The organism is Lacrimispora sp. (assembly GCF_032078915.1).
In the GTDB taxonomy this organism is placed as follows: domain Bacteria; phylum Bacillota; class Clostridia; order Lachnospirales; family Lachnospiraceae; genus Lacrimispora.
Genome location: NZ_DAMAUN010000003.1, coordinates 65828 through 123498, shown reverse-complemented (window position 1 = coordinate 123498; position 57671 = coordinate 65828). Strand labels below are relative to the sequence as shown.

51 protein-coding genes, 1 pseudogene and 1 other annotated feature (2 of these 53 running past the window's edge) are annotated in these 57671 nt (G+C 46.0%); of the genes and pseudogenes, 13 read left to right on the top strand and 39 right to left on the bottom strand.

Annotated elements, in window-relative coordinates:
- From RT269_RS02560 to RT269_RS02535, 6 genes are all read right to left on the bottom strand, one after another.
- Window positions 1–1016: the beginning of a glycoside hydrolase family 2 protein gene (locus RT269_RS02560; protein WP_313180429.1), read on the bottom strand. Its footprint begins 1492 nt before the window's first position; only the first 1016 of its 2508 coding nucleotides appear in the window; the start codon lies at window positions 1014–1016; the stop codon falls past the left edge of the window.
- Window positions 1017–1133: 117 nt separating this feature from the next.
- Complete coding sequence (locus RT269_RS02555) at window positions 1134–1805, bottom strand: response regulator transcription factor (RefSeq protein WP_313180428.1); 672 nt, start codon at window positions 1803–1805, stop codon at window positions 1134–1136.
- Between the two features lie 17 nt (window positions 1806–1822).
- Window positions 1823–3373: an ATP-binding protein gene (locus tag RT269_RS02550; protein ID WP_313180427.1), complete on the bottom strand. Its 1551-nt coding sequence runs from the start codon at window positions 3371–3373 to the stop codon at window positions 1823–1825.
- A 13-nt stretch (window positions 3374–3386) separates the two neighbouring features.
- Entirely contained in the window at window positions 3387–4235 is an 849-nt protein-coding gene (locus tag RT269_RS02545) for a carbohydrate ABC transporter permease (RefSeq protein ID WP_313180426.1), read from the bottom strand.
- A 14-nt stretch (window positions 4236–4249) separates the two neighbouring features.
- Window positions 4250–5182 (bottom strand): carbohydrate ABC transporter permease, encoded by a 933-nt coding sequence (locus tag RT269_RS02540; RefSeq protein ID WP_313180425.1) that lies wholly within the window; start codon window positions 5180–5182, stop codon window positions 4250–4252.
- A 64-nt stretch (window positions 5183–5246) separates the two neighbouring features.
- Window positions 5247–6713 carry an ABC transporter substrate-binding protein gene (locus RT269_RS02535; protein ID WP_313180424.1) on the bottom strand — a complete coding sequence of 489 codons (1467 nt, stop codon included), beginning with the start codon at window positions 6711–6713 and terminating at the stop codon, window positions 5247–5249.
- 253 nt (window positions 6714–6966) lie between these two features.
- Between RT269_RS02535 and RT269_RS02530 the strand changes: the two genes are divergently transcribed.
- Window positions 6967–8436 (top strand): glycoside hydrolase family 5 protein, encoded by a 1470-nt coding sequence (locus RT269_RS02530; RefSeq protein WP_313180423.1) that lies wholly within the window; start codon window positions 6967–6969, stop codon window positions 8434–8436.
- A 134-nt stretch (window positions 8437–8570) separates the two neighbouring features.
- On the opposite strand, the gene RT269_RS02525 is transcribed toward RT269_RS02530, so the two are convergent.
- The 8 genes and pseudogenes from RT269_RS02525 to coaBC all read right to left on the bottom strand — a co-directional run bounded on the left by RT269_RS02525 (window position 8571) and on the right by coaBC (window position 17343).
- Window positions 8571–9464, bottom strand: a complete 894-nt coding sequence (locus tag RT269_RS02525; protein WP_313180422.1) for a MetQ/NlpA family ABC transporter substrate-binding protein — start codon at window positions 9462–9464, stop codon at window positions 8571–8573.
- A 46-nt stretch (window positions 9465–9510) separates the two neighbouring features.
- Complete coding sequence (locus tag RT269_RS02520) at window positions 9511–10176, bottom strand: methionine ABC transporter permease (protein ID WP_313180421.1); 666 nt, start codon at window positions 10174–10176, stop codon at window positions 9511–9513.
- On the bottom strand, window positions 10166–11188 hold the full coding sequence (locus RT269_RS02515) for a methionine ABC transporter ATP-binding protein (protein ID WP_313180420.1): 1023 nt from the start codon (window positions 11186–11188) through the stop codon (window positions 10166–10168). The genes RT269_RS02520 and RT269_RS02515 overlap by 11 nt, the downstream gene beginning before the upstream one ends.
- A gap of 444 nt (window positions 11189–11632) precedes the next feature.
- Window positions 11633–13036: a dipeptidase PepV gene (gene pepV / locus RT269_RS02510; protein WP_313180419.1), complete on the bottom strand. Its 1404-nt coding sequence runs from the start codon at window positions 13034–13036 to the stop codon at window positions 11633–11635.
- 19 nt (window positions 13037–13055) lie between these two features.
- Window positions 13056–13508 carry a GatB/YqeY domain-containing protein gene (locus tag RT269_RS02505; protein ID WP_313180418.1) on the bottom strand — a complete coding sequence of 151 codons (453 nt, stop codon included), beginning with the start codon at window positions 13506–13508 and terminating at the stop codon, window positions 13056–13058.
- A 90-nt stretch (window positions 13509–13598) separates the two neighbouring features.
- Window positions 13599–15188 (bottom strand): annotated as a pseudogene (locus RT269_RS02500) (peptide chain release factor 3).
- 125 nt (window positions 15189–15313) lie between these two features.
- The gene (locus RT269_RS02495; protein ID WP_313180417.1) at window positions 15314–16129 is read right to left on the bottom strand and encodes an alpha/beta hydrolase; all 816 of its coding nucleotides are present in this window, start codon (window positions 16127–16129) and stop codon (window positions 15314–15316) included.
- Entirely contained in the window at window positions 16126–17343 is a 1218-nt protein-coding gene (coaBC, locus tag RT269_RS02490; RefSeq protein ID WP_313180416.1) for a bifunctional phosphopantothenoylcysteine decarboxylase/phosphopantothenate--cysteine ligase CoaBC, read from the bottom strand. The genes RT269_RS02495 and coaBC overlap by 4 nt, the downstream gene beginning before the upstream one ends.
- A gap of 84 nt (window positions 17344–17427) precedes the next feature.
- Between coaBC and RT269_RS02485 the strand changes: the two genes are divergently transcribed.
- Both RT269_RS02485 and sigG read left to right on the top strand, forming a co-directional pair.
- Window positions 17428–18198, top strand: coding sequence for a type III pantothenate kinase (locus tag RT269_RS02485; RefSeq protein ID WP_313180415.1), 771 nt, complete (start codon window positions 17428–17430; stop codon window positions 18196–18198).
- A 108-nt stretch (window positions 18199–18306) separates the two neighbouring features.
- On the top strand, window positions 18307–19083 hold the full coding sequence (sigG, locus tag RT269_RS02480) for an RNA polymerase sporulation sigma factor SigG (RefSeq protein WP_025233499.1): 777 nt from the start codon (window positions 18307–18309) through the stop codon (window positions 19081–19083).
- Window positions 19084–19227: 144 nt separating this feature from the next.
- Here the strand turns inward: sigG and RT269_RS02475 are convergent, their stop codons facing one another.
- The 8 genes from RT269_RS02475 to ulaG form a co-directional block, all read right to left on the bottom strand.
- A complete protein-coding gene (locus RT269_RS02475) occupies window positions 19228–19935 on the bottom strand; it encodes an L-ribulose-5-phosphate 4-epimerase (protein ID WP_313180414.1) in 708 nt (235 codons plus the stop codon).
- Window positions 19936–19945: 10 nt separating this feature from the next.
- Window positions 19946–20995, bottom strand: a complete 1050-nt coding sequence (locus RT269_RS02470; RefSeq protein ID WP_313180413.1) for a hypothetical protein — start codon at window positions 20993–20995, stop codon at window positions 19946–19948.
- A 14-nt stretch (window positions 20996–21009) separates the two neighbouring features.
- On the bottom strand, window positions 21010–21852 hold the full coding sequence (locus RT269_RS02465; protein WP_313180412.1) for an L-ribulose-5-phosphate 3-epimerase: 843 nt from the start codon (window positions 21850–21852) through the stop codon (window positions 21010–21012).
- On the bottom strand, window positions 21852–22622 hold the full coding sequence (locus RT269_RS02460; RefSeq protein WP_313180411.1) for a DeoR/GlpR family DNA-binding transcription regulator: 771 nt from the start codon (window positions 22620–22622) through the stop codon (window positions 21852–21854). Before RT269_RS02460 ends, RT269_RS02465 begins: the two co-directional genes overlap by 1 nt.
- Window positions 22623–22725: 103 nt before the next feature.
- Window positions 22726–23037: a PTS sugar transporter subunit IIB gene (locus RT269_RS02455; protein ID WP_100304261.1), complete on the bottom strand. Its 312-nt coding sequence runs from the start codon at window positions 23035–23037 to the stop codon at window positions 22726–22728.
- 23 nt (window positions 23038–23060) lie between these two features.
- The gene (locus tag RT269_RS02450; RefSeq protein ID WP_313180410.1) at window positions 23061–24551 is read right to left on the bottom strand and encodes a PTS ascorbate transporter subunit IIC; all 1491 of its coding nucleotides are present in this window, start codon (window positions 24549–24551) and stop codon (window positions 23061–23063) included.
- 18 nt (window positions 24552–24569) lie between these two features.
- The gene (locus RT269_RS02445; RefSeq protein ID WP_313180409.1) at window positions 24570–25025 is read right to left on the bottom strand and encodes a PTS sugar transporter subunit IIA; all 456 of its coding nucleotides are present in this window, start codon (window positions 25023–25025) and stop codon (window positions 24570–24572) included.
- An 18-nt stretch (window positions 25026–25043) separates the two neighbouring features.
- Window positions 25044–26147, bottom strand: coding sequence for an L-ascorbate 6-phosphate lactonase (gene ulaG / locus RT269_RS02440; RefSeq protein WP_313180408.1), 1104 nt, complete (start codon window positions 26145–26147; stop codon window positions 25044–25046).
- Between the two features lie 513 nt (window positions 26148–26660).
- On the opposite strand from ulaG, the gene RT269_RS02435 reads away from it, so the two are divergent.
- From RT269_RS02435 to sufU, 6 genes are read left to right on the top strand one after another with little or no spacing between them, the layout of a single operon-like run.
- A complete protein-coding gene (locus tag RT269_RS02435; RefSeq protein WP_313180407.1) occupies window positions 26661–27155 on the top strand; it encodes a MarR family winged helix-turn-helix transcriptional regulator in 495 nt (164 codons plus the stop codon).
- A 3-nt stretch (window positions 27156–27158) separates the two neighbouring features.
- Window positions 27159–27911, top strand: a complete 753-nt coding sequence (gene sufC, locus RT269_RS02430; RefSeq protein WP_313180406.1) for a Fe-S cluster assembly ATPase SufC — start codon at window positions 27159–27161, stop codon at window positions 27909–27911.
- Window positions 27911–29317 (top strand): Fe-S cluster assembly protein SufB, encoded by a 1407-nt coding sequence (sufB, locus tag RT269_RS02425; protein ID WP_334308536.1) that lies wholly within the window; start codon window positions 27911–27913, stop codon window positions 29315–29317. Before sufC ends, sufB begins: the two co-directional genes overlap by 1 nt.
- Window positions 29318–29329: 12 nt before the next feature.
- On the top strand, window positions 29330–30415 hold the full coding sequence (gene sufD, locus RT269_RS02420) for a Fe-S cluster assembly protein SufD (RefSeq protein WP_313180404.1): 1086 nt from the start codon (window positions 29330–29332) through the stop codon (window positions 30413–30415).
- Entirely contained in the window at window positions 30405–31637 is a 1233-nt protein-coding gene (locus RT269_RS02415) for a cysteine desulfurase (RefSeq protein ID WP_313180403.1), read from the top strand. Before sufD ends, RT269_RS02415 begins: the two co-directional genes overlap by 11 nt.
- Entirely contained in the window at window positions 31624–32061 is a 438-nt protein-coding gene (gene sufU, locus RT269_RS02410) for a Fe-S cluster assembly sulfur transfer protein SufU (RefSeq protein WP_313180402.1), read from the top strand. Before RT269_RS02415 ends, sufU begins: the two co-directional genes overlap by 14 nt.
- A gap of 197 nt (window positions 32062–32258) precedes the next feature.
- Here sufU and RT269_RS02405 read toward each other — a convergent pair whose 3' ends face one another.
- From RT269_RS02405 to RT269_RS02370, 8 genes are all read right to left on the bottom strand, one after another.
- Window positions 32259–33128, bottom strand: a complete 870-nt coding sequence (locus tag RT269_RS02405; protein WP_313180401.1) for a DUF3298 and DUF4163 domain-containing protein — start codon at window positions 33126–33128, stop codon at window positions 32259–32261.
- A gap of 20 nt (window positions 33129–33148) precedes the next feature.
- Window positions 33149–33628: an RNA polymerase sigma factor gene (locus tag RT269_RS02400; RefSeq protein WP_313180400.1), complete on the bottom strand. Its 480-nt coding sequence runs from the start codon at window positions 33626–33628 to the stop codon at window positions 33149–33151.
- Window positions 33629–33743: 115 nt separating this feature from the next.
- Window positions 33744–34484: an RNA polymerase sporulation sigma factor SigE gene (sigE, locus tag RT269_RS02395; RefSeq protein ID WP_025233516.1), complete on the bottom strand. Its 741-nt coding sequence runs from the start codon at window positions 34482–34484 to the stop codon at window positions 33744–33746.
- A gap of 27 nt (window positions 34485–34511) precedes the next feature.
- Complete coding sequence (locus RT269_RS02390; protein WP_313180399.1) at window positions 34512–35405, bottom strand: sigma-E processing peptidase SpoIIGA; 894 nt, start codon at window positions 35403–35405, stop codon at window positions 34512–34514.
- A 243-nt stretch (window positions 35406–35648) separates the two neighbouring features.
- A complete protein-coding gene (locus RT269_RS02385; RefSeq protein ID WP_313180459.1) occupies window positions 35649–38288 on the bottom strand; it encodes a valine--tRNA ligase in 2640 nt (879 codons plus the stop codon).
- A gap of 159 nt (window positions 38289–38447) precedes the next feature.
- Window positions 38448–38671: a binding site (T-box leader), on the bottom strand.
- Window positions 38672–38761: 90 nt separating this feature from the next.
- Complete coding sequence (locus tag RT269_RS02380; protein ID WP_313180398.1) at window positions 38762–39577, bottom strand: hypothetical protein; 816 nt, start codon at window positions 39575–39577, stop codon at window positions 38762–38764.
- Window positions 39574–40797, bottom strand: a complete 1224-nt coding sequence (locus RT269_RS02375) for a DUF5716 family protein (RefSeq protein ID WP_313180397.1) — start codon at window positions 40795–40797, stop codon at window positions 39574–39576. Before RT269_RS02375 ends, RT269_RS02380 begins: the two co-directional genes overlap by 4 nt.
- A gap of 16 nt (window positions 40798–40813) precedes the next feature.
- A complete protein-coding gene (locus RT269_RS02370) occupies window positions 40814–44386 on the bottom strand; it encodes a DUF5717 family protein (RefSeq protein WP_313180396.1) in 3573 nt (1190 codons plus the stop codon).
- A gap of 143 nt (window positions 44387–44529) precedes the next feature.
- Here RT269_RS02370 and RT269_RS02365 point away from each other — a divergent pair, with 143 nt between their 5' ends.
- The 4 genes from RT269_RS02365 (at window position 44530) to RT269_RS02350 (ending at window position 47644) form a co-directional block, all read left to right on the top strand.
- Entirely contained in the window at window positions 44530–45684 is a 1155-nt protein-coding gene (locus RT269_RS02365; protein ID WP_313180395.1) for an NAD(P)-dependent malic enzyme, read from the top strand.
- Window positions 45685–45764: 80 nt separating this feature from the next.
- Window positions 45765–46289: a DUF4364 family protein gene (locus RT269_RS02360; RefSeq protein ID WP_013273016.1), complete on the top strand. Its 525-nt coding sequence runs from the start codon at window positions 45765–45767 to the stop codon at window positions 46287–46289.
- Between the two features lie 35 nt (window positions 46290–46324).
- Entirely contained in the window at window positions 46325–46639 is a 315-nt protein-coding gene (locus RT269_RS02355; RefSeq protein ID WP_313180394.1) for a glycoside hydrolase family 23, read from the top strand.
- Between the two features lie 42 nt (window positions 46640–46681).
- Window positions 46682–47644, top strand: a complete 963-nt coding sequence (locus RT269_RS02350; protein WP_313180393.1) for a GNAT family N-acetyltransferase — start codon at window positions 46682–46684, stop codon at window positions 47642–47644.
- 43 nt (window positions 47645–47687) lie between these two features.
- On the opposite strand, the gene RT269_RS02345 is transcribed toward RT269_RS02350, so the two are convergent.
- From RT269_RS02345 to RT269_RS02305, 9 genes are all read right to left on the bottom strand, one after another.
- The gene (locus RT269_RS02345; RefSeq protein WP_313180392.1) at window positions 47688–48431 is read right to left on the bottom strand and encodes an amino acid ABC transporter ATP-binding protein; all 744 of its coding nucleotides are present in this window, start codon (window positions 48429–48431) and stop codon (window positions 47688–47690) included.
- Window positions 48432–49226 carry an amino acid ABC transporter permease gene (locus RT269_RS02340; protein ID WP_313180458.1) on the bottom strand — a complete coding sequence of 265 codons (795 nt, stop codon included), beginning with the start codon at window positions 49224–49226 and terminating at the stop codon, window positions 48432–48434.
- Window positions 49227–49409: 183 nt separating this feature from the next.
- Window positions 49410–50291, bottom strand: coding sequence for a transporter substrate-binding domain-containing protein (locus RT269_RS02335; protein ID WP_313180391.1), 882 nt, complete (start codon window positions 50289–50291; stop codon window positions 49410–49412).
- 67 nt (window positions 50292–50358) lie between these two features.
- On the bottom strand, window positions 50359–50958 hold the full coding sequence (gene yihA, locus RT269_RS02330; RefSeq protein WP_313180390.1) for a ribosome biogenesis GTP-binding protein YihA/YsxC: 600 nt from the start codon (window positions 50956–50958) through the stop codon (window positions 50359–50361).
- Between the two features lie 46 nt (window positions 50959–51004).
- On the bottom strand, window positions 51005–53323 hold the full coding sequence (gene lon, locus RT269_RS02325) for an endopeptidase La (protein ID WP_313180389.1): 2319 nt from the start codon (window positions 53321–53323) through the stop codon (window positions 51005–51007).
- A 78-nt stretch (window positions 53324–53401) separates the two neighbouring features.
- Entirely contained in the window at window positions 53402–54703 is a 1302-nt protein-coding gene (gene clpX, locus RT269_RS02320) for an ATP-dependent Clp protease ATP-binding subunit ClpX (RefSeq protein WP_313180388.1), read from the bottom strand.
- Between the two features lie 203 nt (window positions 54704–54906).
- Complete coding sequence (gene clpP / locus RT269_RS02315; RefSeq protein WP_313180387.1) at window positions 54907–55494, bottom strand: ATP-dependent Clp endopeptidase proteolytic subunit ClpP; 588 nt, start codon at window positions 55492–55494, stop codon at window positions 54907–54909.
- A 187-nt stretch (window positions 55495–55681) separates the two neighbouring features.
- Entirely contained in the window at window positions 55682–56968 is a 1287-nt protein-coding gene (gene tig / locus RT269_RS02310; RefSeq protein ID WP_313180386.1) for a trigger factor, read from the bottom strand.
- Between the two features lie 113 nt (window positions 56969–57081).
- Window positions 57082–57671, bottom strand: the end of a protein-coding gene (locus RT269_RS02305; RefSeq protein WP_313180385.1) for a bifunctional diguanylate cyclase/phosphodiesterase. The gene runs 2389 nt beyond the window's last position; only the last 590 of its 2979 coding nucleotides appear in the window; the start codon falls outside the window, past its right edge; its stop codon occupies window positions 57082–57084.

The following is a 57671-nucleotide window of genomic DNA, read 5'->3' as shown; positions in this document are numbered from 1 at the left end:
GGACGGTAGCAGTTGCTCATGGTATCCGGATGAACCAGGTTTGCTCCCCATAATTTCACAGGCCGGCCATTCACAGTAAAATTCATCTCCGCTCCGCCGGATATCCGGCGAAAACCGATCCATCTGGTCAGACTTTCCTCCAGGTTCCCGCCGCAGCGCAGCTTCACCTGGTATAAGTAAGGCTTCCCGTGGGTCCGCGGCCACCAAAGCTGCGGGCGATCAACACACAGCTTGGCCATGGCCCTGTTATGTTCAACCGGTATTTCCAGACCGGCCGCCAGCCGGCCCTCCTCATCCAAAACCTCTGCAAAAAGCAGCCCCTGCTTTCCATCGCCCAGAAACGTCACATCGATCAACACTCTCCCGCTGCCATCTTCCTCCAGGATACTTTCAATTAAAACCTCACCGAAAGAAAGGGAAGGAACCTGCTTTAATGCCACAGTTCCATAGATTCCGCAGCGGATCAAAGACGGCGAAGGGCCACAATACTCGTGAAATCCGCAGCGGAACACCCGAAACGCCGAGATCGCCGCAACCCGGCCCTGATACTTCGAGGGCAGTACCGCTTCATCGATCAGACGCTTTGCCGAATGAAAATAAATCAACAGCGTATTTCGTTCAAGAAGCACCTCCGAAACCGGAATCTGATACTCCAAAAAAACATCTTCACATCGCCTTACCAATACTCCATTTACATAAATATCAGCAAAGGTATCGATTCCTTCCAGCATGAGCCAGGACGCTGCCCCCGCCTTGGCCGGAAACTCACACCGGTAAACCCAGTCATAGTCATCAATCCACAAATCCTCGTTTATTCCGGTAAGATTGGGATTCTTTATTTCCCCATATGCCAGCAGCACATCATGAACCTGAGCCGGAAAGGCGGAAATCTCATAGATCCGGTCTCTTCCAGTTCCCGGAGTCTGAAACCGCTGCTCAAGTTCCTCATAGCTGCACGCTTCTCCCGCCGGGAACCGTTTCATCTGCCATCCGGCGCGAATGATCTGTAAGCTCATATCAGTCCCCCTGTTCCGACCTTAAAACACGAATCCTCTGGCTAAAGGCTGGCTGGTCAACACCGCAATTCCGGTATTGCCAAACTCCCTTGATTTCATCATGCTTTCCTCTTTCCATTAATCATCGAATATTTTCAGTTCCCGCAGCTGCCGGACGACATCTTTCATCCGTTTTTTACCAAATTTTTTTAAGATATGATTGACCTGTGAGCGAATTGTGGTTTCCTGCACAAAACGCAGCTCTGCGATATTCCTGTAGGTAAGCCCACCGTATATCATTTTCAAAATCTCATATTCCGTTGTATTAATCAAAAGCATTACCTGGAAGGTTTCCTTTAAGCGGATCTGGTTTTCCTGCACCTGCTGGTATCCGTCTATCAGCTTCCTGGCAACCTCCGGCCTGACCAACAGCTTATTGTCAATCACATCATGAATGGATTTGACAATCTTCTCAACCGGATTCATCTTAATGATATAGTCTGCCGCACCGGCTAAATAAGCCCGGAAAATAAACTCCTCATCCTCATGAACGGTGAGGGCAATACATTTTACACCTGGAAACAGCTCCTGAATCTTTGCAATTGCAGATATTCCGGCAGTCCTGGTTTCCATCTGTATATCCATCAGCACTACATCCGGCAAAAGCTCCTCCGTCAGCATGGCGGCCTCCCTCCCGGTCCCCACAACACCGACAATCTCTATGTCACCGGACAAAGTGGCGATTTCTTCTGCCAGGTGGTTTCGGATTTCCTCCATATCATCGGCAATGATAATTCTGATCTTCTCCATGTCTTTCCCTCCCCTGTTCACGGCTGTTTTGCCGGGTCGTTTTTGCTGACTGGCAGCATCACCAGCACTGATGTATAAATACCTTCCCTGCTGTCAAGCTTCACCTGCCCCAGATGAGCTTTCACCACTTTATATACATAGGGAAGCCCCAGACCCCAGTTCATCTTCCCCTGTTTGCCGGAATAGTGGGGAGTAAATATCCGCTTACGGTTTCTGGGTTTGATACCGGTTCCGTTATCTGTAATGGCAATTACAAGCCAGCGGAATAAGAAAAAGATCTGCACGGTAATCGTTCCTTCTTCCTTCCCTGACTGCTCGATTGCTTCTACCGCATTGTAAAAAACATTCACCAGAGCCTTACATAGGTGATATCGGTCATACATTCCGTTTATTCCCTCAAAACGCGTCTTATCCCACACCACCCGGATATGCTCCGGGATCGTCACCTCTGCCAGCGCTTCATCAATAATACTGACAATACTGTTATGAAGGTAATGGTACTTGACCTCCTTTAACTTATCAAGCATCTCCGTGGTCCGGGCCAGCGACTCATCAATCAGCTGTTTCATTCTCCCGACCTCCGGTATCTCCTCTTTCTGCGGCAGCCTGGTTTCGATCTTACCGGTCAGAATCTGTAAGGAAAACAGTAAGTTTTTTTGGGAGTGAAGGGTTTCACCTAACATCTCGTTCATAACGATCAGATTCTTTTGGATCTTTCGTTCCACAAACAGGGTGGCGGATATATCCATACGAAAACTGAGCAGGATAAACATGCAGACCGATAAGACAATCAGCACCACCGACGGAGACGTCAGATACACCTTTGAAATCCTGGCCTGGACATTTTCAAAAATCCAAAAGCCGCTGCGGATGACCTTGCCTACGGAAACACTGAATGGTCCTACGTAAAAAAAGCAGTAAAACAGGGTGGCAACCAAAAGCAGACCCATAGACAGCAAAAAAATACGCTTCCTCAAAAACAGCACGGTGGTCTCCGCCACATACCGGAGGAGCAGAAAAACCGGCCGCAGCAGCAGATACAGAACACTCAGCTTTACGACCAGATTCATCCCCTCAAAGAGGCAGTACACCAGCCAAGGCCTGTCCGAAGTGTGATAATAGATGTACATGTTTGTAGAGGTTATGGGATCATACATCAGCAGAGACAGAAACGGAATCAGAAACAGCAGAACATGACCCCGTATCTTCACCCGGCTTTTTTTCTTCTCTCTGTAACCTCTAAGCCCCCGGTAAAATTCATAGTTAAAAATTGTCTCCGCCAGTAAAAACAAGGCGATCCCCAGATTCATCAGCCGGATATTCCAGACAATCGGCAGAGCCATGCGGTCTGTGATCGTTCGGTAGATATAGTAATCCAGACGGTAATAAATACTGCTGTCATAATAACAGGCATAACTAGCAAACATATTGATATGTAGTATGATGGAAAAAAAAGCAATGATCACCCCTGCCGCCATCAGCACAAACAGATAGGAATATCTGCTTTTCCGGTCAAACACTAGTAAAATAATCGAAAAGATCAACAGCAAGCCAATGGTATAGAACATAAATTACCCCCACTTATCCTTTGACAGAACCTTCCGTCAGTCCTGAAATAAAATATTTGTTCAAGAATAAGTATATAATAAACATGGGCAGAATTGAAATACTAATTCCCGCAAGCATCAGATTCCAGGATGAAACAGCTTCTCCGCTGGATTTTAAGCTTACTACACCGACTACCAGAGGCCATTTTTCCTTGGCTGAAATGGTAAACACATAGGGAAGCAGATAATCGCTCCAGGCCGTCCGAAATGCTATCAGCCCGGCGGTCGCCACCAGCGGCTTGCACAGCGGGAAAATAATCCGGCAGAAAATCCCGAAGAAGCTGCAGCCATCAATCTGCGCGGCTTCGTCTATCTCCTTTGAAATCTGGCGGACAAATCCCGTAGCGACAAATACCTGGGTCGCATTCATTCCGAAAACCCTGATAATAATCGGCCCCCAAAGGGTTCCGTTTAATCCAAACAATTTGGCAAGGCTCAACTGGGGATACAAAGATAAGGTCCCGATAGAAACAAACATGGAACACAGCAGCATGACATTAACCACCCGGGAGAACCTTGTCGTCCCCCTGGCAAACACATAACCGGCCAAAATGGAGGTAAGGACACAGCCGGCTACCACTACCACTGTATAGAAAATACTGTTAAAGGTCAGTTTACCAAAATTAGCCAGATTCCATGCCTGGACATAATTTTCCAGATGCCATTCCAGAGGAATGATCCGAACACCGCCAACCAGTATCTCCTGGTTGGATTTAAAAGACGATAGCAAAATATAGACGACCGGGAAGACGGCAAACAGCGTAACCGCCGTCAGAAAGCCGTACAGAACAAACCGCAGTATAAGTTTCGATACCTTTTTCATCGCTTTCCTCCTCCCTATTCATCAATGGACTGCATTTTCTTTGATACCTTCAAATAGATTAGCGTTACAATCCCCAAAATAATGGCCGTGATAACCGCCATTGCAGAAGCATAGCCAAATTGCACCTCTTTTGAAGAGCTTTCGCCGTAAGAGAAAAAGCATTTGAAAATATACGTCATTACCACCTCCGTGGAACCGCCGGGGGCGCCGTTGGTCAGAACCAGAATTAAGTCCGTCATCTTCATGGTTCCCAAAACGCTCATCATCAGCACCAGCTGGAGAATGGGAGCTACCATCGGTACGGTAATGTGAAAAAACTGCTGAACCTCGTTCGCCCCGTCAATAGACGAACATTCGTATAAGGATTTGGGAATATTCTGCAGGCCCATGAGAAAGTAAATCATATTTAATCCGAAGGTTGTCCACAGAGACACCAGAATGATCACAAACATGGCATGGTTCTTATCACTGAACCAGCTGATATTCCGGGATATAAAGCCCAATTCCCGGAGGGCGGCATTGATGATCCCATTATACGCACTGAAAAGGATGGAGAAAATCAATCCCACCACTGCGATACTGAACACCGACGGCAGAAAGAACACCACCCGGAAAAAGGAACTGCCTTTTATCCTGTTATTCAACAAAACTGCAAGCAGCAAAGAAAGCGGGATCTCGATCAGCATCTTAAGACCGGCAATCAGAAAGGTGTTTTTTAAAGAACCCCAGTAGGCCGGATCCCTGGCAAATGCCCGGACAAAGTTATCCAGGCCGATAAAGACCGGCTCGCTGTAGCCATTGTATTTAAAAAATGACCAGCGCAGCACCCAGACAATGGGATATACGGAAAACATCAAGAACCCGATTGTCATCGGTGTGATCATGAGTATCTCCTGGATTTTGTTCCCTGTGTGAAGTTTATTACTCTTTTTTAATATTCTGCTCATAAGCACCTCTTTAAAAAAAGCACTTCCAAATAGATATGCATATCCGGAAGTGCTGACTTAAGTTCTACTTCACCCACTTCATCTTTACAGTAATATCGGGATCAATGTAATCCTTAATATCTACTTTGCCTGATGAAATTGCCTGATCCAAAGCCTCATTATAGCGGACTGTCAAATCCTCCAGAGCGGCATCCACATCTACTACGCCTGTAAGTATCTTACTATATGCATCATGGAAACCGTCTCCCTCGATGGATAAATCACCGTCAGGATTGGGATACTTGATGCAGTAGATATCCATATCCGAGAACCGCAGCCAGTTTGGATCCATATCCGCAGCCGTTGACTGACTGGTGATCTCATCACCCAGGATGCTGATATCCACCTGAGCTTCGTTGGTTGCCACAAACAATTCATCAGAATACAGGAACTTCATAAATTCCCCAACCTTATCCTCATATCCCTTCTCCTTAACATCGGAATTGATCACGTAGGATAAGGACACGCCGACAGGCTCTTTGTAGCGGTTCCCCGCATCCTTTACAGGATAAGGGATGACCTCCCACTCAAAGTCACAGGGGAACTGTTTTTTAAAGGTCATGACATCAGAGGATAAAACTCCTACCATACCGATATTTCCGGCGGAAAACTGGGCTCTTGCCGTATCTCCATCCATGGTTTCAAAGCCCGGAAACATGCTGCCGTCATCAATGATTTCCTGCAAATGTCCAAAGAACCCCCGAAGGCTGGAATAATCATATCTTCCGGTTGTATGATTAAAATATTCATCCCCAACACTGGCAGCATTGGCAAGATTTACATAAAAGTAATCGTAGGAAGAATAGCCCATAGCCAGGGCATAACCGTAGGTAGAACCGCCGCTGTTTTCCGTAATCACCCGTGCAGCTTCCCGCATCTCGTCCCATGTTTCGGGTACGGTCAGCCCATTTTCCTTAAAAATATCCATGTTGCATGCAATTCCGTAGTTTGTTACCCGGAACGGAATGGCATAGGTTTGATCCCCGAATATTCCATATCCCGGCGCATTATACGGCCGGAACCGCTCAACCAGTCCCTTTAAGCTTTCCACATCATCCCAGGGCATGATGTAACCGGCCTTGGAATAATTTCCTATCTTGTTGCTCTTAAAAATATCCGGGCCTTCACCTGCTGTTACAGCCACGTCCAGAGTTGTGTAATAATCACTGCCGTAAACCGTATATTCAACCGCAATCCCTTTTTCTTTGCCGATGGTCTCATTAAATTCCTTTATCTTTTCATCATATACTGCCTGATCATGCTGGTCATTGGACCACATCCGAATGGTTGTAACCTCCCCCGGAGCCGCAGGCGCCCCAGTCTCTCCTGCCGTTTGGGCACTATTGCCGGCAGCTGTCTCTCCCAACTTTTGGGCGCTGTTGCCGTCAGCCGCAGACCCCGGTGCGCTCCCGGATGTACTTTTGCAGGCTGTCAATGATGCGGCCATAGAAATCCCAAGCAGCAACATACCAATACTCTTTGTTAGCCTCATAGTTCCTCCTCCAATATAAATATTTTCATATTACTGAAAAACTTTTTAAATCCCGAAATTCATGAACTTCATAGCTGAATTTTAACACAGAGATTTAAGAATGATAAGTATGAAAATTCGTCAACATTTACATTTAACCTCCTTTTTGTATTCTACTTTTTATAAAATGTTGATAATTCATCATATTGAGCACCCCACATTCCAATGGTAAAATATACAATATAGTGAATTACATACCGAAAGGAGATATTTTATGGAGTTTCTTAAAACCAGGGGGAAAGCAATTGTAACAGAATCGGGCCGTCAGGTCTATCTGCGCGGCACCTGCATCGGCGGATGGATGAATATGGAGAACTTTATCAACGGCTATCCGGGAACGGAAATTTCCTTAAGAGAGCACATGGCTGCCAGACTGGGGAAAGAGGACGGAGAATTTTTCTTCTTAGAAATGATGAAGGAATTTTTGTCGGAAAAGGATTTAAGTTTTATCGCTTCCACCGGAGCGAACTGCGTGCGCCTGGCGCTCAACTACCGGCATTTTGAAGATGATTCCGAGCCATTTGTATACAAGGAAAAGGGATTCGAAATTCTGGAGGCCGCCGTCTCCTTATGCGAGCGCCACCACTTATACGTAATTTTAGACATGCACGCCATACAGGGCTGGCAGAACACTCACTGGCACAGCGATAATGACGGGGGCATCTCCCTGTTCTGGTCCGATGCCTGCTACCAGAAGCGCTACATCAGCTTTATGCAGGAACTGGCCCGGCGTTTTTGCGGCCGCTCTGCAGTAGCCGGCTATGAATTGTTCAACGAGCCAAGTTCCAGCTGCCGCAGCGGGGATTATCCCTTTAACATGTACGAAAATTTCTCCTCAGATTACGAAACCTTTAACCGGGTCGTAAAGAAGACCGTACATGCCATCCGGGAAGTTGACCCGGACCACATCATCTTTATCGAAGGCGACTGCTACGGACATAATTTTTCCGGCTTAGAGGCCCCTTTTGCCGAAAACCTTGTTTATTCCTCCCACGATTACATCATTTCCAGCTTCGGACCCGGCAAATATCCGGGACACTATGAGGAGCTGCATAATGACCGGGTGGAGACAGCCAGCTACTGGGATTATGAAAAGCAGATAAACCATATCAGGGAAACAGAAGGCTGGCAATTTTCCGAAAAATACCTGGTTCCCTTATGGGTCGGGGAATTTGGCTCCCAGTATTGTACGGGGGAAGAGGATATGCCAAACCGTCTGGCATCCATGGACGACCAGTTAAAGGCAATGAATGAGCTTGGTCTTCACTGGACCACCTGGACCTATAAGGACTGCGGCACCATGGGCTGGGTGACGGTTAAGCCCGACAGCGAATATCTTCAGCAGGTCGCCGGGGTCCAGCGTCAAAAGGGCCTTTTAGGAGCCGAAAACTTTACCGCCTGGCGCAGCGAATGCCCTGGCAAAGAGGTAACAAGGGAATTTACCAAATATATGCTGTCTCTACTGGAGGAAGCGCCTAATTATACCTTCGGCACCTTTCAGAAATGTATGAACTACGCCCTGCTGACCGGCTTTGCCGCAGGTGTCTTACAGCCGGAATATGCAAATCAGTTTAAAAACTGCAGCCGTGAGGATATCTCCAGAATTATGAAGTCTTTCGCTTTGGAAAATTGTGAAAAGAATGAACGGTATCTTGAGATTTTAAGACGGCGGCTGGTGCAATAGATGATGCCGGGGAGACATGCCCGGTCAAGTGCGGCCTCACATTAGCCGTTTGACAAAAAGGCCGCTATGGAAGCTGTTTCAAGCGAATCCATAACGGCCTTTTATTTATTTAAATTTCTTAAAGAAGTTCCTGTTTAGAAAGAAGGAACTACTGCACCTTCGTAGGTGTCTTCAATAAACTTTTTAACGGTATCGCTTGATAAAGCTTCCACAAGAGCTTTGGTCTTCTCGCTGCTTTCCTCACCTGAACGAACCGCAATAATATTACTGTAAAGAGTTGCTGCCACAGACTTTGCATCCTCTACAGCCAGAGCATCGGATACCTTTAAGCCTGCTTCAATGGCGTAGTTTCCGTTGATAACAGCCACATCCACATCGCCTAAGGAACGGGGAAGCTGAGCAGCTTCTACTTCAACGATTTTAAAATTCTTATCGTTCTTTACAATATCATTCTTTGTTGCATCCAGTTCAATGCCTTCCTTTAATTCGATCAGTCCCTGGTCTGCCAGTAAAAGAAGAGCTCTTGCTTCGTTGGAAACATCATTTGGAACTGCGATCTGGGCTCCGTCGGGAAGCTTATCAATGGAATCTGTCTTTCCTGCATAGATGCCGAAAGGCTCATAATGAATGGCTGCCGCACTTACAAGGTCGGTTCCTTTCTGCTCATTGAACTGATCCAGATATGGCTTATGCTGGAAATAGTTGGCATCTAAGTCTCCGGATTCAAGAGCCATGTTTGGCTGCACATAATCCGTATATTCCTTGACTACCAGCTCATAGCCTTTTTCTTTTAAAATATCCTTTGCAGCATTTAAAATCTCTGCATGAGGAGCCGGAGTTGCTCCCACAATGATCTTCTCTAAGTCAGCGGTCGTTTCTGCTGCCGTTGATTCTTCTGCCTTTGTTTCCTCTGATGATGCAGCCTGGGTTGCTGCAGGTGTTGCGGGCGCTTCTTTACTTCCTGCGCATGCGGTCAGCGCCGCTGCTGCAACCAGTGCAGCTGAAAATACATAAAGTGTCTTTTTCATAATTGTTCCTCCTTGAATTTTTTTATGGTAACGCCTGAGGCGGTTACTATTTCACCCGTTTGTCGCTCTTTTTGGATAATTTCATTCCGGTTTCCTGAATGATCTGAACGATGATCACAAGGATCGCGACTGTTACAAACATCATCTGCGTCTGATAACGGTAATATCCATATCGAATCGCAATATCACCAAGACCGCCGCCGCCTACAAATCCGGCCATAGCGGAATAAGACAATATGGTTGTTACGGAAAGGGCTGCTCCTACCAGGAGGGAAGGCTTTGCCTCCGGAAGGAGAACCTTACATATAATTTGAAACGTTGAGGCACCCATGGATTTCGCCGCTTCCACCACACCACTGTCCACTTCCTTAAAAGAAGATTCCACCACTCTGGCAACATACGGGGCTGCTGCTATTACTAAAGGCGGAATCACGGCCTTGGGTCCCAGTAGCGTTCCAACAATCAATTTTGTAACGGGTATGACCATAATAAGCAAAATAATAAAGGGTATGGAGCGAAACAGATTGATAACAAGTCCCAATACCTGCTGGAGCCAGGGGATTGGATGGATTCCATCTTTATCTGTAACAATTAGTATAATACCCAGAGGGATACCGATAAGATAAGAAAAAACGGAAGATGTCAGCGTCATAAACAAAGACTCTCCTATACCGGTAATAAGCATTTGAATCGTTGTCGCATCAAAGGTCATGTTTCTTCACCTCCTCATGTGTAATCCCTGCTGTTTTTAAATAACTAAGCACCCGGTTCTGGTCAACTTCATTATCCGGAAGCTGGATGACCATCTGCCCCATAGCGGTTCCGTTAATATCTCTGGTCTCGGCATGCATAATGTTCACCGGTACCTTACAGGCTAATATCATATTGGCGAGAACAGGCTCAAAGGAAGACCGTCCGTCAAAGGAAATCCGGACTCTTTTGGAGCCGCCGAAACGGCTGACTTGTTCCGCCGCTTCTCCTAAAATGAGCTGTCTGCCGATCTTTGACTTTGGCTCAGAGAATATTTCCTTTACGCTTCCCACTTCTGCAATATGGCTCTGGTCAATAATCGCCACCCGGTCACAGATGGCTTCTATTACTGACATCTCATGGGTGATAACAACCACGGTAACTCCCATGGACTTGTTAATATCTTTTAAAAGCCCAAGGATGGACTTTGTGGTATTTGGATCTAACGCACTTGTGGCCTCATCGCAAAGGAGAACCTTCGGATTGGTTGCCAGGGCCCTTGCTATGGCGACCCTTTGCTTCTGTCCACCTGACAGCTGAGCCGGATAAGCCTTGGCCCGGTCCTTAAGGCCCACGATTTCCAAGAGCTCCATGGCTCTTTTTAACCCTTCCTTTTTAGGTGCCTTGGCGATTTCCAGCGGAAAGCACACATTCTGAAGAACGTTCCTTTGAGCCAGCAGGTTGAACTGCTGAAAAATCATGCCCATGGACTGTCTGGCCAGCCTCTGCTCCTGCGGCCGCATGGAGGCCAGACTCTTGTTTTCAAAAAGTACATCTCCTGATGTCGGTATCTCTAAATAATTGATACAGCGGACCAAAGTACTTTTACCGGCTCCGCTTAAACCGATAATTCCAAATATCTCTCCCTGTTCTATGGACAGGTTGATATCGTCTAGGGCCTTAATCGGGCCGTTGGCGGTACGAAACTCTTTTCCCAGTCCCACCAGCTGAATAATAGGTTCTGCTGACTGCATTTGTCTATTTCCTTTCATTATTATTGCCCGTTTTTTGGACATTAAGGGATTCCCGTAAGGTGTTTCTTTATTCCCGCCCATCGTTCCGGGCATAAAGGGATATCCATAGGGTGTCTCTTTAAGGTACAAAAAGGCCGCAAGCCCTGCACAGACTTGCGACCTGAAATTTTCCGCGTATTGCTGCTCTCAGCGAATTCTAATCACACAATCCATACAAATGAAACGATTATCGTATTTTTATGCACTCTGATACACGACACATCATCATACACATGCCGTCCATCTTGTTCATATTCATCTGCATGGCTCTCCACTGGTTCATGGCAGCTACTCCTCCCACTGATTCCTATAGGCAAACTAGGAATTACTTTATGAGGCGTATTTTACGCTCTCTTCCTGTTTTTGTCAATACTAATTTTAAAATTTGAAACAAAAACCTAATTTTTATGAACAAAGGTCTACAATCACCTGCGCGAATATCTTTGCGCTTACAATCAGTTCGTCAATGACTGCATACTCATCAGCTCCATGCATCCGGTTATCTGTCCCCGGCATGGAAGCGCCGAAGGCAACGCCGTTCTTTAATTCATGGACATAGGTACCGCCGCCCATGGATACGCATTCTCCCTTGCGGCCTGTATAGCTTTCATAAGCACTGAGCAGGGTCTTTACAAATTCCGAATTTCCATCCACATGATGAGGAGGCTTCATGGAATCATTGAGAAGGGTAAAACCCTTTTCCGCCATGTTTCTTCTTACCACTAAAAGGACATTCTCCTCTGTCGCACAGACCGGACACCGGCTGTCAAAGGTACCCTCCAGACCGGATTCTGTCACATTTAAGAGACTGAATGCCAGAGTCAGGCTGCCGGAGAGCTCATCTTCCATTGCAATTCCCAAAGCTTCTCCTGAAGTATCTCCATGAGGGATCAGTTCCAGAAGGCGGCGGATCATGATCATCTGTTCGCATTCCGCCAGAGGAAGCTCTGTTAAGAATAAAAGAAGTCCGGTCAGGGCGTTATTACCCTCTTCAGGAAGAGAGGCATGTGCGCTTTTACCGATTGCAGTTATAATGGCTGTATCTTCATCCAATTTCAGTTCAAAGCGGATTCCTGTCCTTTTTTCACACTCTGCCGCTGCATGTTCAAGGACTTTTGCATCAAGGCCCTTCACAACTGCACTTGCCTTTCCAGGAACCACGTTTACTTTGGTTCCGGCCTCTACGCTCACCAGTTTGGGAAGCTGGTCAGAAGCTGTCCATTCTGCGGTGAAATGGCCGTTTAAACCACCCTTTTCCGTATTTACAACCGGGAAGGAGCCGTCAGGAGAAAAGGTCATAGGCGCTTCCTTTTCAATGGCATAATAATGAGCGATATCTGAGCTTCCGCACTCTTCGTCCGTTCCCAGGATCAGCCGCACATTTTTATTAAGAGGAATATTCAGCTCTTTTACCGCTCTCATGGCATAAAGAGCTGCAACAGCCGGACCCTTATCATCTGCGGTTCCCCTGCCGAATAATTTATCTCCCTTTACTACCGGCTCAAAAGGCTCCGTCTCCTTCCAGCCTTCTCCTGCCGGCACCACATCAAGATGGGCCAGGATATCAAGCTGGCGCTCCTTATCGTTTAAATCTGCCGTTCCAACATAATTATCATAATTGGTAATGGAGAAGCCATAGGATTCCGCAATATCCAGCGCTTCATTCAAAGCTTCAAACGCTCCTGGTCCGTAGGGCATCCCTTCCCTGTATGGCATCTTTTCACTGTTGATGCGGCACAGCGTACAGATGTCTTCTATCATTTCCTGCTTATGTGACTCTATATATTCTTCTATTTCTTTCCGATACATGATCCACACCTCTTTTTTCTTATTTCATCATAGATGCCAGTACGTCATTTACTGCCTTGCCGTCTGCTTTTCCCTTTACCTTGGGCATCAGGGTTTTCATGATCTTTCCTTTGTCTGCCCCAGTAGGAACTTCAATTCCAAGTTCCTCAAGAACAGACTGGATGATCTCCCTGATCTGCTCCTCTCCCATATCCTCCGGAGCAAATTCCTTATAAACGGTAATACGAAACGCCGCTTCTTCCCTGATATCCGTCCTGTCTTCAGGCGCAAGATCATGAGTTTCCTGAGTCTGTTTGATTTCCTTCTTTACTACTGTATTGGCCTCATCTTCCGTAATAGGGGTATGGTCCTTCTTATCGATTTCAAAATTCTTAAGAGCAGAAAGAAGCATGGATAAGGCATCTTTTCGCTGTTTATCCTTTGCCTTCATTGCCTCTACCATGGCTGCTCTTACTTCATCAATCTTACTCATTGTCTGCTGCCTCCTTATATTTTATGATTATTAAACTGTTACCTGCTTTCCGGCATCTATATTGCGGGAACGACTCACAAAGCGTTTTTCTTAGTTGTGGCCGAATTCAGAAAGCTTTAGTCCCGGATTACGCTCCAATACCATGCCAACGCTCCAGCTGTTGACAAACAAAAGAAGAGGATTGTCCTTTAAATCCTTGATCCGTTTCATATCGGACGTACCCTGGATCTTTGCTACATCAATTTCTTCTTTGTTCACGATCCAGCGGATATATTCATATGGAAGCTTCTCAAGCCTGACTTCCACATTATACTCATTTTCCAGACGATAGGTCAAAACCTCAAACTGCAGTTCTCCCACGACTCCCACGATGATCTCTTCCATTCCGGTATTAAATTCCTGGAAGATCTGAATGGCACCTTCCTGTGCGATCTGGTTTACGCCTTTGATGAACTGCTTTCTTTTCATGGTGTCCATCTGCCGCACTCTTGCGAAATGCTCTGGTGCAAAGGTTGGAATCCCCTCATATTCAAATTTTTCATTGGATTTGCAAAGGGTATCTCCGATGGAAAAAATGCCCGGATCAAAGACTCCGATAATATCACCTGCATAGGCCTCTTCCACGATCTTCCTGTCCTGGGCCATAATCTGCTGCGGCTGGGACAAACGCAGTTTTTTGCTGCCCTGGACATGGTTTACCTCCATGCCTGCGTCAAACTTGCCGGAGACGATACGCATGAATGCAACACGGTCTCTGTGTGCCTTATTCATGTTGGCCTGGATCTTAAATACAAAAGCGGAAAACTCCTCTTCAAATGGGTCTACGACTCCTGTTGTCGTCAGTCTTGGCAGCGGAGAAGTTGTCATCTGAAGAAAGTGCTGAAGGAATGTCTCTACCCCGAAGTTTGTGAGAGCAGAACCGAAAAATACAGGAGATAAGTCTCCCCTGCCGACCCGGTCCATATCCAGTTCATCACTGGCGCCGTCAAGCAGCTCAATATCCTCCATAAGCTGCTGGTGATAGCTTTCTCCGATCATTGCATCCACCTGGGCATCTCCCAGCTGGACTTCTGTAGCCTCCACTTCCTTCTGGCCGTTCGCAGTCGCCCGGAAAGTGGTTATGGTTTCCTTAAAGCGGTCATAAACCCCTTTAAATTCTCTTCCGCAGCCTATGGGCCAGTTGACCGGACAGGTCCTTATTCCAAGCACTTCCTCGATCTCATCCATCAGTTCAAATGGATCTCTTGCTTCCCGGTCCATCTTATTCACAAATGTAAAAATGGGGATATGGCGCATAACTCAGACTTTAAACAGCTTGATGGTCTGAGCCTCCACACCTTTGGAACCGTCAATGACCATGACAGCGGAATCGGCCGCCATAAGGGTACGGTAGGTATCCTCAGAGAAATCCTGGTGGCCTGGTGTGTCCAGAATGTTGATGCAGAATCCGTCGTAATTAAACTGTAACACAGAGGAGGTGACGGAGATACCTCTCTCTTTTTCAATCTCCATCCAGTCGGAAACGGCATGCTTGGCGCCTTTTCTTCCTTTTACGGTACCGGCCAGATTAATGGCTCCTCCGTAAAGCAGAAATTTCTCCGTCAAGGTAGTCTTTCCCGCATCCGGATGGGAAATAATAGCAAATGTTCTTCTCTTTTTAATTTCTTCCGCTATATTCACAAAAATAGTTCCTCCAAAATTTACGTCTAGATCTCGTCTATTGTAGTATGATTCTAACCATAAGTCAAGATTCTATCTTCCATAGTCAAGCGGATATTCGCAATCCGTTTCGCTGCTTGATTCGGTTAAAAATTAGAAAGCCAGGTTTTTGCAAGAGAAATCCAGCTCTGGCAGGAAGGTTCTAAGAGGGACTCATTGGAGCCTGCGGTTTCCTTGTTGGCCAGAGACAGGCCATGACATCCCGCAGGATAAACATGAAGTTCAAAATTCACGCCATGCTTTCTCATGGCAGAAGCCAGGAGCAGGCTGTTTTCAAGGGGCACGGCGGCATCGGTATACGTATGCCACAGAAAAGCTTTTGGAGTCTTTTCCGTAACAAAATTCTCTAAGGAAACCGCCTCCGTCTCCTCCTTTGCCGCATTCTCTCCCAAAAGACTTAAGATAGAACCGGCATGCTTAAATTCCCCGCTTGTGATCACAGGATAATTTAAAATCATTCCGTCCGGACGGATCTCCTTAGGAGACCGTTTTATGGCTTCCCACACAAAATCCCTGTCCCAGAAGACCCCAAGGCTGCAGGCCAAATGCCCGGCGGCAGAAAAACCGCATGGAACGATTTTATTGGTGTCAACCTTCCACTCTGCTGCGTTCTGCCGGATGAGAGCCACCGCTTCCGCAAGCTCTCTTAAGGAAGTGGGGAAACGATTTGGATCCACGCTGTAATCCAAAACAAATGCATGACAGCCCATGGATAAAAACTGCAAAGCTATGGGCTCACTCTCCCGATCCGACCGCCGGCTGTATCCTCCTCCCGGGAGCACAATAACAGCAGGGCGGAGCATATCCGGGTTCACGCTTATGCTGTCCAGTAAATAACCAGTCAAACACACCGGGCCGGTCAACTGCCCTGGTACAGCGATCTGTCTTTTCTCAATTCTCATAATACCTGCTCCTTCTTTCCCTCATTCTGACGGGTAAATATCTCATCCAGAATGCGATGCGCTACTTCATCTTTTGTCATGGTCTTAAGTGGCAGTTCTTTTTCCCGGGTTATGATGGTAACTACGTTGGTATCTGTTCCAAAGCCGGCTCCCTCCACTTTTAAGTTATTGGCAATAATCATGTCTATCTTTTTTTTATCAAGCTTTACTCTTGAATTTTCCAGCATATTCTGGGTCTCCATGGAAAAGCCGCAAAGAAACTGTCCCTTTCTGCGGTGCTCTCCCAACCATTTAAGGATATCGTCCGTCCGCTCCAGTTCTATAACCATTTCTCCCTCTTTTTTCTTTGTTTTTTCCGTTCCCACATGCTTTGGACGGTAATCCGCCACAGCGGCGGCCTTAATGATGGCATCCTGGGATTCCGCTTCTGCCGTAACCGCATCAAACATTTCTTTTGCGCTGCCAACCTCAATGAGGTGTACAAACCTGGGCTTTGGCGTATCCGTTATCCCGCTCACAAGTGTCACATCCGCTCCTCTTAAAGAAGCCGCCTTTGCCACTGCATAGCCCATTTTCCCTGTGGAATGGTTTGTGATGAACCGGACCGGATCTATGGATTCCCTGGTGGGACCAGCCGTAACCAGAATCTTCTTTCCTGTCAGATCTTTTTCAAAGCAGACCTCTTTTTCAATGAAATCAAAAAGAACTTCAGGATCCGGCATCTTTCCTGCTCCAATATCACCGCAGGCCAGGTACCCGAAATCAGGTTTGATTACTTCCATGTCATAGGACTCACAAATCCTTATATTATCCTGAACAATTGGATTTTCGTACATATTGGTATTCATGGCAGGAGAAATGATTTTCTTGCATCTGCACGCCAAAACCGTGGTTGTCAGCATGTCATCCGCCATCCCATGAGCCAGCTTTGCGATCACATTGGCACTGGCCGGAGCAATCATTACAACGTCAGCAAGCTTGGCAATGGATACATGCTCTACGTTGAACTGAAAATTGCGGTCAAAGGTATCCACCAGGCATTTATTGCCTGTCAATGTTTCAAACGTAATGGGATTAATAAAATTCGTGGCATTCTGGGACATTAAGACATGTACGTTACAGCCCTTTTTTACCAGCATACTGGCAAGTCCGGCTATCTTATAGGCCGCAATACTTCCTGTTACACCCAAAATGATATTTTTTCCTTTCAGCATAAGTGCCTCCCGTTGTTTTTCGTCTTAAAATATGATACTCTACAGTATAGCACAAGAAAAAAAAGTTGGAAAGGAGTTCCCTTTATGATTTTGGCAATTGATATGGGAAACAGCAATATTGTCATAGGCGGCATCGACAATACCGGCATTTACTTTGTAGAGCGAGTTACTACCAATCACGGAAAAACAGAGCTGGAATATGCGGTTAATATAAAAGATATTATGGAAATTCACAACATGCCCCTCTCATCCATAGAAGGGGCGATCCTGTCTTCGGTTGTTCCTCCTCTTACGGATGTGGTCGTGTGTGCTGTTAAAAAAATAACAGGTAAGACACCCATGGTGGTCGGCTCCGGAATGAAGACCGGACTCAACATCAAGATGGACAACCCAAAGACCGTTGGCAGCGATTTAATCGTGAATGCGGTAGCTGCTTTAAAGGAATATCAGACTCCCATCATCATCGTTGACATGGGAACTGCCACTACCATGTCCGTCATTGACCGGAACGGAAACTACTCCGGCGGCATTATATTCCCCGGCCTTAGAGTCTCCCTGGATTCCTTAAGCAGCCGGGCCGCCCAGCTCCCTTATATCGGTTTAAACAAACCGACCAGGGTGATCGGCAAAAATACCATTGACTGCATGAAAAACGGAATCCTTTACGGCAATGCCGCCATGATCGACGGTGTCATCGACCGTATGGAGGAAGAAATTGGGACTTTAGCAAGCCTTGTGGCGACCGGAGGCCTGGCTTCCTCTGTCGTCCCGCTTTGTTATCATAAAATTCATTATGACGAGGCTCTGCTATTAAAGGGATTGCTGGTTCTATATGAAAAAAATAAGCAGGATTAATAATGCCCTAAAAACTGGAAAATAATTTTGATCCGGCTATCGTATAAAAGCCCTCGATTGAGTACATCATTTCTGTATGAGAATAATGAATGATGCGGAGGGAAAGATATGTCTGGATACAAAGTAGAGATTTGTGGTGTCAATACTTCCAAACTTCCTCTTCTTAATAACGAAGAGAAGGAAGTTCTGTTCAAACGGATTCTTGATGGAGATAAAAAGGCCAGAGAAGATTACATCAAGGGAAACTTAAGACTGGTTCTCAGTGTCATACAACGTTTTTCCGGCAGCAATGAAAACGTTGACGACTTATTTCAGATCGGATGCATCGGTTTAATCAAAGCCATAGATAATTTCGATATTACGCAGAACGTCCGGTTCTCCACCTATGCGGTACCCATGATTCTGGGCGAAGTACGGCGTTATCTTCGGGATAATAATTCTATCCGTGTCAGCCGGTCCCTGCGTGATACCGCTTATAAGGCAATCTATGCAAAAGAAAATTTAATGAAGAAAAACTTAAAGGAACCTACCCTGATGGAAATCGCCGATGAGATCGGAGTCAGCAAAGAAGACATCACCTATGCTCTTGATGCCATTCAAAGCCCAGTCAGCCTTTATGAGCCGGTCTATTCTGACGGCGGTGATCCTCTTTTTGTCATGGACCAGATCAGTGACAAAAAGAACTTAGAGGAAAACTGGGTAGAGGACATCTCCTTAAACGAAGCCATGAGACGCCTTCCTGAAAGGGAGCGCCATATCATTGACATGCGTTTTTTTGAAGGAAAGACGCAGACCGAGGTAGCAGAAGAAATCCATATCAGTCAGGCACAGGTAAGCCGCCTGGAAAAAAATGCATTAAAAACTATGAAGAATTACCTTTCTTAGGTAACGGCTTCCTTATAAATACAAGCCCACCTTTCCGCTTAGGAAGGCAGGCTTTTACATATACCGGAGAGATTTCTCCCTCCCTTATGACAGCTTATTAAAAAAAGCTTTCTGATATCCCCTCATTTACTTTGTCTAAAAAATCTATCTTTTATTCTCCCCATTCGTTTGACCATAATATGCATTGGTCCCATGCTTTCTTAAATAATGCTTATCCTGCAGCTCCTGTGGTGCAGGCTTGACATCCGGATTGATCTGTTCACACCGGAAAGCCATTTTGGCTACCTCTTCTAAAACCACCGCGTTATGCACAGCCTCTTTGGGATCCTTCCCCCAGGTGAAAGGACCGTGGTTTTTACAGAGGCAGGCCGGTACAGCCATATACTCTTTGTCCTTAAAATAGTCCGCAATCAGGAGTCCCGTGTTTTTCTCATACCCTTCCTCAATCTCTTCTTTTGTCAGGCAGCGGAGGCAGGGAACTTCTCCGTATATATAATCCGCATGGGTAGTGCCATAGCAGGGGATCCCCCGTCCGGACTGGGCCCAGCTGGTTGCCCAGGAAGAATGGGTGTGCACGATCCCGCCGATCTCCTGGAATGCCTTATAAAGTTCCAGATGGGTGGCAGTATCAGAGGAAGGGTTATATCTTCCTTCCACCTTTCTGCCCTCTAAATCCATAACCACCATATCTTCCGGCTTAAGCTCGTTATACTCTACACCGCTGGGTTTAATGACAAACATGCCTCGTTCACGGTCTATGGCGCTGACATTGCCCCAGGTAAAGGTGACAAGTCCGTACTTAGGCAGTTCCATATTGGCTTCGTAAACAAGCTGCTTTAAGTCTTCTAACATGTTTCACCTCCTATGGTGTAAGTGTATACATGGCAATTTCATCGATTCCATGATTGGTGGATATGATGATCTCTTTTCCATTATTTGTATACTTGTATACGTTAGCAGGACCGCAATTTCGGTCTATGATCTGTGCTTCATAGGATTTCTGCAGGGGATCATAGGTAAATACCAGAAGATCACGTTCTCCCTGCCGGTGTCCGATGACCAGGGCCGGCTTGCCGCACAGCATCCCTCCGAAAATGGCATGGTTGAATTCAGCCGGCTGATCATAAATATAGACCTCCCGGTATTCCCCGTCTGTTTTTTTCCAGATGCTGATTTTATCCCCGTGAAATGGGGAAATCGTGGCTAATTCTTTCTCTCCGTCCTCGTCAAAATCCACCAGCACCGCATCACTTGCCGCCTCGTTTATCAGCCGGCGGATCTCCCATTCCCCAGAGGGCTGCTCCGGCGGAATAAACTGGTATACGCCGCTGTCAGAGGATATAACGCTGGTCTGGAGACCCCCATCTTCTACCTTATAATATCCATGGTTTTTCAGCATGTTATCCTTAATCACCTTCAGCGGAAGCTGATGCTCATGGTTAAATCCGCTTAAATCTTCAGGCAGGACCGCCCCGTATACCTTTCCCGGTACGGACCAGTCATCTTTAAATTCATGGCCTGACTTTAAGGTACATGCAATCAAATAGTGGGTGCCGTTCCGTTCCACAATATGAAACCGGTGGACAAAGGGCAAATCCACTAAGGTCTTTACCTCCCAGCCCTTTTGTTCATCAGGGGTCACTATGACAATTTTTGCTTCCTGGGAATCATTGGGAGAATAGAATTTTTGAGTTGCCAGAAACTGTCCGTCCGTACCCGGAACCTGAACCATGGTCATTGCACCGCCAGGCTCTGTCCAAATGGTGTCTTCTAAATTGCCTTCTGCGTCAAACAGCAGGCAGCGGTCGACTTTTTCCGCCGCAACCAGGATGTGATCGGTTCCTTTGTAACGAAGGGGGGCTATGGAATAGCATTTCGTTAAATTTCCCATCACCTTTTTTTCAATCTTCATTTATTTACTCCCTTTCATTCCTGCTCCCTTAATATTCCGGACATTTTAAGATTTGCCGCAACCAGATCTTCCTTCCAGGAGGGATTTCCCGTATACCAGAATTCCGCCACATAGATTCTGACTCCAAGCTTCCATGCGGTCTCAATGGCCTTTTTAAAGTCCACATGGCCCTCGCCGTAAGGAACCTCACGGAATATGCCTGGTTTCGTCTCTTTTAAATGCATGGCGGCAAGCCGTCCGCTTCCAAGCTTTAAGTCCTCTAATACGTCCGTTCCATTGGTGAACGCAGCATTTGTTATATTCCCTATATCAGGGTAAACATTTAAGTAGACAGAGGAAACCTGCTTCACATATTTCATGGCTTTTTCCACTGTATTCATGAATCCGGTCTCCATGGTTTCAAATGCAAGTACCACACCGGCAGACGCGGCCATTTCGGCAGCCTTTTTTAGGTTGTCAGTAAAATACCGCCTGGTTTCTTCATCAGATTCTTCATAGTACACATCGTATCCGGCCAGTTGGATGATCCTGATCCCCAGATCCGATGCCAGTTCTATGGCCTTGCTCATGATTTCCATGCTTTTTTTCTTGACTTCCGGGTCATGGCTTCCCAGGGGATACTTCCGGTGTCCGCTTAAACACATGGTACCGATGGGAATGCCTGCATCCTTTGTCAGTTTTATCAGTTCCAGACGTTCCTTTTCAGTCATTTCCAGACGTTCCAGTTTCTCCTCAGTTTCGTCTATACTCATTTCCAGGAAATCAAAACCGGCGCTCTTTGCGGCTTCCAGCTTTTCTTTCCAGCTTAATTCAGCCGGCATTGACTTTTCATACAATCCAAGCGTATAGGTTTTCATTAAAAACCTCCTTTTTTCACCTGGTGGATCTGCACTCCAGCCTCCTTAAATTCTTTTAAAATTTCTTTAGGCGCCTTTTCATCCGTAATCAAATGCTGAACTTTGCCTATGCTGCAGCTTGAAAAGCTGCTGTTCTTTCCTATCTTTGTATGGTCGGCCAGGATATACAGCTCGCTTCTTGTGTGTTCGATCATTAATTCGTTTAAACATACCTCATTCATGATCTCGGTCGTCATTCCGGACATAACGGAAATACCGGAACACCCCATAAATGCCTTTTTTGCATAGATGTTCTGAAGATTCCTGACCGCAAGATCTCCTACCATGGCTTCTTTCGGGTAGCGGAGCTCGCCGCCGGTGAGAATGATATTTACCCCGGCTCCATGTTCACTGTTAATCGCTTTTCCATTGTTGGTTATGACCGTCACATTCCTGCTCTTGATAGATTCCAGTATCTGCAGGGCAGTGCTGCTGGTGTTAATAAACAGCGTATCATTATCATCTACCAACGTTGCAGCATAGCTGGCAATCAGCCGTCTGTAAAGTAATATTTCATTTGCCTGCGCAGGGCCCTTTTCAATGGGAATAGCGCCGCCATGACAGCGTTTTAAAAGCTTTCTGTCTTCCAGATACTGCAGATCTCTTCGGACTGTTATCACAGAAATCCCGCATTGTTCTGCCAAGCTGTTCACGGATACCTTGGGACTGTTTCTTACGATATCCAATATATGCTCTCTTCTCTCCTCCACAAGGGCGTATTCTCTTTTCATAGGCTCACCTGCACTTTTATCAATATTTGATTACTGTTTCGATCCACCGTTTATTGGATACCGTCTGCCGGGGAAAAACACCGGCAGACGAGAATTATATTCATTAACCTTCCTGAATGATCCCCTGCTCTTTTAATTTGGTTTCAATCTCCGGAGCAGACATCACATTCTTAAGTCCAACGATCTTAATGCCTTTTTTCTCAGCATCTGCAAACATGTCTTTAAAGTTCTGTGCACAAACCACCACGTCGTACTGAGGAGCCGATCCTTTTCCTTCTGAAAGAGCGCAATGATGCACCTTTGTCGGTTTGATATTATGCTTCTTCAGCACTTTTTCCAAGGTCATCTGTGCCATCAGGCTTGAGCCTGCCCCATTTGCGCAACACACCAAAAAGCTTAAATTTTTACCAGCCACGAGAAAATCCTCCTTAATCTCATTTACTCTTTATTTGCTTTCAATTCTTTATACGCTTCATAATCCTCTGTCATAAGGAAATAGCCCTTTTTATCCTTCCAATACTGGATCTGCGGAATGGCAAGGAGTGCAACCAGTACGATTCCAATACCAATGTAGCTTAAATATTTCATGACCACGGTAAATACCGGCCATACGACCGCCCAGTCCCACATTCCCAAGTATCCGCCATAGGCTGCCATGCCTACCCAGCCTGCAATAAATGCAGATCCGAATACCTGGCATAAGCCGGAGAAGAAGGGAAGAATCAGGGCTGCCTTAAATCCGCCCTTTTCATTTGCAAAAACACCGATGGTAGCGTTATCAAAGAACACCGGAACGAAACCGCATATAACAAGCACCGGACTCTTTAACAGAATCAGCGCAACAATAGCCAGAATCTGTCCGACAAAGCCTGATAAGAATCCCAGGGTCACGGCATTGGCCGCACCAAATCCAAAGATTACGGCACAGTCCACTCCCGGAACAGAGCCGGGGAGAATTCTGTCTGCAATTCCCTGGAACGAAGCGGTCAGCTCCGCCACAAAGGTACGCACACCTAATTGCAGAATTGCCAGATAAACCGCAAAATATAAACAGGTTTGAATGACATAGAAGAACATGCTGGCTCCCTCTTTCATAAACTGTCCTTCAACCAGATAATCCCGGCCAAGGATACAGAGGATCGCTCCGAAGAAGATAACCATTAAGATGGAAGTACAGACCATATTGTCATTAAAGATGGACATAAATCCTGGCAGCTCGATATCTTCAATCTTCCTGATTTCTTTTCCATTGTTTTTCTTGTTTTCTTTCCCAAAGAGCTTGCCTGCAAGATAGTAGCTGAGTGCGACACCGAACATCTGCTGATGAGCCAGACAGAAGCCGGCACCGTCCGTAACCTCCTGGCACGGCTTGATTGTCAGGTTTGATCCTACTGCCCAGTAAGCTCCTAAAAGAAGGGCCATTACCACAAGCATGGCAACTCTTCCATTTAACAGGAACGGACAGGCAAACATGATCAGCCAGTATGCGGTAGCAGCCTGCTGGACCTGTACATTGCCGGTGGTAAACAGTGCCCGGAGCTTGGTGTATTTTGAAAAACGCACAAGAAGAATATTGACAATAAATGCAATGAACAACAGAATCATCGCATCACCAAATCCTTTTCCAAACACTTCCTCAACGCCGGCCGTAACTGCATTCTGACCAAAATACGGATCAATCACCATGGCATTCATCTGGAACCTGTCTTTTAAGCCTACCAATACCGGCCGGAAGTTGTTAACCAATCCGCCGGAACCAACCATTAAGATCAAATAACCCACGATCGCTTTTAAAGTCCCAGCAAGTATATCATACCACGGTTTCCTCAGCAAGATGTAACCAATCATAACGATCAAGCCAATCATAAATGCCGGCTGCTGTAATACGTTTGTGGCAAAAAAAGTCCATACCTTCAATAAAATATCCATAGCATTACCCCCTTCTCCCTAATCCAAATATCGTTCCTGTATTCTCAGTAAATCTTCTGAATCTTTGGCTTTTTTCAGTTCGGCGATCACTTCCTCATTGCCCAGCAGCTCCGATAAACGGCTCATATTATTTAAATGCTGGTCCGGATTACAGGATGCCAGGGTAAAGAAAAGCTGCGCATCCTTTTCCGGGTCCTCTGCGTCAAAGCTGACCGGCTTGTCCAGTTTCATGAAGGCGATTGTGGTCTTATGTACGCCTTCTGCCCCCTCCTGGGAATGAGGCATTGCAATGTCCGGTAAAATGATGATATAAGGGCCGTATTTTTTAATACAGGCAATGATCTCTTCCTTATAATTCTCTTCGACTGTCCCGTCCTCTTCCAGACATTCACAGCTCATCCGAACTGCATCCTCCCAATCCTTTGCTTCTCTGGCAAATTTATAATGTTTCTTCTCCACAAAATCTCTCAGCATGTTTTCTCCTTTTCCTGATTACAAAAGTGAACGGAACGGAATATTCTGAGGTGCTTCAAAGCAATCCTCAAAGCCTCTTTCATGGTGATAAGCCAGCTTGTCCTTGTCTCTGGGATAAACATATTTTCCGCCTACTTCCCAGAAAAACGGATGAAACTTATAATCCAGCCGATCCTTCTTCATATGATAGAGTACCCTGATTTCATTCACATCCGCCATGAAATTGGTCCAAACATCATAATGAATGGGGATTACCACCTTACATCTTAGGGCTTCAGCCATGCGGAGGATATCACAAGAGGTCATCTTATCTGCCATTCCTACCGGATTTTCTCCATAAGAACCAAAAGCAACATCAATGTCATAATCCTTTCCGTGTTTTGCAAAGTAAATGGAGTAATGGGAATCGCCGCTGTGATAAATATTTCCGCCAGGTGTTTTGATCAGATAATTTACCGCCTTATCATCCATATCCATGGGACACTTTCCTGTCAGCTCCTCCCGGTCCGGGCCGGTGGAATCCGTTGTTACAAGGCAGGTCCTGTCAAAGGAATCCAGTGCCACAATTTCAATATCCTTTATCCTGATGCTGTCTCCGGGCACTACCGTAATACACCGGTCCGCCGGAACCCCCCATTTCTGCCACAGTTCAACGGATTTCTTAGGGCCGATAAAAGGAACCGGGATTTCTTTTCCATTCTCATCAACGGTCGTTATATTGCTTTGGATCACATGGGCAGCATATTCCGGGCTCATATGATCCTGGTGGTAATGGGTTGCCAGAACCGCGTCTACATGCTTAACAGCAAACGGATCGAGTACAAAAGGAACCGCCCTTAAATTAGGCTGCATCTTTCTTGCTCCGCACATATTTGCCATCTGGTGACCCACAGCCATCTTTCCGTTTCCGTGAGAACGCTTTCCGTTGCCGCACCACAAATCTACGGTAATGTTGCAGCCGCCCGGTGTTTTAAACCACATGCCCGTACAGCCCAGCCACCACATAGCCACTGTTCCAGGTTCCACTGTCTCATGTTCAATTTCTTCATTCAGCCAGGTTCCCCATTCAGGAAACGTGCTCATGATCCAGCTTTCCCTTGTGATTTCTTCCACTTTGCTCATCCAAACATCCTCCTTAACTTTTTACGATCGTTTTATGATCGATTATGTTCGTATTTGTTTTTACATGTAGATAATAACATTAGAATACCAGTTTTTCAAGAGCGTTAAATGACCGTTTATGTATTATATGTTCGTTTTAAATATTTTGTGCATTTTATATATTTTTACACTATTTATTTATGCATATTTTTCGTTTATATAAAACTTATTATCTCTTTAAATACATTTTTCACAAGATTACACGATTTAAAATTCGCATATAATCATTTCCGTGTAGCTCCACCGCTTTGTATTATGATTATATAATCGAAGCTGCAACCAAGGCATTGTAACTATCTGGTTTAGCAATGAACAATAAAAAGATGCACATCCCCTCGCCCATCAGATAAGAATCCGCCAATATTCTTTAGTAGCTAAAGTATATTGACAGCAGATTCTTTAGGTGCTATACTAAATTCGCAATTAAAACCAAAATCACCCATTGTTTCGTAAAATATTGGAGGGAAAAAGAACATGGAATGTAAATTAATTGGTAACTTATTTGAAGTTATAGCTATGATCACGGATGAGCAGAGAATCCCTCAAATATATAGCGAGTCTAATATGCTTTATCACGCAGAACTGAACCTGATTGACACAATATATGACCATCCCGATGCAAATGCACGTATGTTATCGGAAATTATGGGCGTTACGCAAGGCGCGATTACTCAGATGACGGTAAAACTGACAGAAAAGAAACTGATTGAAGGATATAAAATGCCCGGGAATAAGAAAGAAAAATATTACAGGCTGACAGCGGATGGAGAGCAGGCAAGGCTGAAACATCAGGAATACCATAGTGAAGCCAACCAAAAGCTGTGTCAATATTTCTGTTCTCTCAGCGATGCCAACGCAAGGGTTATTCTGGATTTTTTTGAAAAAGTAAAGGAATGTATGCCTATCAGTGAGTTTGACTGTCAATCAGGCGGCAGCTGCGGAAGAGGTATAGAAAGGAAGGAGGAATAAGACATGCTTACTATTTCTAAATTAAAGGCTTGTGCAGGTGATAACGAAATCCTCAAGGGGGTAGATTTAACAATAAATCCAGGTGAGACCCATGTGATCATGGGACCAAACGGCGCAGGAAAGTCTACGCTGGCGAGTGTCATCATGGGACATCCAGACTATACGGTGACGGGAGGCCGCATCGCATTTGAAGGAAAAGACATCACCTATACCAAAACAGATGAAAGAGCGAGAAGCGGCATCTTTATGACATTTCAAAATCCTGAGGAAGTAGACGGGATCACTGTGGAAAGCTTTCTGCGCACGGCCCGGTATGCGGTTACCGGTAACAACGAGCGGGCCTGGGACTTCCACAAGGAATTAAAAGAGCTTATGGCGCGTCTGGATTTTGACGAGAGTTACGCCACAAGGTACTTAAACGTCGGGTTTTCAGGCGGAGAAAAGAAGAAACATGAAATATTGCAGATGCTGGCGCTTCACCCAAAGCTGGCTATTTTAGATGAAACAGATTCCGGCCTGGATGTTGACGCTGTCAAAACGGTATCTGAGGGTGTACGAGGCTATAAAAATGAAGAAAACGCACTGCTGATCATCACCCATAGCACGAAAATTTTAGAAAATATCAATGTTGATATGGTACACATTTTGATTGACGGACAGATTATCAAAACCGGAGATGCCTCGCTGATTGATGAGGTGAATCGCAGCGGCTTCACTTCTCTCTCACCTGCCAAAGCGGCCGAGGAGGTGACATGATGGAACGTAAAAAAACACAGGTTGAGGAAATCAACCGTGACGCCTATGACATTGCAAACCCGGAAAACGCCGCGTATAAGGTAGATAAAGGGCTGACTGCGGAAATCGTTACCGATATTTCCACCGGAAAAAACGAACCGGGCTGGATGCTGGAACACCGGTTATTATCCCTTGCCGTTTATGAACGGCTTCCTCTTCCAAATTGGGGACCGAGCCTTCACGAATTGGATATGAACCATATCGTCACCTATGTCCGCCCAAATATGGCGATGACGGATAATTGGAACGAGGTTCCCGAAGAAATCAAGCAGACATTTGACCGGCTGGGCATCCCTGAAGCGGAAAAACTGGCTCTCTCCGGCGTGGGAGCACAATATGATTCTGAGGTCGTTTATCACAGCATTAAAGAAGAGATGCGCCAGCAGGGCGTGATTTACACCGATATGGATACCGCGCTCCATGAGTATGAGGATATGGTAAAAAAACACTTTATGAAACTTCTTCCCGCCACTGCACATAAATTCGCGGCGCTGCACGGAGCGGTCTGGTCAGGCGGATCCTTTGTCTATGTTCCAAAAGATGTGGAGGTCCATATGCCGCTGCAATCCTATTTCCGGCTTAATGCGCCGGGAGCCGGGCAGTTTGAACATACTCTGATTATTCTGGAGGAAGGCGCGCGGCTTCATTTCATTGAGGGTTGTTCCGCGCCGCGGTATAACGCTCTGAATCTGCACGCTGGCTGTGTGGAACTTTATGTGGGTGAGAACGCGACGCTTCGGTATTCTACCATTGAAAACTGGTCGAGAAATATGATGAACCTCAATTCAAAGTGCGCGGCAGTGGAAAAAAACGGTGCAATTGAGTGGGTCTCCGGCACATTTGGCTCCCACATCACCATGCTGTATCCCAGCAGTATTTTGCGGGGAGACGGGGCCAGAAGTGAGTTTACAGGGATCACCTTTGCCGCCGCGGGGCAAGAACTGGATACTGGCACGAAAGTGATTCACGCCGCTCCGAATACTTCATCCACGGTATCGTCAAAATCCATCTCCAAAAGCGGCGGGAAGGCCATCTACCGCAGCGCTGTTACTGTATTGCCCGAAGCAAAAAACAGCAAGTCCAGTGTAAGCTGCGAATCCCTCATGCTGGATCGGGAGAGCCGCTCCGACACAATTCCTGTGATGGATATACGTAATGACGAAGTGGATATCGGGCACGAAGCAAAGATCGGGCGAATCAGCGAAGAAACTGTTTTTTACCTGATGACACGGGGGATTGGTGAAAATGAAGCCAAGGCGCTGATTGTCCGTGGTTTCGTGGAACCCATAACAAAGGAGCTTCCTTTGGAATACGCCGTGGAAATGAACAGGCTGGTGGCCCTTGAATTTGAGGGCGGCATCGGTTAGAAGGAGGTTGGCATGAATACTACCCTAGAAAAGCTTAACAGGCTGCAGATTCCAACATGGAGCATGCTTAAAATAAACGATACAGCCGTAACGATAGATCTTGACGGAATGCCCGCCTATGGCGGGAATCCACTGCAAAAGGAATATTCAGGGATTCAGCTCAGCCTTGAACCCGCATTGGAGGTAACGGATACTTCTCCCGTCATCCTTCGGGATATCCGGGAATATGCGGCGGCGCTTTGCAATTACCGCCTGCATATTACGATCCCGGCAGGGTTTACAGCAAAAGAGCCGGTTGTGCTTGACTTTCATCTGGGTGCCGGCAACGCTCTGCTGTCGGATGAGCTGTTCATCAGCGCGGAAGCCGGAAGCAGCGCAACAGTGGTTCTGCGGTATGCATCGGACGAGGATGCATACTGTTTCCATTGTGGATACACAAAGCTTCATGCGAAAGCAGACGCAAATATCAGACTGATAAAAGCGCAACGATTGGCTGAGAATCATACAAGTGTTGACGCGACAGAGATAAACGTTGATACAGGGGCAGCCGCACATGTGATCCTGATTGAAGCAGGATCACAAAAATCCGTTTCCAGCTGCAGCATACAGCTTGCAGGAAACGGCGCGTCCGCTGATTTGGACGGCGCTTACGCTGTCAACCGGGAAAGGGAGCTTGATTTTAATTACCGCATTGAATACAAGGCGGAAAACACGCAGGGTAATATAAATGTCCGGGGCGTGCTGCTGGACAAGGCGCGCAAAGCGGCAAAAAGTACGCTTGATTTTCTTCCAGGCGCGGCAGAAGCAAAAGGACGGGAAGAAGAAAGCGTACTGGTGCTTGGCTCTGATGCGGTCAACCGTTCCGCACCGCTGCTCTTGTGCGGCGAGGATGATGTGGAAGGACAGCACGCCACCACCACCGGAAAACTCGACGAAAACAAGCTCTTTTACTTAATGAGCCGCGGGATAAGAAAAAGTGAGGCGCGGAAACTGATTGCGCTGGCGTCATTCAATTCTGTTTTGGAAAAAATAGAGCCAGACAGCCTTCAGGAAGAAATTTCCTCATTTATTCAGGAGGTGCTGGGAGATGCGGACTAACTACGCAGATGATTTTCCACTGCTTAAAAACAGCGCGGAAAACGGAAAAAGATTGGTTTATCTCGATAATGCGGCTACCACCCAAAAGCCTGCGCAGGTGATTGAAGCCGTGAGAAACTATTACGAACAGTACAACGCCAACCCCCACCGCGGGGCATATCCCTTAAGCGAGAAAGCAACGGAAGCTTATGAAATCGCGCGGGAAAAGGTTGCAGGCTTTATAGGTGCGGGAAGTCCGGAGGAAATCGTGTTTACGAAAGGAACCACCGAATCCCTCAATCTTATAGCGGGTTCTTATGGCATGGATAACCTCCAGGAAGGCGATGAAATTTTGATCTCCATTGCGGAACATCACAGCAATTTAATCCCGTGGCAGGCCGTGGCAAAAGCAAAAGGCGCTAAGCTTAAATATCTTTACACGGATGCAAACGGGAAGCTGACGACGGAAGAGATTGCCGCAAAAATAACCGCACGGACCAGGATCGTTGCTGTCGCGCAGGTTTCCAACGTATTGGGGATCATTAATCCGATTGTAGAAATCGTCAAAAAGGCGCATGAGGCCGGCGCAGTTGTCGTGCTGGACGCAGCACAGGGCATTCCCCATATGCCAGTCGACGTGCAAGCACTGGATGTGGATTTTCTGGGATTTTCAGGCCACAAGCTGTATGCTCCCATGGGCATTGGCGTATTGTACGCGAAAAAAGAGCATTTGAGCAACATGCGCCCATTGCTGTTGGGCGGCGGGATGGTGGACGATGTGAGCGAACAGACCACCACTTACACGGACGGCCCCGCGAAATTCGAAGGCGGCACGCAAAATGTGGAAGGTGCGGTCGGCCTGCACGCAGCAATTGATTATCTGGAAAATATCGGTTATGAGCAGATTGGGCGGATTGAAAATGAGCTGACTGAGTATGCGCTTGCACGGCTTCATTCCGTTCCGCATGTTACTATTTACGGTCAGGAAAACGGCCATGACCGCACGGGTGTCATTTCCTTTAATATTGACGGAGCACATCCTCATGATGTTTCTACAATCTTAAGCGCAGACGGCGTGGCGATACGTTCAGGGCATCATTGCGCTCATCCGCTTATGCGGCATATGGACGTGAACGCTACTTGCCGGGCCAGCTTATGCTTTTACAATACCAAAGACGATATAGACGTTTTGATTGAATCCATATGCAAGGTCAGGGAGGTGTTGAAACTTGGAACTAAATGAGATTTATACAGAAATCATTACCGAACACAGCACATCCGCTAGAAACCGCCGTCATCTGGAACAGGCCAGCGTTAGTCTGGCAGGGAAAAATCCCAGCTGCGGAGATGAAATAGAACTCGAATTGCTGATCGAGCACGGCCGGATCACGGACGCTTCCTTTACCGGCACAGGCTGTGCGATTTCTCAGGCATCAACCTCAATGATGATTGACTTGATAAAAGGAAAGTCTCTCTCCGAGGCAAAATGTCTTGCGGAATTGTTTACCGCGATGATACAGCGCAAAATAACAAATGACCAGGACCTAGAGCCGCTTGAAGAAGCCGCCGCACTAAAAAGTATTTCTAATCTGCCCGCACGGGTAAAGTGTGCGGCTATGCCGTGGCACACTCTTGAAACAGCCGTATCGGAAAACGATACGCCGTAGTCTGCACGGATTATCAGACTTAATGCGGAAGACGGGAACGATCCTTACGCGGGAGACAGCCTTCATGCCGGAGCTTCCGGCGACAGGCAGGCAAAGGGGATGCTGCCCAATGATAGGAAATCATAAAGATTTCGCGTCATTGTACAGCATCCCTATATTTAAGTCAAAATGTTTGGTACTGCAAGTTAAACTCCCGCTTAAAATCCGGTTACAGCTTTTGGTATGGTGAACTCCACTGCACCCATGTATCCCGGCGCCACTTCATATTCGTCAAATACGATCACGATTTCTCCATTCTTATTCAAGTAAAAGCTTTCATCCCCGGTAATCTGCTTGAATTCATCCACGTAATCCTCTCCCGTATTATAAAAGTACATCTTGGAATCATCCGCAGCCATTTGTTCTTCCATCTGTTTTTTGATGTTATCACTGATAGCAGTAATGTAGTCTGCCTTATCCTTCATCAGATCCTTTAAAGACACCACATTTCCGGTTTCCTTATCAATGGTAAAGATCTTTACATACTCCGCTCCGCTGGCCATGACAACCGTTGTATTGATCCTCAGGGAAAGATACTGATCATTGTCTGTCACAACATCATAGCTGGAAGTCACGGAATAGTGGCCGTCGCCTGCCTGGTCTCCGGCTACCTGCTTTTCATATTCCGCAATCAGCTGATTGGCATACTCTTCAATGGAACGGTTAACCTTTTCATTATCCTTCTCATTGATGGAGACCTTTGGTATATCTATTTTAGCCTCATAATGATTATTAGCGTCCTCAAAGGTACGGAATGTGACAACCTTTGCAATTGCGCCTAAAACCGGAATTTCTTCCATTGCATTGGCAGTAACCGGGCTGGCATTTGCCATAATTATAATCGCTGCCATTGCAGCTGCTGCTGTTATTCCTGATCTTTTTGTCATTTTCATCATCTGAATTCTCCTCTTTTCTTTTTTTGCTCTCTCAATTCCTGCCGCCATACTTACACGGGCAGCCTCCGGCACAGGAATATTATGATATCTATCTTTCATCCTTAACAATTTTTCCTCATCACTGTGTTCCATAATAACTGCTCCTTCCTATCCTAAGTAACCTCCGGTTCCAGTAAAATCTTTAGTTTCTTCAGCGCCCGGTAAAGCCTTGCCTTGACAGTACTCACGTTCATTTCCAGAATTTCAGCTATTTCTTCCAGTTTCCATTCCTCCATATATTTTAAGACCACGATTGTACGGTCCTTTTCCTCTAAAGAACTTAAAAGCTCCAGAGGATCATCTTCCTTATAGCTGTCTTCATGGGGAATCTCCACCTCATCAAAGCTCACGCTTTCCTTTTTCTGCTTCCTGATAAAGTCAATGGATGCATTTATGACAATCCGGTGAATCCAGGTCGACAAATAGGTTTCTTCTCTCAGTCTCCTGCATTCCTTAATTACCCGGTATGCACTCTCCTGAACAATATCCAGGGCATCCTGTTCATTTTTCACATAGCTGTACGCAAGCCGGTAATAAGATTCATAATTTTTCAAAAGTATTCGTTCTGCCTCTTCTTCAATCTTTTGTTTCATTTCTTCCTCCTCTCTGGGGTTCTATCTATTAGACGTATTATAACGCAAAAAAGTTTCATTATTAACAAAAAAAGGAAAGACTCTTTAAAGTCTTCCCTTTTTTCAGCCATAGCTGTTACTCAAACCGCACAATTTCTTTTTTTAGCCTCTTCATAATCTTCTTTTCCAGCCTGGATATATAGGACTGGGAGATCCCCAGTAGATCCGCAACTTCCTTCTGGGTCATTTCCTCTCCTTCTTCATCTGTGAGTCCAAACCGCAGCTCCACGATCTTTCTCTCCCTTGGGCTTAATCGGCTGATGGCAGTATTTAAAAGGTTCCGTTCCACTTCGGTTTCTAAATCCTTATAGATGACGTCCTCTTCGGTCCCGAGAATATCTGATAAAAGGAGCTCGTTCCCATCCCAATCCACGTTCAAGGGCTCGTCAATGGAAACCTCCATCTTGGTCTTGTTATTCCGTCGCAGGTACATAAGTATTTCATTTTCAATGCAGCGGGAGGCATAGGTGGCCAATTTAATGTTTTTATTTGGATTAAACGTATTGATGGCCTTAATGAGTCCAATGGTACCTATGGAAATTAAATCCTCCACCCCAACACTGGTATTATCAAACTTCTTCGCTATGTATACCACAAGACGGAGATTATGTTCAATTAACTCTGATTTTGCTCTCTGATCATCATCACTGCCAAGAAGCGCAATAATCTGTGCTTCTTTTTCATTGTCCAGAGGCGGAGGAAGAATATCAGCTCCTCCTATGTAATGAACCTCCCCCTGTGACGGCATCATCAATGTTTTAAATGTTGGAATTGCCTTAAACTGGAAACGGTTTGGTACGGATACTTTTATAATCATTGATACTCTCTCCTTTACTTCGTTCACTCACTCTTCATGCAGCAGCATCTGATATTCTCCATTTACGGATAATGTCTTTTTGCATACGGCCACCAGAGGCCTTTCAATCACCTTCACTTCATCCCCTTGACGTACCTCCATCTCATCCAAAAAGATTCCGGGCAGCATACCGTCACTTTTCCCAACACTACCGTAGGGAATGTAGACGACCTCCGACACACTTTCGCAAAGCTCCCGGACAGCCTCATAAGTCACAACATGGACGGCCCGACGGCTTACTGGTTCATACAGTCTGTTTCCTGTATCAAGCAGAGCCGTTACTACCTTTTTCTTTCCTCTGTAATGCATGGTAACTTCATAAAAATTGTTCTTTCCCTTTAGCATGGCGGAAATCTGCCGCAGAAAGCAGCGGATTCCAAAGTAAGTACCCGCTGCAATAAAAATCAACCGGTAAAAGGGTATGGCTTCCTGACCATTTCCTCTAAGAATCTGTTCTATATAATAGCCGGCCTTCGTATGCTGATATAGGGCATCCATTATGCCTGCTGTTGTAACTGCAGCCAGATAAAGAGCACATACTGCTTTCCCTATTTCCCTTGGTCTTTTTACGTCGAAAGCCGTCATCACCATCAGGGTACTCACCGCCAGATAGGTTATAACCATCTCAAGCCACAGGGGTAAAAATGGAAAAGCGGCAGCAAACACAGCCCAAGCTGCCCCCAAAATAGCCCCAAGAATCATTCTCCACCATATGAGACGATACTTCATCCCCCGTCTTACAATGGATAATACAAGGAAATCCATGGCAAAATTAGTTAAGAACAACACATCAATATACAGGTTTATTTCCGTCGCCGCTTTCACCTCCCGCCCTGTACGAACATTATAGCCAGTAAGCCATTCAGAATTTGTCAAAACCATGGGGATGATTCCAATTTTTTATCGCCTTTTTCCATCCTGCCACGGCATTTGCCGACAGATTCTTACAGACCACATGTTCCCCTTTTACCCCTTCCTCCTCTCTTCCTGACAAATGGACAAAAATCAAAAAAGGCGCTTTCTCCCATGGCTGCGCAACAAAAAACAGCCGGTCACAGCATTTTCTGCCATGTTCGACTGTTTTTCACATTCTATTTAAGATTGTCGATTTTCCAAGATAGGGATTTAAGAGAGCTGAGAAAGTCTCTCCTTTACCTGATCCATCATCTGAGCATATTTCTCAAGCTTAGCTTTTTCCTCTTCAATCTTAGCTGCCGGAGCCTTGCTTACGAACTTTTCGTTGTTAAGCATGCCCTCAACACGGGCCAGCTCCTTGCTTAAGCGCTCTTCTTCCTTCTTTAACCGTTCTATTTCTTTTTCAATATCCACCAGTTCAGCAAAAGGCATGTAGATAACAGCCTGATGAATGACCGCAGATACGGCATCGTCTGCTATGCCCTTTTTATCCTTCTGTAAATATACTTCACCGGCATAACCCAGCGTAGCGAAAAATACCTTGCTGTGTTCAAAGATATCAAGAATCTCCTGATTCTCAGAAACAACATAAACCTTCGCTTTTCTGCTAGGCGGAACATTCATGGAGGTACGTACATTCCGGATCGCTCTTACAGCTTCCTTAATGGTTTCAACCGCATGCTCCTCGGTTTCAAAGCTCCATGCCTCCTTGTACTCCGGCCAGTTGGAAATCATAATGGACTCCTCTTCGTCCTGAAGATTGCAGAAGATTTCCTCGGTGAGGAACGGCATATAAGGATGAAGAAGCTTTAAGGAGTTGATCAGCACGGTTTTCAGCGTCCAGATGGCCGCCGCCTTTGTCTGATCCTGATCGTCCCACAGCCTTGGTTTCACCATCTCGATATACCAATCGCAGAATTCTTCCCAGATAAAGTCATAAACCTTTTGAAGGGCGATTCCCAACTCATATTTATCTAAGTTTTCTGTTACATCCTTTGTAAGGGTGTTTACCTTGGAAAGGATCCATTTGTCCGCAATGGTAAGTTCCGAAAGCTCTGCCTTTGCATCCGGTGCTCTCTCAATATTCATCATAATGAAACGGGAAGCATTCCAAACTTTATTGGCAAAGTTCCTGCTTGCCTCCACGCGCTCCCAGTAGAAACGCATGTCATTGCCGGGCGCATTTCCGGTGATCAGAGTCATTCGCAGGGCATCAGCCCCGTATTTTTCGATAACCTCCAGAGGATCGATTCCGTTTCCTAAGGATTTGCTCATCTTGCGGCCTTCCGAATCCCTTACCAGACCGTGCATCAGCACCGTATGGAAAGGAAGCTTTCCGGTCTGCTCGATTCCGGAAAATACCATGCGGATTACCCAGAAGAAGATAATGTCATAGCCTGTAACCAGCACATCCGTTGGGTAGAAGTATTTTAAGTCCTCTGTTTCCTCCGGCCAGCCTAAGGTGGAGAAAGGCCAGAGCGCAGAGGAAAACCAGGTGTCAAGGGTATCTTCATCCTGAGTCAGATGGGTTCCTCCGCATTTAGAACATACTGTGGGAACTTCTTTTGACACGATGATCTCCCCGCACTGGTCACAATAATACGCCGGGATGCGATGTCCCCACCAAAGCTGTCTGGAAATACACCAGTCACGGATATTATCAAGCCAGTGAAGATAAGTCTTATCAAATCTCTCCGGAACGAATTTCAGTTCTCCTGTTTTTAAAGCCTCAATTGCCGGCTTTGCCATCTCTTCCATCTTAACAAACCACTGCTGCTTAACCAAAGGCTCTACGGTGGTCTTACAGCGGTCATGGGTTCCTACCGCATGGGTATGGGGAGTCACCTTTACCAGAAGGCCCAGCTCCTCAAGGTCTTTCACAATGGCTTTTCTGGCCTCATAACGTTCCATACCATGATATTTGCTGCCGGGAAGGTTGATGGTAGCATCGTCATTCATGACGTTGATTTCAGGAAGGCTGTGCCTCTTTCCCACCTCAAAGTCATTGGGGTCGTGGGCCGGTGTTATTTTCACACAACCGGTTCCGAATTCCTTATCTACATAGGAATCTGCTACCACCGGTATCTCGCGGCCTGTAAGCGGAAGCTCTAACATCTTTCCCAGAAGGTCCTGATAGCGCTCATCTTCCGGGTTAACTGCCACCGCAGTATCTCCAAGAAGGGTTTCCGGCCTGGTGGTTGCAATCTCCACAAACCTGCCTTCTTCTCCTACGATGGGATAATTGATATGCCAGAAGAAGCCGCTCTGGTCCTCATGCAGCACTTCCGCATCAGAAATGGAGGTCTGGCAAACCGGACACCAGTTTACGATACGGGAGCCTTTATAAATATAACCTTTTTCATAGAGCCTAATAAAAACTTCCTGAACAGCTGCTGAACAGCCTTCATCCATGGTAAAACGCTCTCTGTCCCAATCGGCAGAGGATCCCAGCTTATGAAGCTGGTTGATGATCCGTCCGCCGTATTCTTTTCTCCAGTCCCAGCATTTCTCCAGGAAACCGTCCCTGCCCAGTTCCTCCTTGTCGAGCCCCTGCTTCTTTAAGCTCTCAATGACCTTTACTTCCGTTGCAATGGCCGCATGATCCGTACCTGGCTGCCACAGGGCCTCGTAGCCTTGCATCCTCTTAAAGCGGATCAAAATATCCTGCATGGCATTGTCTAAGGCATGCCCCATGTGAAGCTGCCCTGTAATATTAGGAGGCGGCATTACAATGGTAAAGGGCTTTTTATCCTTGTTTGGTTCTGCATGAAAATACTTCTTATTCAGCCATTTTTCATAAAGTTTGCCTTCAATCCCTGCCGGATTATAGGTCTTCTCCAATTCTTTCATCATTTTCTCCTTCCTGCTGACCGCCTTATATTCAGGGCTTAAAAATATGCCCATGGGCGGCCGATCCTTGCTTCCATGTGATTGCCGTAGAACAAAGAGTTTTAAATTCATAGGACGTAGCTTCCTACAAATAAAAAAAGCCCTCTGCATCGTCAGGATGCAAAGGGCGAATTAACGCGGTACCACCTTTATTCATATGACAGAGCCTGTCATATCTCACATAGCCTCTAACGCAGCCACGCGTGAAAGCTTACTGAATCTTAAATTTCAGCCTTCCGGTTCTGAAGCTACCTTCCGCATACACTTCCTTAACCGTCTTTCAGCCGATGAACGGTTTTCTCTTTCAGGGTTTTAAGCGTACTCCTCTTCTTCTCTACCTTTTCCTTATTCCTGCCCATTCTTTTTGGGCATATAGGTATATCCATTGGGTGTTTTCTTATACCTTGTAATGATAGTGTCTTTTTACGGATTTGTCAAGACATAATATTCCGGTATTCCTGTTTCCACTTTTGGATAAGCTCTCCGGCTCCTTGAAGACGCTTGATTGGGTCCTTTTGAAACAGCCGTTCAAGTTCTTTCAGGCTGTCTGCCTGAACCGCCAGTGCTTCCGCCTTTTCTTTTTCTATCTCGCATTCCTGCCTCATTTCATCTGTAATGAGAGCCTGAAAACGCTCATTTAACACCAGACCCGGATTCCACTGGGCCAGATGGCATATTCTTTTTAAAATCTCGGCATTTTTCACCAGATCAAAGGATTTCTGGTAAGCCTGGCAGGCTTTGTCCGTCATAAACAGCCTGGCATAAGCTGCTCCCAGATTATTATATATTTTAGCCCGGAAGGCATCATCTCCACGGTTACCCTTTGGAAGATCTAAGATCTTACGGTATTCTGATTCAGCCTTTCCATATTGCTTTCTGGAAAACAGGTAATCCGCCTTTGCCTTTAAAAACTCCTGGACAGGCATCCGGCGGTAAGTGGCCAGATTCTGCCGGAACCGTCCGACCTCAGAAGCAGTATAGTAATCGCATTCGTGAAGGATCATGGCAAGAAGCTCATCCGTTTCCTCGCCGCTTTGCTGCCATTTTTCCAGCTTTGCAGCCAGGAACCCCATATCCAGATCCTCTCTGATAAACTGGATCAGGTTATTATCCATAAATTGATCCATGACCAGAAGAGGATTATTATAAATCACATAGCAAAGCTCCTGGGATGAAAACAGGCGGATTCCCAGGCCTTCAAAATAAAAAGGATGTTTAACCGGCTCCTGCCGGCAAAGAATCATACTCATAGCATAACCTCTTGCCTTAACACGGCCTCCGTGGCCGGGAATATTTCACCAAAACCCTTGTCTTTTAGTACCACTGCCATAGTTTTTTCATCCAAAAACCCAAAGCTGATCCCTATCCGGATCGTTCTGTCCATCCGGTCCGGAAATCCTTCCAGCGGGATCTTCACCAGCCGTTTCTGCTTTGGATCCATGGGCGTTACCATGAATTCCACGTAATCCTGATGATCCAGGATTAAATCCACGCTGCTCTTTGCTTCATACCAGTTATCCCCGGCTGCAGCTACTACCAGCTGGCTTTCCCGTTCCTTATGGAGCACCTTCATGGAAATGGTGGAATGAAGCCGCCCCTCACAGATGCAGGTAAAGGGATAAGAGGTCTTATCCTGCAGATAATCCATTCCCTTAAAAGCCGCACCTCTGGCAAACAGCTCCGGTTCCATATAGACCTTCCGGCGGGAACAGAGTATCTTCATGGAATCTCCCGCCCAGTCATGGCGCTCAAAGCCCTTTCCTGTCAGAAATACGGATGAAAATAACTTCTTCTGCAGAAGCCTGTCCGCGCAGGAGCTTAAGATTTTATCCGCCAGCTTTCCTCCGGAAGGCGTGTCTAAAATATCCAGATTAAAACTTTCTTCCAAAGCCTCATCCTCCGCAATCACCACCATCTTCCGAAGGCCTCTCTGTACCTTAAGCTCATGATAGTGAAAAGAGTCCTCGGATAAGTCAAACACACCTACCTGATTGCTCCAAACCTCTTTTTTCTGGCTGAGGGTATAGTATACAAAGCTTTCCGTATGGCTGATAATGTGCACACGTTCTCTTGGAATCTCCAAGTAGTCCGCACAATACATAAGGGCATCCATCAGCTTTACATCCACCTTCTGCATGGTGATCACCAGCTGTTTCACCTCATCGCAGAAAAACTCTTCCATGGGAAGCTTTAATATCTTCTTTAAAAACATCTTTAAAAGGTCAAGACCTTCGTATTTGATTCCGCCCAGAGTGGCGGTTCCTTCTTTCCTAACCATTTTTATCAGCTTGTCTATTATAATGCCCTCGCCTACAAGAGTATAGGCATAAGCCTCTTCTCCTACAAACCAGGCATCTTCATCCTTTTTCCTGCAGATCACTGTAGGAAAGCACCATGATTTTTCCCTGTCATGGCAGCATATGCGGGTATAGGCATCGCAAAGGTCAAGCCCTATTATCAGTCCGTCCATTGACAGCCCCCTTATCTTACATCAGTGGAAATAATTCTTCTGCAGCAGCATTCTTTTTTAAATACTCCTGCATCCGATTTTTGAGCCCGTTTTCATCCTTTAAGCTTAAGGACAGGCTCATATCATTCAAACAGGCAAACTTGCTGTCCGAAGCCTTCCGGGAGACTCCGGTATCGCAGCTTACACTGCCCTCTTTTTTTAGAACCCACGCTTCCTCGATCAGCTCTCTCACCCGGTATTCCATGATCTCGCCTTCAAACAATATCTTCTGCTTGACGAAAACGCCCTGGTACATCCGGGAAATATCCTCACTGTGAAACTCTTCTTCATCCGGAAGAATCCTGACCTGCAATTCCACCTTGGAATCCCGGTCCCCACAGTACTGGATCATGGCTTTATCCATAATATCCTCCGGCATGGGAATATATTTTGACAGATCCTTATAATACGGGAACACAAGACCTTCTTCTAACAGGAAGGAAACCGTATTCCGGCACAGCTTCTGCTGCTCTTCATCAAGCGCTGGAAGTTTCGAATAATACTTTGTTATGGCCAGCAAATAAATGGTGGGGAGACGGCCTTTTACAGATGCTGCCTGGACCGTTCCTTCCAGATAAGCGAAAACCTTTTCCTCCGGCTCCTTATCCTCCATAAAGTATTCTGTGCACTTCATGGTAAAATAAGCCTTCACGATCATGTCACCGGTTTCTTTGCGGCTCCGGTAAAGTCCAAACACCTTGTCAAGTTTTGAGCTGCATCCGGAAAACATCATCTGAGCCGTCAGGCGTTCTTCCAGATCATACGTTTCCACATGCTCGGAAACGCCCTTCATAAGCACCTGATACATCTGGCTCGTTAACCCGTTAAAATGCTCGCACAAGTAGTCAAGGATCACGCCGTCACTTTTTCCTTCCCTAAAAACATCGTAAGCCAGATGCAAAAGCAAAGGATCCTCATCAAATAAGTTCTTAAGTATCATTTTCGTACACAGTTCATAAAGCCGCTCTGTCCGGGTTCCTTCGCTTCCGAATTCCCGGATCATTAAGAACGCCTCTTCCATGTGGTTGTTATGGATGAGCGTGTCACAGACGTTTATCCGTTCCTCCTTGGAAAGGACCTTTTTATCCAGCTTAACCAGATACCCGGCTCCTTCATCTCCTTCCCTGCCGTCAGAGACCTGCCTGCTGTAAAACTCGATGACTTTGGAAAGGAGAAGCTTCTGATAAAGAGGCCGCAGCTTTTTATCCTCCAGCGTGTCTTCTAAAATCTTCACCTCTTCTATATCTGAAGCCCCGTCCGCCAGAATCCGTTCACATGCCCGAAGCCGGAGCATGGAATGCTCCGGATATAGTTCAAAGCAGCGCGCTTCCAGTTCCGGACGGTCCATAACAGGTTCTTTCTCATAGGGAATGTTGGCATACCGGTTGCCAAAGGCATCCTGGAAAAGCAATATGCTGTGCTCTGAAAACAAGGGTACATAGGAGACACCATCATCAAGAAGGAAGGCATCCTCCTCTGTCATTTCCTCATAGCATACAATGACATACTTCATCTTTTTATTGCTGCATTCCACCCGGTAGGACCGGAGTATGGAGGGCAGCACCTTTGCCATAGGAAGATCGATCACATCCTTTAGTATCATCCGCTCATAAATCCCGGCCAGCTGCTTGTCAATCCGTGATTCAAACAGCTGCTCCGTAGCAAATTTCTCGATCGTCCGCTCATAGGCCTGATACAGAGGGTCGGTCGGTTCTAAATAAACCAGAACATTCTTATAAAGGACCGCCCTGCTGTGGAGATCCAGTTCATTTCCTCCGTAGGAAAAATAAAGAAGCACTTCCTTTGGGAGGAGATAGCAGTAATTTCCCGGCAGAGCATACAAATAATATTCATAAAGCCGCGTCAGGCTGATCCCTGCCTTTACCCCTTTTTCGTACCAGGAAAAGGCTTCCGCCATGCGGCATTCTCCTTTGATTAACAAGGCACAGATCGCCTCAAGCACCTCTTTTATGGGATGCTCTTCATAAAGCTTGATCAGCATCCGGTATTGGAGACGGTTAAAATGCTTTGCCGTTAAGGTAAGTCTGGATACGGTCACAGCCAGCTTTTGATCTACAATCCCTTTTCCGGCGCAATGATAAAGGATCTGGAGTTCCATGGAACCCATGGACCTTATGATCTCCGGTGAACCGTTCAGCACCTTGCAGCCCCATACATAGAAAAACGGGCTTCTGACGCCCATCTGAAACTGCTTTTTCATCATGGCTAACAATGCGGGCATATTCTCAATCAATCTGTCATCCAATTTCATAAGCAGCAAAAAAAGCCAGAAGAGTCTTCTATCTTCTTCCAGATATTTTTTCATGAGACGGATTAAGGATTCCTTCTGGTACTCGTCCGGCTGCACCTTTAAACGCAGATACTGGTAATAACAGTAAAGCTCCCTTTTTTCCTGGCGGTCCTTAAGGATTTCATCCCTGCACTCGTCAAGGAGCAGCGCCGCTTTGGATGGATTTCCCTGTCCAAGGAATATCTCAGTCCGGAGCAGCTTAAGAAGGCCGCTTTCGCCCTTCATCAGTTCAATCTCATCAAGGGCCTTTCCCATCTCTTCATATAAAATATTTACATCCTTCTGCCCGTACTCTTCTTCCATGCGAAGCCGTAAAAACCGGCTCAAGGCTTCTTTTGCAAAAGCGTCTTCTGCGGATACCCCTCCTCCGGGGTTATTGACCGCCATAACAGGGATGACAAAACGGTCTTCAATTCCTGTTATGAGAATCCTACCGGAATTCTCTCCCTGATGCATGCGTTCCGGATGGACCAAAAAGGGGACCCTGCATTCCTCTTCTTCAAAGTCCTGCTCTCCGATGCTTTTCTTTGGCAGCTCTATAAAATAACAGTCCGTTGTAACTTCCAGGTTCACATAGCCCCAGTCACTGCGCTTTATGATCACCCAGTCCGTTACAGCTTCCTCCAGTTCTCCAAATCTCCGCTCCTCGGTTTCTGCCCATAACTGGACTGGCTTTTTTACCTTTAAAGCGGTCAGAAACTCTTCCAGTTCCTTTCTTCTGTCAGGCCTCCCCTTTAACCCGTCGTAAATTGCCCTTACATGAAGGTCCTGCATAAAGGGAGCCGTGGCAAAATCCCGGTACTCAAACAAACGAAGAGCCGTATCCATATCTTTTTTAGCCGTATCTGCAAAATCCTCTGCTGTCTTTAAATCACTCAGCGCTTTTCCTGATGTGCTCAGTTCCACGCAAAAAGAATAAGGGACTTCTCTCTCGCCGCCATTGGTAACCAGATAAAAAGAGCCCTTAATCACATCTCCATCTTCCAGGTAACTACTGTTTATCTCATAGACCAGATGGTTATATGTTCCGCCAAACGCTCCGCTTATGAGTCTGACACGGAAATTTGACGAATAAGCAAGTCCTTTTATATGTAAATTATTCTCACTGGTAACGACAAGCTCCCGCCTGGTGGCTCCGCCGGAACGAACCACATCATCAATTTCCCACGGTGTCACCTTAATCTTTGGAATCTCTGAATCAATGATGCCCTTTGCCAGCCTGTTGATCCGTTCTCTCATAGTACCACCTGTATCTTCAATTTCCTTATCTTATTTAGCTTGTTTGATTTTAATTACTCTACATTCTAACATATTTTCTATTGATTTAAAACCCTAAAATTGGTATGATAAAATAAAAACTGTGAAAAAAAGGACAAACGATCATGACAATCAATGAAAAAGCTTTATTGTTACATGAAGAATGGAAAGGAAAGCTGGAAATCATTTCCAAAGCACAGGTAAAAAGCCGGGAGGATCTGGCCCTTGCCTATACCCCAGGCGTAGCGGAACCCTGCAAAGTCATTGCCGGGGATCCGGAAGCTGCCTATCTATACACAATCAAATCCAACACCATTGCTGTCGTTTCAGATGGAAGTGCTGTTCTTGGACTTGGCAACATCGGACCTCTGGCCGCCATGCCCGTTATGGAAGGAAAAGCGGTGCTTTTTAAGGAGTTTGGTGGAATCAATGCCATTCCGATCTGTCTGGATACCCAGGACACCGAAGAGATCATTAAGACCGTGGTGAATATTGCACCTGCTTTCGGCGGGATCAATCTGGAGGATATATCCGCCCCCCGCTGTTTTGAAATCGAAGAACGGTTAAAAGAGCTTCTTGACATCCCCGTATTCCATGATGACCAGCACGGAACGGCGATCGTCGTTCTTGCCGGCATTATAAACGCCTTAAAAGTGACCGGAAAGAACAAAGAGGAATGCAAAATTGTTGTAAACGGCGCAGGCTCCGCCGGAATCGCCATTACAAAACTCCTTCTGTCCTACGGCTTTCTTCATATCACCATGTGTGACCGTGCAGGAATCCTGGCAAAGGGCATGGAAGGCTTAAACTGGATGCAGGAAAAGATGATGGATGTGACGAATCTGGAAGGAACCCATGGTTCTTTGGCAGATGCCATGAAAGGCAGTGATATTTTCGTAGGAGTATCCGCTCCTGGAATCGTAACGGAAGAAATGGTCGCTTCCATGAATCCTGACGCCATCCTGTTTGCCATGGCAAACCCGGTTCCTGAGATCATGCCTGATCTTGCCAAAGCAGCCGGCGCAAAAGTAGTTGGAACCGGAAGGTCTGATTTCCCCAACCAGGTCAATAATGTAGTTGTGTTCCCCGGCATCTTTAAAGGTGCATTGGAGGGAAGGGCAACTGCGATTACAGAAGATATGAAGCTTGCTGCCGCAACCGCTATTGCCGGCCTTGTAGCGCCTTTGGAACTGAACGAAAACAATATCCTGCCTGAGGCCTTTGACCCTCGTGTTGCATCTGTCGTGAGTCAAGCGGTCAAAGAATTTATCCGGCAGTAAAAAATATGAAGGATCTGGTTGAAAGTGGTTTTCACAATCCTTGAATATACGGCGCAGCAAGCGCAATACTGGAGGTAACTATGCTGTCAGAACCTATGACCCTGTACAAACTGATGATTTTATACATGCTTAAACAGGTTAATTTCCCCCTGACAAGCGCACAACTGTCAAACTTTTTTCTGGAGCATGAATATACCACATATTTTACGCTCAATCAGGCATTGAATGAACTGCTGGAAGCCAGACTGCTTCATGTGGAAACCAACCATAACAGCAGCCGGTACGAGATCACAAGGGAAGGGGAAGAGACCCTTTCCTTTTTCGGCAACAAGATTTCACCGGCCATCATCAATGATATGGATGAATATTTAAAGGAGAACAAGTTCCGGCTCCGCAACGAGGTGGGAGTGACCGCTGATTTCTATAAATCCACCAGCCATGACTACATCGTCCACTGTCAGGTCCGGGAAGGAAAAAACTGCCTGATAAACCTGGAACTGTCTGTTCCGGATAAGGACCAGGCGGAAATCATGTGTGACCACTGGAAATCTAAGAGTCAGGAAATTTATGCATTTGCCATGAAGGCACTGATGAGCGGTTCTTAACATTTCATCCAGCAGAAACATAAGGGGGATTTATTTTGAGTAAAATTCAGACAAAGAAACCATTATTTCCGAAGATAACCGACCAATATCAGTTTCATTTGAAACAATTAGAGAAAAAAAAGTTTCATTTTAAGGTAAGGTTGATTTTAACCGTCATCCTGCCCGTTTTTATTTTTGTGGTTTTTATCAAAGCAGCAAATACCTTTATCAGGATCAAAATACGAAATCTTTTTTCTAAGCCGGTTCATAACTGCTTACCTGAGAAACAGGGAATGCCGGTCCCCATTGAAGGAGAGCCGGTTATAAAGGAAACGATTCATCCACAACGGGTTTCCGATGAGCCCAAGTAAAATTTTACCGTGACCCATAGCGGAAAGAGGAGTAATGAAACGATGATTATAGTTGATTTTGCCAGGGAACATATCAGCAAGGCAAACGCACTGGCACTGGCCTGTTACAAAGAAGAGCTTTGTCAGGTTCCAGCTCTGCCAGCCGTTGATGCTTTCCCTGACTTGACCTGTTTTGCCGATAACGGCATGGGTGTTGCAGCGTTTGAAGATGATGAAATGGTTGGATTTTTATGCGGCACCAAGCCTTTTGACAATGCGTTTCACTCTACTGACGTTAAGGGTGTGTTCTCACCCATGTGGGCCAATGGGGCAACGCTTAAGAACAGAGCAAATATTTATGCGGCTATGTATCAGGATGCTGCCCGCAAGTGGGTGGGTGCAGGCGCAGTCAGTCATGGTATTTGCTTATATGCACATGACGAAATTGCACAAAACCAGTTTTTTATATACGGTTTTGGTCTGCGCTGCATTGATTCAATCCGCCCTATGGAGCCATTTGATTGCGGGACCTGCGAAGAATACGAGTTCTTAGAACTTACATCAAGCGAGTACGCTTTGGCATATCCACTTGAATTCATGTTAAACAAACATTTTAACAATAGTCCGTCTTTTATGAACCGTGAACAAGAAACATTGGAAGCCTTTTGTGAAGCGTGCATAAAAAATCACGAACGATGCTTTGCGTCTCTATACCAGGGCAAAATATGTGCTTATTTAAAAATTTCAGAATCTGGCGAAACCTTTATAACCGGACATCCAAATTACCGCCATATTAACAGTGCATTCTGTCTTAAAGAGCATCGAGGCAAAGGAGTATATCAAAGTCTGCTGAATGAGGTGATAAAAACCTTGAAAGCAGAGGGTTACACCCACCTGGGTGTAGACTTTGAAAGCATCAATCCGACGGCATATGGTTTCTGGTCAAAATATTTTACAGCTTATACCCATGGCGTTGTGCGCCGTATCGATGAAAGGATTTTGTCAGAGAATTCTCACTTTCTTTAATAAAAAAGCTGATTCAGTATTATCATCCTGAATCAGCTTTTTCTTATCCCTGCATAAACCGGTTTAAAAATTCTTTTGTTGAGTTTTTCTTTGGATTCCCAAAAATATCAGCCGGAGCGCCTTCTTCTTCAATGACGCCGCCTGCCATATAGACCACACGGCTGGACACATCCCTGGCAAATGCCATTTCATGAGTTACGATGATCATGGTAAGGCCTTCCTTTGCCAAAGTTCTCATAACCGCCAGCACCTCTCCTACCATCTGGGGATCCAGTGCGGAGGTCGGCTCGTCAAACAGCAGGATCTCCGGTTCCATTGCCAAGGCTCTTGCAATGGCCACTCTCTGCTTCTGTCCGCCGGAAAGCTGCTTTGGCTTTGCATTGATGTAAGGAGCCATACCTACCTTCTCCAGATACATCATCGCCTTCTTTCTGGCTTCTTCCTTATCTTTTTTCAGCACCTTTATCTGGCCTACCAAACAGTTTTCCAAAACAGTCATGTTATTGAATAAATTAAAGCTCTGGAACACCATACCTACTTTCGTACGGTAGGAAGGAACGTTCATCTTCCGGTCTGTAATGTCTACATCATGGTACAGGATTTCGCCGGTAGTAGGAGTTTCCAAGAGATTGATGCAGCGAAGCAGCGTTGACTTTCCGGAACCGGAGGCTCCGATAATACAGGTCACATCACCGGCATTGACAGAAAAATCAATGTCACGCAGCACTACATTCGCTCCAAAGGTTTTACTCAAATGATGAATTTCTAAAACTTTTCCGTCTGTCATCTATTTATCCTCCTTCTCTTTCGGATCCGGGAATTTAACCATGCCGCTGGTATAAGCCAGCGTATCCGTGGTCGCCAGATCGTAGCTGTCCGGACCATCCATCTTCTTCTCCCAGTAACGAAGGATTCTGGAACACGTAAAGGTCAGGATGAAATAAATGACCATGGTGATGCCAAATGCTTCAAAATAGGTATAATACGCGCCTGCAACGCCCTTTGTGGCATAAAACAACTCCACTACGCCGATAACAGAAAGCACGCAGGTATCCTTAATGTTGATGATTAAGTTATTGCCGATCTGAGGCATGATATTGCGCAGCGCCTGGGGCATGATAACATTGACCATCGTCTGAATATGGGTCATGCCGATGGCCTTGGCGCCCTCGGTCTGTCCCTGATCAATGGAAAGGATTCCTCCTCTCACGGTCTCAGCCATATAAGCCCCTGTATTAATGGATACAATGAAATAGGCAGCAAAAACGATAGACATATTAATGCCAAACAGTACGGAAGAACCATAAAATATAAACATGGCCTGAACCATCATAGGAGTTCCGCGGAATACCTCTACATAAACATTTAAAATGAATTTTACTAATTTTAATAAAAACCGTTTCATCGGATTGTCACTTTTCGAAACCGGAATCGTCTGGATAATTCCTACGGCAAAGCCAATGATGCAGCCGATGAATGTGCCGACAATGGCGATTGCCATAGTCTTTCCCGCCCCATTTAAAAAGGATGGGCCATAATGCTGCAGTATAAATACAATTCTTCCAAAAAAATCTGATGGCAAAGACATATACTACCTTCTCCTTCTCGTACTTCGTCAAAACAGAACAAGCGGCACGAAATAAGAACACTCTTGTCCCGTGCCTGCAAGCCCTGATTCTGTTTTTTATTCCTGCAAGCAGTGAGCCAGGCACAGGAATTCCTGCACTCCTGCATCCGGTCTATGCTTTAAGGTATGTCACCTGGATTACTTGGATAATGGCTGAACGGAAATTGCTTCATCCATCATCTTATTAAAATCGTCCTTGCTCATTTTGGCAAGTACTCCGTTTACGGCATCCTTTAATTCTGTATTGCCCTTCTTCAAAGAAATACCGATGTTCACATCTTCATCAGAAACCTTAAACTCACCCTCTGTTCCGGTGAAATCAAGGAGCTTGAAGTCAGGATAAGCAACCAGCGCTGCCTGTCCGGTAGGCTTGTCTGTCACTACCAGATCGCACCTTCCGGAGCTTAAAGATACCAGCATGGCCGGTGCGGATTCCTGGGCAGGCTGAATATCTGCATCCGGAATCTGAGGCAGACAGTTATCATACCAGATGGTATTTAACTGGGAAGTAGCAGTTGCCCCGGAAAAATCAGCAACACTCTTTGCATTCTCATACTTGCCTCCGGCTTTTACCAGGGTCACAATGGTCGCATAGTAGTAAGGATCTGTAAAATCAACAGACTGCATACGTTCTGCGGTAATGGACTGGCCGGCAATGACACAGTCAACCTTTCCGGACTGAACGGCAGGAACAAGGGAATCCCAGTCCAGCTTAACGATCTCAAGTCCATAGCCCAGTTCATCTGCAATCTTTTTAGCCATCATGACATCATAGCCATAAGCAAAATCAGAGCTTCCGGAAATAGGAACGGCTCCGCCTGCATCTGTCGGCTGGGTCCAGTTATATGGTGCGTAGCTGCACTCCATGGCAACCTTTAATACCTTGTTATCTCCTGTTTCCTTGCCCGCTCCTGCTGATGTGCCTGTTGCGGCATTACCGCCTCCGCAGGCAGTCAGAAAGGACGCTGCCAGGGTCGCTGCCATAAGAGTTGATACGATTTTTCTCATTGTCTTTTTCATAACTGTTTTCTCCTCTTCCTACCAGAATGAACTCTATGTAATAAATAGGTTCATTATAAAAAGATTTTTACTCCTTGTCAAGACTATTTACGGATTCTGATATTAAGTCCCATATTTCTTCCCTGCCCTGCTTGGTCTCAGCGGAAAAGGGAATCACTGTTACATCGCTACCGATCCCAAGCCCCGTGCGAAGGACTTTTAACGCTTTCTGCACCTGGCTTCTCTTGATCTTGTCCAGCTTGGTGGCGATGATGATCGGATGATAGCCATTGTGCACGACCCAATCATACATGGTCTTATCATTCTCCGATGGCTCGTGGCGGATATCGATCAGCAAAAACACGCACCGAAGCATGGAGGACTTATGAAGATAGTTTTCTATCATTTTCCCCCACTTTGCCTTCACTTCCAGAGATACCTTCGCATAGCCGTAGCCCGGAAGATCCACATAGTACAAAGCATCATTGATGTTGTAAAAATTAATGGTCTGAGTCTTCCCCGGCTGAGACGAGGTTCTGGCATAGGATTTGCGGTTCATCAGGGCGTTTATGAGAGAAGATTTTCCCACATTGGATTTGCCCGCAAAGGCAAACTCCGGCTTTGTATTCTCCGGAAGCTTGCTGGTTATTCCACACACAGTCTCCAGCTCTACTGATTTAATGATCATATGGTTTCCTCTTTCCTGCCCATGCTTTTTGGGCATACCTGCGCTTCTATTCCTTGATGAAAGCTTCTTTTAAAACCTCCGGCATGTTCTTTACATATATGATGTCCAGATCTCCGATGATTTCCTCTGACAGCTCTGCAATATCCGGGCGGTTCCTGTCAGGAACCAGAACCTTCTCCACATGGGCCATACGGGCCGCCAGAATTTTTTCCTTAAGGCCACCGATAGGCAGAACACGGCCACGAAGAGTAATCTCTCCTGTCATGGCCACCTTGGCATTTACCTTCCGTTTTGTGACCGCAGACAGCATAGCCGTCGCCATGGTGATTCCTGCCGATGGGCCATCCTTTGGCACGGCCCCTTCCGGAATGTGAAGGTGGATATCGTGCTTTTCAAAATAATCATCCTTTACCTTATATTCCGGACATACCGACCTGACATAGCTTAAAGCAGTCTGGGCGGATTCTTTCATGACATCACCCATTTGTCCGGTCATCTGAAGGCTTCCCTTCCCTGGCATGACATTGACTTCGATTTGAAGGGTGTTGCCGCCGACACTGGTCCATGCAAGACCTCTTACGATTCCTACCTGGTCTTCTTCGTTTACATCCTCAAAGAGTACCTTTTCCTTGCCTAAATACTTCTCTAAGTCGTTTGAATTTATCTCTATGGCCTTTTTCCCGTCTTCCAGGAATTCTCTTGCTGCTTTTCTGAAAACAGCTCCGATCCGCCTTTCTAAATTCCTGACTCCGGCCTCTCTGGTGTAATGATGAATGATCTTTTCAAGAGCCTCGTCCGATATGGACACCTGATTTGGCTTAAGCCCATTCTTTTCCCGCTGCTTTCTTACTAAGTAATTCTTTGCAATATGGAATTTTTCATTCTCCGTATAGCTATTTACTTCAATTACTTCCATACGGTCAAGAAGCGGCCCCGGTATGGTGGTTGTGGTATTGGCCGTTGCAAGAAACAGCACATTGGATAAATCAATAGGAACCTCTACATAATGATCCCGGAATTTTACATTCTGTTCGCTGTCCAGCACCTCTAAAAGGGCGGAAGAAGTATCCCCCTTATAATCCCTGCTGACCTTGTCGATCTCATCAAGAAGCATTAAGGGATTGCTGACTCCGGACTGCCTTAAGGCCTCTACAATCCTGCCAGGCATGGCGCCCACATAGGTTTTCCGGTGTCCGCGTATCTCCGCTTCGTCCCGGATTCCTCCCAGGCTGATCCTTACATACTCCTTGTTTAACGCTTTTGCTACTGATCTGGCAATGGAAGTCTTTCCTGTTCCAGGAGGTCCTACCAGGCAGATGATAGGGCTGGACCCTTTTTTCGTAAGGACGCGGACTGCTAAATATTCCAGAATCCGCTCCTTTACCTTCTCAAGGCCATAGTGATCTTCATTTAAGATCACCTCTGCATGGGCTATGCTGTTATCATCCTTTGACAGCTTCTTCCACGGAAGCTCCAGGACCGTCTCAAGGTACATACGGACCACATTGGCTTCCTGACTTCCTCCGGGCATCGCTTTAAAGCGTTCAATCTCCTTCTGGATCTTATCCTTGGTCTCCTTATCAGCCTTTAAAGCCTTCAGCCTCTTTAAGTATTCGTCGGAATCAGACAAAGGGTTGTCCTCACCAAGCTCCTCACGGATCACCTTGAGCTGCTCCCTTAAGATATAATCCTTCTGGTTCTTGTCGATCCGTTCCTTAACATGGGACTGTAATTCCCGTTTTACCTTTGTGACCTCGATCTCCGTCATCAGCTGATTTACAACCAGCGCATACCGGTCCTCCAAAAGAGCGCTTTCAAGCACCTGCTGGCGTACCCGGTAATCCCAGGAAAGCTGTACGGCAATCTGGTCCAAAAGCTCGCCAAGGTCAGTAAGCACCATAAGACCCGGAAGTACCTCCTTCGCGAGCCTGGGGCTCTCCTTGCCGTATTCCTCCAGTTTTTCATGAATGATCTGTATCATAGCCTCTCTTGTAATATAATCAATGGAATCATCTGCTTCCAGAGCCTTTTCAATTTCACCTATGAGCATGGGCTCCTCGCTGTCAAGAGTCAAAAGCTCTGCCCGTTCCATACCTTCCACCATGACACGGATCACATTGTTCGGCAGCTTTACCAGCTGCTTGATGAGAGCCACTGTACCGATCTGATACAAATCTTCGATTCCAGGGTCAGCTTCCTCAGAATTCTTCTGGGTAACCAGACATACTCTCTGATCTCCCACCATTGCCTTCTCCACAGCCGCAATGGATTTTGTCCGGCTGATATCAAAATGCAGCATCATTTTGGGAAGAACAGTCATGCCTCGCAGGGCGATAACTGGCATTGTGATTGTCTTATCCACCATTGTGTTCTCTCCTTTGCATTCAAAAAGGTGTTCCAGCAGATTTACTCGCTGTAACACCTTCCTGACTCATGCAGGGACCTATGCGATCTCGCCTGTCTTATCTTTTCTTAACTTCTGAGCCAGTGATTTTCTTGGGACTGCCGTGTCCCTGTAAATCAGCTCCGGCTCACCCTTTTTATCTACAACTTCCCTGGTAATCGTGCAGATTCCGATGCTGCTGTCAGATGGAATCTCGTACATCATCTCCATCATTACGCTTTCCATAATGGAACGCAAGCCTCTGGCCCCTGTTTTTCTCTCCACTGCCAGCTCCGCAATCCGTTCAACTGCTTCTCTGGTCAGCTCAAGCTTCACATCATCCAGTTCAAACAACTTTTGATACTGCTTGACCAGGGCATTCTTCGGTTCTGTTAAAATCTTCACAAGTGCTTCCCGATCCAGAAGCTCCAGGGATACAGTAACCGGCACCCGGCCGATAAACTCCGGTATCAACCCGAACTTCACAAGATCCTGAGGAAGGGTCTTTTTCAGAAGATCATCAATATCTGTCTTGTTCTTATCTACGATTTCCGCATTAAAGCCGATAGAACCGGCACTTAACCGGCTTTCAATGATTTTTTCCAATCCATCAAAGGCGCCTCCGCAGATAAACAGAATATTGGTCGTATTGATCTGTAGAAGTTCCTGGTGGGGATGCTTTCTTCCTCCCTGAGGCGGAACACTTGCAACCGTACCTTCCAGGATCTTTAAAAGGGCCTGCTGTACGCCTTCGCCGGAAACATCTCTGGTAATAGACACATTTTCCGACTTCTTTGTTATTTTATCAATCTCATCGATATAGATAATTCCATATTCCGCCCTGCTGATGTCATAATCAGCCGACTGGATGAGCTTTAAAAGGATGTTCTCAACATCCTCGCCCACATAACCAGCTTCTGTAAGGGCGGTGGCATCTGCAATAGCAAACGGAACATTTAAGACCTTTGCCAGCGTCTGCGCAAGATAGGTTTTACCAGAGCCGGTAGGACCTAACATCAGAATATTGCTCTTTTGCACTTCTACATCCATTTTTTTTCTGGAAGTGATTCTTTTGTAGTGGTTATAGACTGCTACAGACAATACCTTTTTTGCGTTGTCCTGACCAATGACATAATCGTCTAAAAAAGTCTTGATTTCCTTTGGCTTCATCAGGTTGATATCACCAAAATCAGGTACATCTTCCTCATGGCTGTCAAATTCTTCCTCTAATATCTCTGCGCACAAATCAATGCATTCGTCACAGATGTAGACATTATTGGAACCGGCAATGAGCTTCTTTACCTGGTCCTGGGTCTTCCCGCAAAAAGAGCATCGGATCTTGTCGTCTGTTCTGACCGGCATATACACACCTCATTCTTTCCTAATACATTGCCCTGCTTTTATGGGCAGTGCCCGCCCGTATTATCGGTGTAAAGGGTACCCGCAGGGTGTTTCCTGAATACATTGCCCTGCTTTCCGGCAGTGCCCGCCCCGTTTTACCGGGTGTAAAGGGATACCTGCAGGGTGTTTCCTATAAATCGCCCTGGCCGCTTAAGCGTAAAGGCTTATCGCTCATGGCTGTAGATGATATCATCGATCAAGCCATATGCTTTCGCCTCTTCCGCGTTCATGTAATTATCACGCTCCGTATCACGTTCAATCACTTCATAAGGCTGGCCAGTGTTTGCTGACAGGATTTCATTTAAACGTTTCTTTATCTTCAGTATATTCTCAGCTACGATTCGGATCTCAGTGGCCTGGCCCTTTGCTCCGCCGGATGGCTGATGAATCATAACCTCCGCATTTGGAAGTGCGAACCGTTTTCCCTTTGCTCCGCCGGCCAGCAAAAATGCTCCCATGCTGGCTGCCATGCCCATACAAACAGTAGATACGTCACATTTAATATAGTTCATGGTATCATAAATTGCCATGCCTGCGGTAACGGAACCGCCAGGGCTGTTGATATAGAGGTTGATGTCCTTATTCGGATCCTCTGCCTCTAAAAATAACAGCTGGGCCACAACAAGGCTTGCTGATACATCGGATACCTCTTCCCCAAGGAAAATAATCCTCTCCTTAAGAAGTCTGGAATAAATATCGTAAGAGCGCTCGCCCTTACTGGTTGATTCAATGACATAAGGTACTAAACTCATCTGTCTTCCTCCTGTCTGTTCTTTCCTATATTTTGCCCACGCTTTCTGGGCATAAAGGGATACCCGAAGGGTGTTTCCTATATTTTGCCCACGCTTTCCGGGCATAAAGGGATACCCGTAAGATATCTCTTATCAAAGTCGAATAGACTCCGGACAAAATGCCAGGAATCTATTCAAGGGATACTTCTTAAACTAATTTTGCTTCTGCAACAAGAAAATCTACTGCTTCCTGAACTGCCAGATCTTCCTTCATCTGCTGGATGCCGACTTCTCCAAGAGATTCTTTTACCAGAGATACTTCCATCTTGTAAGCTTCTGCCATGCTGGCAATTTCTTTCTCAACTGCTTCGTCAGATGCAGTGATATTCTCTGCTTTCACAACTGCTTCCAGTACCAGTCTTGTCTGGATTCTCTTAAGAGCCTGTGGCCTCATCTGCTCCTTTAAGGACTCAAGAGTCATTCCTGTAAATTTCATATACTGGTCAAGAGACAGGCCCTGGCTCTGCATTCTTCTGGCATAATCATTAACCATGTTGTTCACCTGGCTGTCGATCATCGGCTCAGGAATCTCCATGGCAGCATTCTCAACAACCTTCTCTACCACATGATCTTCGTTCTCTGTTGCTGCTTCTTTCTCTTTTCTGGAAGCAACCTTTTCCCTGATGTCGTTCTTGTATTCTTCCAATGTCTCGAATTCAGAAACTTCGCTTGCAAACTCATCGTTTAACTCAGGAAGTTCTTTTTTCTTGATTTCCTTAACAGTCACCTTAAATAATGCAGGCTTTCCTGCCAGTTCTGTTGCATGATACTCATTTGGGAAGTTTACGTTGACTTCACACTCTTCACCGATGTTCTTGCCGATCAGCTGCTCTTCAAAGGTATCAATGAAGGAGTGGGAACCAATGGTAAGAGGATAATCCTCACCCTTTCCGCCTTCAAATGTCTTTCCGTCTACAAAACCTTCAAAGTTGATAACCGTCTGGTCACCGTCCTCTACGGGTCTGTCCTCTACGGAGATAAGTCTGGAATTCTGTTCCTGAACTCTCTTTAACTCGGAATCAATATCTTCATCGGTTACTTCAGCAGATGCCTTGGTTACTTCAATTCCCTTATACTCGCCAAGTGTTACGTCCGGTTTAACGGCCACTGTTGCCGTATAGATCAGGGTCTTACCCTTTTCTACCTGTACGATGTCAATCTCAGGTCTGGAAACGATGTCCAGTCCGCTTTCTTCCGCTGCATCACCATAGGTTGCGTCAAGAGCCTCGTTTACTGCATCTTCATATAAAATGCCTACTCCATACATCTTCTCAACCATGGCCTGAGGAGCTTTCCCTTTCCTGAAACCAGGGATGTTGAATCTGCCCTTATTCTTATTGTAAGCCGCAGTAAGAGCCTTATCAAACTCCTCCGCCGACACTTCTACCGTCAATTTTGCCATGTTCTTTTCTAATTTTTCTACTTGTAAACTCATTAAAGGGTTCCTCCTTGAAATATATGTGAACCGCCAAATCAACAGGGCGTTACACTTCAATTTAACATTATAGCATACTCGTCCCGTAAATTCCAGTATTATTTACGATTAAATCAGGTTTTTCCTGAAAACTCCTGCATGCGCTTCACGATGTAGGGGTCTAGGGGCCTGATCTCCATCTGTGGTCTTGAAATATAATATCCCTGGAACAGAGAAACCCCGCATTTCATAAGAAATTCCAGCTCTTCCGGAGTTTCTACCCCCTCTGCAAGAACTGTTATGTTGTTTTGCTTTGCAAAATCCAAAAGATTCCTTAAAATGATCTGGCGGTTCTGGTCTTCGTGGACCCGCTTTACCAGGTTGATATCCACCTTAATGATATCCGGCCTCATACGCAGGAGAATGGATTCGCTGTTATATCCTGTCCCGAAATCATCAACAGCGACCTGCCCCTTCCACCGCCTGGCCATGTCGACCTTGCGATGCATGAAATCGTGGCTTACCGGTTCGCCTTCTGTCATTTCAATGACAATCCGGTGAAGCAGCTCTCCGTAAGTTTCTTCCAGCTCCGTCTGCTCTTCTTCCGTTAAACATACGCTGGCAATGGAATTGATGAACAGCTTCTCGTCAGTTCCCAGCTGCCCTGCCATAGCCTCCGCCATAACCGCTTTAAGTCCTGCAAACCAGGTGAGAGCCTCTATCT

Excerpts from the sequence above, each read along its gene's own strand:
- RT269_RS02555 (WP_313180428.1), bottom strand. The coding sequence starts at position 1,805 with ATGGAGAAGATCAGAATTATCATTGCCGATGATATGGAGGAAATCCGA.
- RT269_RS02550 (WP_313180427.1), bottom strand. The coding sequence starts at position 3,373 with ATGTTCTATACCATTGGCTTGCTGTTGATCTTTTCGATTATTTTACTA.
- RT269_RS02545 (WP_313180426.1), bottom strand. The coding sequence starts at position 4,235 with ATGAAAAAGGTATCGAAACTTATACTGCGGTTTGTTCTGTACGGCTTT.
- RT269_RS02540 (WP_313180425.1), bottom strand. The coding sequence starts at position 5,182 with ATGAGCAGAATATTAAAAAAGAGTAATAAACTTCACACAGGGAACAAA.
- RT269_RS02535 (WP_313180424.1), bottom strand. The coding sequence starts at position 6,713 with ATGAGGCTAACAAAGAGTATTGGTATGTTGCTGCTTGGGATTTCTATG.
- RT269_RS02530 (WP_313180423.1), top strand. The coding sequence starts at position 6,967 with ATGGAGTTTCTTAAAACCAGGGGGAAAGCAATTGTAACAGAATCGGGC.
- RT269_RS02525 (WP_313180422.1), bottom strand. The coding sequence starts at position 9,464 with ATGAAAAAGACACTTTATGTATTTTCAGCTGCACTGGTTGCAGCAGCG.
- RT269_RS02520 (WP_313180421.1), bottom strand. The coding sequence starts at position 10,176 with ATGACCTTTGATGCGACAACGATTCAAATGCTTATTACCGGTATAGGA.
- RT269_RS02515 (WP_313180420.1), bottom strand. The coding sequence starts at position 11,188 with ATGCAGTCAGCAGAACCTATTATTCAGCTGGTGGGACTGGGAAAAGAG.
- pepV (WP_313180419.1), bottom strand. The coding sequence starts at position 13,036 with ATGTATCGGAAAGAAATAGAAGAATATATAGAGTCACATAAGCAGGAA.
- RT269_RS02505 (WP_313180418.1), bottom strand. The coding sequence starts at position 13,508 with ATGAGTAAGATTGATGAAGTAAGAGCAGCCATGGTAGAGGCAATGAAG.
- RT269_RS02495 (WP_313180417.1), bottom strand. The coding sequence starts at position 16,129 with ATGAGAATTGAGAAAAGACAGATCGCTGTACCAGGGCAGTTGACCGGC.
- coaBC (WP_313180416.1), bottom strand. The coding sequence starts at position 17,343 with ATGCTGAAAGGAAAAAATATCATTTTGGGTGTAACAGGAAGTATTGCG.
- RT269_RS02485 (WP_313180415.1), top strand. The coding sequence starts at position 17,428 with ATGATTTTGGCAATTGATATGGGAAACAGCAATATTGTCATAGGCGGC.
- sigG (WP_025233499.1), top strand. The coding sequence starts at position 18,307 with ATGTCTGGATACAAAGTAGAGATTTGTGGTGTCAATACTTCCAAACTT.
- RT269_RS02475 (WP_313180414.1), bottom strand. The coding sequence starts at position 19,935 with ATGTTAGAAGACTTAAAGCAGCTTGTTTACGAAGCCAATATGGAACTG.
- RT269_RS02470 (WP_313180413.1), bottom strand. The coding sequence starts at position 20,995 with ATGAAGATTGAAAAAAAGGTGATGGGAAATTTAACGAAATGCTATTCC.
- RT269_RS02465 (WP_313180412.1), bottom strand. The coding sequence starts at position 21,852 with ATGAAAACCTATACGCTTGGATTGTATGAAAAGTCAATGCCGGCTGAA.
- RT269_RS02460 (WP_313180411.1), bottom strand. The coding sequence starts at position 22,622 with ATGAAAAGAGAATACGCCCTTGTGGAGGAGAGAAGAGAGCATATATTG.
- RT269_RS02450 (WP_313180410.1), bottom strand. The coding sequence starts at position 24,551 with ATGGATATTTTATTGAAGGTATGGACTTTTTTTGCCACAAACGTATTA.
- RT269_RS02445 (WP_313180409.1), bottom strand. The coding sequence starts at position 25,025 with ATGCTGAGAGATTTTGTGGAGAAGAAACATTATAAATTTGCCAGAGAA.
- ulaG (WP_313180408.1), bottom strand. The coding sequence starts at position 26,147 with ATGAGCAAAGTGGAAGAAATCACAAGGGAAAGCTGGATCATGAGCACG.
- RT269_RS02435 (WP_313180407.1), top strand. The coding sequence starts at position 26,661 with ATGGAATGTAAATTAATTGGTAACTTATTTGAAGTTATAGCTATGATC.
- sufC (WP_313180406.1), top strand. The coding sequence starts at position 27,159 with ATGCTTACTATTTCTAAATTAAAGGCTTGTGCAGGTGATAACGAAATC.
- sufB (WP_334308536.1), top strand. The coding sequence starts at position 27,911 with ATGGAACGTAAAAAAACACAGGTTGAGGAAATCAACCGTGACGCCTAT.
- sufD (WP_313180404.1), top strand. The coding sequence starts at position 29,330 with ATGAATACTACCCTAGAAAAGCTTAACAGGCTGCAGATTCCAACATGG.
- RT269_RS02415 (WP_313180403.1), top strand. The coding sequence starts at position 30,405 with ATGCGGACTAACTACGCAGATGATTTTCCACTGCTTAAAAACAGCGCG.
- RT269_RS02405 (WP_313180401.1), bottom strand. The coding sequence starts at position 33,128 with ATGGAACACAGTGATGAGGAAAAATTGTTAAGGATGAAAGATAGATAT.
- RT269_RS02400 (WP_313180400.1), bottom strand. The coding sequence starts at position 33,628 with ATGAAACAAAAGATTGAAGAAGAGGCAGAACGAATACTTTTGAAAAAT.
- sigE (WP_025233516.1), bottom strand. The coding sequence starts at position 34,484 with ATGATTATAAAAGTATCCGTACCAAACCGTTTCCAGTTTAAGGCAATT.
- RT269_RS02390 (WP_313180399.1), bottom strand. The coding sequence starts at position 35,405 with ATGGTTTTGACAAATTCTGAATGGCTTACTGGCTATAATGTTCGTACA.
- RT269_RS02385 (WP_313180459.1), bottom strand. The coding sequence starts at position 38,288 with ATGAAAGAATTGGAGAAGACCTATAATCCGGCAGGGATTGAAGGCAAA.
- RT269_RS02380 (WP_313180398.1), bottom strand. The coding sequence starts at position 39,577 with ATGAGTATGATTCTTTGCCGGCAGGAGCCGGTTAAACATCCTTTTTAT.
- RT269_RS02375 (WP_313180397.1), bottom strand. The coding sequence starts at position 40,797 with ATGGACGGACTGATAATAGGGCTTGACCTTTGCGATGCCTATACCCGC.
- RT269_RS02370 (WP_313180396.1), bottom strand. The coding sequence starts at position 44,386 with ATGAGAGAACGGATCAACAGGCTGGCAAAGGGCATCATTGATTCAGAG.
- RT269_RS02365 (WP_313180395.1), top strand. The coding sequence starts at position 44,530 with ATGACAATCAATGAAAAAGCTTTATTGTTACATGAAGAATGGAAAGGA.
- RT269_RS02360 (WP_013273016.1), top strand. The coding sequence starts at position 45,765 with ATGCTGTCAGAACCTATGACCCTGTACAAACTGATGATTTTATACATG.
- RT269_RS02350 (WP_313180393.1), top strand. The coding sequence starts at position 46,682 with ATGATTATAGTTGATTTTGCCAGGGAACATATCAGCAAGGCAAACGCA.
- RT269_RS02345 (WP_313180392.1), bottom strand. The coding sequence starts at position 48,431 with ATGACAGACGGAAAAGTTTTAGAAATTCATCATTTGAGTAAAACCTTT.
- RT269_RS02335 (WP_313180391.1), bottom strand. The coding sequence starts at position 50,291 with ATGAAAAAGACAATGAGAAAAATCGTATCAACTCTTATGGCAGCGACC.
- yihA (WP_313180390.1), bottom strand. The coding sequence starts at position 50,958 with ATGATCATTAAATCAGTAGAGCTGGAGACTGTGTGTGGAATAACCAGC.
- lon (WP_313180389.1), bottom strand. The coding sequence starts at position 53,323 with ATGGTGGATAAGACAATCACAATGCCAGTTATCGCCCTGCGAGGCATG.
- clpX (WP_313180388.1), bottom strand. The coding sequence starts at position 54,703 with ATGCCGGTCAGAACAGACGACAAGATCCGATGCTCTTTTTGCGGGAAG.
- clpP (WP_313180387.1), bottom strand. The coding sequence starts at position 55,494 with ATGAGTTTAGTACCTTATGTCATTGAATCAACCAGTAAGGGCGAGCGC.
- tig (WP_313180386.1), bottom strand. The coding sequence starts at position 56,968 with ATGAGTTTACAAGTAGAAAAATTAGAAAAGAACATGGCAAAATTGACG.